This window comes from Halomonas cupida, from assembly GCF_900142755.1.
GTDB lineage: Bacteria > Pseudomonadota > Gammaproteobacteria > Pseudomonadales > Halomonadaceae > Halomonas > Halomonas cupida.
Map to the genome: position 1 here is coordinate 60,888 of NZ_FRCA01000001.1, position 57,671 is coordinate 118,558.

Below are 57,671 nucleotides of genomic sequence, written 5' to 3' on the forward strand. Positions count from 1 at the left end.
CTGTTGGCGGGCCATGGGGCCTCATGCCAATCGGCATTTCTGTCATGTCCGGCGCTTGAATTTCATCTGCACGACGGACGAGACGCGCTACCCTTGAAGTGGTAATGCTTCGCCCTCATATGCTAAGCCTTCTATCTTTTTGTCTGCATTGACCGTTCTCGCTGAGTGCGGTGGGTACGGACTTCTCCGACATTCTCCAGGATTTGCTCATGGCCGAACCGGCGCTGTCCATCCGTGGCCTGACCAAGGTCTACGGTAATGGCTTTCAGGCCCTCAAGGGCATCGATCTCGATGTTCAACAGGGCGATTTCTATGCACTGCTCGGGCCCAATGGAGCAGGCAAGTCCACCACATTGGGCGTGGTCTGCTCGCTGGTACAGAAGACTGCCGGCAAGGTGAAGATCTTCGGTATCGATATCGATGAAGACTTTGCCCGTGCCAAGTATCACCTGGGCGTGGTGCCCCAGGAGTTCAACTTCAATCAATTCGAGAACGTGCTGGATATCGTGCTGGCTCAGGCCGGTTATTACGGCATGTCGCGCCGCGAGGCGTTGCCGCGTGCCGAGAGCCTGCTGCGCGATCTCAGTCTGTGGGACAAGCGCAAGGGCAGTGCACGCATGCTCTCCGGTGGCATGAAGCGGCGCCTGATGATTGCGCGCGCGCTGATGCACCGCCCCAGGTTGCTGATTCTCGACGAGCCCACCGCCGGAGTGGATATCGAATTGCGCCGCAGTATGTGGGACTACATGCGTCGCATCAATCGAGAGGAAGGCACCACCATCATTCTCACCACGCATTATCTCGAAGAGGCCGAGAGCCTCTGTCGTCACGTTGGTATCATCAATCAAGGCGAGATCGTGCGTAATACCAGCGTGCGAGAGCTGCTGGCCGAGCTCGATACCGAAACCTTCCTGTTCGATCTGGCGGCGCCTCTGGCCCATGTGCCGAAGATCGAGGGCTTCGAGGTCAAGCGTGTCGATGACAACCAGCTTTCGGTGATGGTGCATCGTGGACAGCGTCTCAACGACGTGTTCGAGGTACTGGGCCGTGAAGGCGTGCAGGTGATGTCGATGCGCAATCGTGCCAACCGCCTGGAGGAGATGTTCGTGTCCATGGTCGAGAAGGGGAACGCTCAGCAACGTAACGGTCAGAAGGGCGGCAGCAAGGAGTTTCGTGGATGAACCCGAGTCAGATAGCCATTGCCCTGTGGACCCTGGTGGTCAAGGAGATCAAGCGCTTCACGCGGATCTGGCCGCAGACACTGCTGCCGCCTTCGATCACCATGACAATGTACTTCATCATCTTCGGTAACCTGATCGGCTCGCGTATTGGTGAGATGGACGGTTACAGCTATATGGACTTCATTGTCCCCGGCCTGATCATGATGTCGGTCATCACCAACAGCTACTCCAACGTGGCCTCGTCATTCTTCTCCAACAAGTTCCAGCGCAGCGTCGAGGAAATGATGGTCTCGCCGATGCCCAACTGGGTGATCCTTGCGGGGTTTGTGCTCGGTGGGATGGCGCGCGGACTGGGCGTGGGCATCATCGTCACCGGGGTGTCTCTGTTCTTTACCCGTATCGAGGTGGCGCATCCGTTGCTGACGATTCTGGTGGTGGTGCTGACGGCTGCGCTGTTCGCCATTGGTGGCTTCATCAACGCGCTGCTCGGCAAGAAGTTCGATGACATCTCGATCATCCCGACCTTCGTACTGACGCCACTGACCTATCTGGGCGGAGTGTTCTACTCGATCTCGTTGCTGCCGGCCTTCTGGCAGGGCGCCTCGATGCTCAACCCGATCCTGTACATGGTCAACGTCTTCCGCTTCGGTTTTCTGGGGGTCTCGGATATTCCCGTGGGGTGGGCGCTGGCGGCGATCATGGGCTTTATTGTCGCGCTCTTCACCCTTGCCCTGTGGATGCTGGAAAACGGCAAGGGTATTCGCAGCTGATTGTCGATCAGGTTTCCTGCCTTGAGCCCCGTGCTTGAGATATCATGAAAATTGTTGATGTATGACATATGCCGTTGAGGGCTGTGCAGTGAGTGAGTTATCCACATCCGGTCAGCGGCCGGAGACCCTGAAACATGCGCCCCTGGGGCGTGAGTCGGACTATCCCGAGCACTATGATCCTGGCCTGCTGTTTCCGATTCCCCGTGCCGCCAATCGGGCACCACTGGGCATCGAGGAGGGCAACCTGCCATTCATCGGTGAAGACGAGTGGCATGCCTTCGAGTTGTCGTGGCTGAACCGCAAGGGCAAGCCGATTGTCGCCGTGGCGCGCTTCCGCCTACCGGCCGAGTCCCCCAACCTGATCGAGTCGAAGTCATGGAAGCTGTACCTCAACAGCTTCAACCAGACCCGCTTCGATGATCATGCTGCAGTGATAGAGGCGCTCACCCGGGATCTGTCACAGGCGGCTGAAGCCGAACTGTGTGTGGATCTACTGGCGGTGGATGATGCCGAGCTGGCGCCGCGTGCGCTGCCCGGTGAGTGTATCGATGACCTGGATATCGAGGTCGAGAGCTATACGCCGAGCGTCGCGCATCTCAAGGTGGGTGACGAGATTGTCGAGGAAACGCTGACCTCGCACCTGCTCAAGTCCAACTGCCCGGTGACGGGCCAGCCCGATTGGGGCAGCGTGATGATCCGTTATCGTGGCCCCAGGCTCGATCGTCATGGCCTGTTGCGCTACATCATCGGCTACCGCCAGCATCAGGATTTTCATGAGCATTGTGTGGAGCATATCTTCACCGATCTGATGCACCACGCTCGTCCAGAGCGTCTGCTGGTCATGGCCCGCTATGTTCGTCGCGGTGGGCTGGATATCAGTCCGTGGCGCGGTACACCCGGAGAGGTGCCACCCCTGCCATTGCGCCTCGCACGACAGTAATTGAGTACTCTGGTAGGGTCTTTCGCATAGGGGAGGAGAGGGCATGATCCTCTCTAACCCGCCATCGAGTTGCCGAGGACGGAGACAGCAAGCATGGAGACAGCAAACATGAAGCCAACAATGGATGCCATAACGCTTCTGCATGAACGCAGTTCCATGGGTAAGCTGGTCGGGCCGGCGCCCAGCCGGGAGCAACTCGAGACGCTATACCGGGCGGCCCTGCGGGCGCCGGACCACAAGGAACTGCGCCCCTGGCGCTTTATCGAGTTTGCCGGCGAAGGACTGGATCGTCTGGGCGAATTGTTCGCTGAAGCCGAGTTTCGTGAGGACCCGAGTGCCAGCGACGATACCCTCAATGCCGCACGCCTCAAGCCCAAGCGTGCGCCCATGGTGATTGGCGTCGTCGCAAAGGTGACTCCCGAGGTGCCCGGAGTACCGAAGGTCGAGCAGGTGATCTCGGCAGGCTGTGCCGCCCATGGCATTCTGCTCGCGGCGCATGCCCTTGGCCTTGGAGCCATGTGGCGCAGCGGCAAGTACGCCTTCGATGACACCGTGCGCAAGGGGTTGCGCCTGGGGGACAATGACGAGCTGGTGGCCTTCATCTATCTCGGTCAGCTTGGCGGGCGTCACAAGCCGATTGTCGAGCATGATGTCGAGTCCTTTGTCGAACGCTGGTAGGAGCAGGAGACGCATGGCACTGGAAGCGGCTTGTCAGCAACGTGAAATCGGCGTGGCACATCCGCGCTTGCCCTTGCCGGAGGCGGGTGGAGAGGACCGTCCGGAAGTCTTCCTCGACTGGCTGGGCAAGGCCATCCCCATGGTCAATGCCATGGGCATTCAGCACATGCAGCGCGATGGAGATCAGCTCAGTTGGTCGCTGGCGCTCGACCCCAACCTCAACGACAAGGGCACCGGCTTCGGCGGAGCCCTGACTGCCCAGACCACCTTGCTGGGCTGGTGCTGGACAACACTCTGGCTGCGTCGACGCGGTATTCTGCGTGACGTGGTGGTGGCAACCGCCAGCCAGAAATTTCTGGCCCCGGTCACGGCGGACTATCAAATGATCTGCATGCCGGCAGAGAGCGGTGCTGCCGAGCGACTCGCGGAACAGCTTGATCAGAAGGGGCGGGGGCGTATCGCCCTGGCCCAGCAACTCTGGTGTGGCGACACCCTGTGTCTGGAAGCCAGCGGCGACTATGTTGTCTTGAAGTGACCAGCGTTGTCCGGGAAGCAAACCGTTACCCTGGAGGCAGGCTATAGCGGCTCATCAGTGCGATGAGACAGGTGATGGTTGCGAAGGATGCCAGCGAGGCAGTGAACAGGGCTCCAGCCCCGATGCTGCCCATTGAATAGCGTTGGCAGATGAGCGGAAAGATGCTGATCATGGGAACACTGGCAAACAGCAGTGCCCCGACAAGGACATCAGTCTCCCCCGGCATGATCAACGAGAACATGATCAGTATCGCCAGGGGATGAAGGATCAGCTTGCCGAGCACGATCAGGCTGACGCTGCCGACCATTCCTCTGACTTGAAGTCCATACAGCGCGCCACCCACGGCAAACAATGCCGTCGGTGCGGTGGCATCGGCCAGCATGTCGATAACCTGATCCAATGGGGCAGGCAACCGTACATCCAGTAGGGCCATCGATATTCCCACGCCCAGTGCCAGCAGCAGCGGGTTGCGTATCAGGCGCCCGCCGATGGTCCGCAGCAGATCGAGTCCGCTTCCGCCCTGGCGTTGCCCCAGCTCGGCGACAATCAATGCTGCCGGTAGAATCAGCAGATTCTCGATGATCATGTTCTGTGCCAGAAACGTTGCCGCAGATGGCCCCAGTACCATGGAGGCTATCGGGTAACCGGTGAATGCGCTGTTGGAGGCCGAGGCGCCAAGGGCATACATCGCGGCGCTGGACAGCGATTCACTGCGCCGTCTCTGCATCCAGAGCAAGACCGGAATGAACAGCAGCGCCGATCCCAGCCCATAGGCCAGTAGGTAGCGTGGATTCAGCGTCTCGCCAAGAGGATTGTCGGTGAGTGCCCGAATGATCAGTGCGGGCAGGGCGAAGTACATCACCAACTGACCGATGCCTTGTATCTGCTCACGGTTGATGAGCCTGATGTGCGCCGCGGTATACCCCAGCCCCATCAGCAGGATGATGGGGGCCATGATGGCTAGCGTATGCAGCAAGAGCGTCCCCCTGGCCTGGACACGAACCTCAGCTCGAAAACGCGACCCCCGACAGGAGATCGCGCTGCGCCGTCAGGCGCGAAGGGCATGGCCCTACAGCAGAGCCTTGAGTTCGAAGTGCAGTGCCTCGGGAATGGTGACGCCATTGGCCAGGCTACGCTCCCTTGCCGCATAGCGACGTTGGGAGGGCAGGCGGGCATCCTGATCAATGATCCCGTCGAACAGCCGCTCCGCATGAGAGAGGTGCTGGGCGGCCTGGTCACCCAACAGGACCTCGGGAGCAATGGCAATCAGCAGTTCACCGTGAAACGGCTTGCTGTCGCCCTCGGCGGTGGCTGCCTGGGTTTCATGACCCAACAGGTCGCCAATCAAGGGGCCAGCCAGTAGTTCGATCATGGTCGACAGTGCCGACCCCTTGTAGCCCCCGAAGGTCAGCATGGCACCTGCCAGGGCTTCCTCGGGGCTAGTGGTGGGGTTGCCGTCGACATCCACCGCCCAGTGATCAGGGATCTTCTCTCCCGCGCGACGGTGCAGCTCGATTTCTCCACGCGCCACCACGCTGGTGGCGAAGTCGAAGGTATAGGGAGTCTTGCCCGGCCGAGGCCAGGAAAAGGCGATGGGATTGGTGCCGAACAGGGGCTTGCGGCCACCGGCGGGAGCAACGAAAGCATGGCTGGGAGTCATGGCAATGCCGACCAGACCCTGTGCGGAAAGCGCTTCGACTTCCGGCCACAGTGCAGAGAAGTGGAAACTGTTGTTGATGCCCAGCAGCGCAATGCCGGTTGTCCTTGCCTTGGCCACCAATAGCGGCAGGCCCTGCTCCAGTGACAGCAGGGAACAGCCTTGATGTGCATTGACCCTGACAACGGCTGGCGCCTGGTCGATGACTTCCGGTTCGGCACGTGGGTCGATGGCGCCGAGGCGAGCTGTTTCAACACAGTTGAGGATGCGATACAGGCCATGGGAGTGGCACTCGTCGCGTTGGGCGGCCAGCACGCTACGTGTAATGGCAGCAGCATGGGCATCGCTGAAGCCATTGCGGGTCAGAATGTCGAGGCTGAGTTGCTCAGCCTGCTGCAGGGTCAATGTAACGGTGTCGGACATGATTTTCCTTGGGAGCCTGTCGGCCGAGGAGAGGAATGGTTGTTATCAAGCTCAAGATTAGTGCCTTAAGGTAAAGCTTCCTGTTGAAGCTCTCCATGCCACTTCCGTCGATGACGGGCCGATATCGCCAACGGAACGAGGATCGCGTTGGGGAGACCAGAAATTCTCTTGCAATCGCGAACTTAAGTCGGTAGAGTATGCGCCGTCCTGAACGAAACGCAGCGCACGGCGCGGGCGATTGTCCCGGGATGACAATGCGGAGGGGTGTCCGAGTGGTCGAAGGAGCACGCCTGGAAAGTGTGTAAGTCGAAAGGCTTCGAGGGTTCGAATCCCTCCCCCTCCGCCACGAATTCAAGGAAGGCCGCTGATTGTTTCAGCGGCCTTCTTTTTTTGGCTATATTCCGCTGCGCTGCACTCTCTAGCCCGTGGGTCTGCTTCTTGAATTGCTGCAGCCTGCCGCTGTGAGTGCATGACGACATTTCATATCCCCCATGCCATGCTCCGTCTGGAGAGTGAGTGGCCGAAACCAGCTCGATGGTGCTGTGTCGTTCCCCTGAGTTTTTAGGGAGAAGTCGGCGCGATAGGTGCCAATTGGACATCTTGCCTGCAACGTATTAGGGTAGCGGCCTCGGGTCGTATCGCTGTACCTCATTGACCCGGCATCATTCCGCAATGGAATGTATTGGTCTCACTACCACGATGATGACGCGATCTCCGGCATTTTCGACTGCCTGTCGCCGACGTTATCGATAGAGAGGAAATTCATGTCGCCCCATTATGCTGATCAGGGCCGCTGCATGCCGCGCCGCCCACCGCCATTCTTCTGACGTCGATTCCACGACGTTTCCTGCCTCTGCCGCCATGACGGCCGACAGCGCGCTTTGTATTACTCCGGCACCCAGCTTTTCAGGCCGATCGGGGTCATCTCGTCGTGCGCGTTACTCGTGTTATCACGGCATCTCTTCACTGCGTCCAGCGCCCGCCGACAAGTAGCGGCGCTGGTGACGCGCTTCCGTTCCACCCACCTAGAGGTTGCTCTTGAACAACGCATCACTTCATCAATTCTCGACCCTGACGGTCATTCTGCTGATGCTTGCCTTCTACGGCGGCACCTACCTGCTGACACTCGGCATTCGCAAGAAGAAAGAAGATGCCGATGCCTTTATGGTCTCCAATCATCGTGTAGGTTTCGGTATCGGTGCGGCCAGCATGACTGCGACCTGGATCTGGGCGGCTTCCTTCTACGCCGCCGCGACGTCGGGTTATACCTACGGCGTCTCGGGCCCCATCCACTACGGGCTGTGGGGCGCTCTGATGATTCTGTTCATCTATCCCTTCGGTCGACGTTTTCGCAAGCTTGCTCCTGATGCCCATACCCTGGGCGAGCTGATCCATGCCCGCCACGGCTCTTCCAGCCAACTGATTCTGGCTCTGTCCAACCTGATGGGCAGCATCATCAGCCTGATGGTCAACTTCACGGCTGCCGGGGCGTTGGTCTCGGTACTCTCGCCACTATCCTTCCAGGCCGGGGTAATCATTGCCGGTGTTGGCGTGCTGCTTTATACCCTGTGGTCAGGCTTTCGTGCTTCGGTGCTTACCGACTTTGCTCAATTGGTCGCCCTGATGGCCATCGCCGTGGTGATAATTCCCGCAGTGTTCTTCGCCATGGGGGGGCCGAGCGAACTGGTCGCCGGCCTGGACAACCTGAGCGCCGAGCAGGCCAACTTCTTTTCCGTCGATGCTGTTCTCAACCAGGGCGCGCCTTTCTTCGTCGCCGTGCTGGCCTATGCCATCGGCAACCAGACTATTTCCCAGCGTCTGTTCGCGGTCAAGGAAGAGCACATCAAGCCGACCTTCCTCACTGCCACCATTGGTTATGGTGCCATCGTTATTGGTCTTGGAATGATCGGGTTGATGGCACTGACGCTGGGTATCGAGCCCTTGAACGGTGACATGAACAATCTGATCCCGCAGATGGTATCGGGTTACCTACCGCCGCTGTTCATTGCGTTGTTCTTCATTCTGGTGATTGGCTCACTGTCTTCGACTGCCGATTCCGATCTTTCGGCACTGTCGGCCATCATGATGGCCGATGTTTACGGCAAGAATATCGCCCGGGGCAAGCCTAATCCTGAACGCATGCTGTTGGTAGGGCGGCTGACCATGATCATCGCCACTGCGGTCGGTATTGTCTTTGCCAGCTTCTCGCTGGATATCCTGGTGATGCTGGTATTCGTCGGTGCATTGTGGGGGGCCATCGTTTTCCCCGTGATAGCCAGCTGCTTCTGGGACCGGGTCACCAACGCGGCCTTCACCACTTCGGTGATTGTCGCCATGCTGGTGTTCTGCGTGGCTCGCTTTGAGTGGGTGCCGCTGTCGGGGATAACAGGATTGATTTTCGAGGTTCTGGCCAGCGTCGGCGGCGGGGTCATCATCGGCCTGATGGCTTTCGGCTTCCTTGGCCGCGTAATCGGTTTCACCGCAGGAATACTGGCGTTACTGGCGATGCTGATCTTCGCCACGGGGTTCCTGCGCGACTATACCGTGCTGCTGGCGTCCTTGACCGCCTATGGCACCAGCACTCTGGTGTGCATAGCGATGAGCCTGACCAGCCGCGAGCATTTCGATTTCAACAGCATTCGTGAGCGGGTCGGGAACTATGACAATCATCTCGACGATGGAGGGACGGGGAATCCGGCCAACGAGCCAGCGCCGGTCTCACTCGCTACGCAGCGCTGATTCACATCCTGGATACCATGGCGTCGTGAACCGCCGCCCATTCAATGGAGTTCTATCATGACTATCATCTTTGCCACCTACGTACTGATCTGGCCGGCCCTGACACTGGGCGTGCTGGCATTGATCTGCCGTGCCGTATGGCGTGATTGGTGCGACGCTCGTCGCCAGCGCAGATCGCTTGTCTGAGGACATTTATACTCTCGGTCCAGTCGTGAGTCTGACGCTGATGCTGATGCTGGCTCGAGGGTCATGATCTGAATGAGTACATTGCCCCCTCTGAGGGAAAGGCCTCGGAGGGGGCATTGAGTAAAGGAAAGAAGAGGCTTAGCCGAACACGCCCTGACTGCGGAGGTAGTCATCATAGCTACCGCTGAAATCGACGATGCCATCGTCTTTCATCTCGATGATGCGCGTGGCCAGCGAGCCGACGAACTCTCGGTCGTGGCTAACGAAAATCAGGGTGCCGGGATAGTTCTCCAATGCCAGGTTGAGCGCCTCGATGGACTCCATGTCCAGGTGGTTGGTGGGCTCATCCATGACCAGCACATTGGGGTTTTGCAGCGAGAGTTTGCCGAACAGCATACGTCCTTGCTCCCCACCTGAAATGACTTTGACAGACTTGCCGATATCGTCGTTGGAGAACAACATCCGGCCGAGGGCGCCACGTACTGTCTGTTCACCGGCGGTCGTCCATTGCTGCATCCATTCGAACAGCGTCTCGCCACCGTCGAAGTCCGCCGCGTGGTCCTGAGCGAAATAACCGACTTCAGCCGCATCGGTCCATTTCACCTCGCCGGCGTCAGGTGCCATCGTGCCGACCAGGCAGTTGAGCAAGGTGGTCTTACCGATGCCATTGGGCCCTATGATGGCGATGCGTTCTCCCGCTTCGACTCTCAGGCCAAAACGCTCGAACAGTACATTGTCGTCCCAGGCCTTGGAGAGTGCTTCTACCGCCAACGCCTGGCGATGAATCTTCTTGTTCTGCTCAAAGCGAATGAAGGGGCTGATGCGTGATGAGGGCTTGACCTCATCGAGTTGGATCTTGTCGATCTTGCGCTGGCGCGAGGTCGCCTGCTTGGCCTTGGAGGCATTGGCCGAGAAGCGGCTGACGAATTGCTTGAGCTCGGCAATTTCGGCCTTCTTCTTGGCATTCTCGCTATGCAGGCGTTCGCGCGCCTGAGTGGCAGCGGTCATGTACTCATCATAGTTGCCGGGAAACAGCTGCAGCTCGCCGTAGTCCAGGTCTGCCATGTGGGTACAGACGCTGTTCAGGAAGTGGCGATCGTGAGAGATGATGATCATGGTCGACGAGCGCGCCTTGAGGATATCCTCAAGCCAGCGAATCGTATTGATATCGAGATGGTTGGTCGGCTCATCCAGCAGCAGCACGTCGGGATCGCTGAACAGGGCCTGGGCCAGCAGAACCCGAAGCTTCCAGCCCGGAGCGACCACGCTCATCGGCTGATCATGCTGTTCCAGGGGGATGCCCAGGCCAAGCAGCAACTCACCGGCACGCGACTCGGCGGTATAGCCATCGAGTTCGGCAAAGCGCACTTCGAGATCAGCCACCGCCATGCCATCTTCTTCACTCATCTCGGCCAGCGAATAGATGCGCTCACGCTCGGCCGCGACAGACCACAGCTCGTCGTTACCCATGATCACCGTATCGATGACACGCTCGTTCTCGAAGGCGAACTGATCCTGACGTAACTTGCCCAGTCGTGTGGTGGCGCCTTTCATCACCTGCCCGCTGGTAGGCTCCAGGTCGCCCCCGAGAATCTTGATCAGGGTCGACTTGCCACAGCCGTTGGCCCCGATCAGACCGTAGCGATGACCCTGGCCGAATTTGACAGAAACGTTCTCGAACAGCGGCTTGGGGCCAAACTGCATGGTGATGTTGGCGGTAGAGAGCACGGCGGAGAATCTCGCGGGAGGAACATGAATGAGAGACTTGGGCCGACATGACAAGCGGCTTCGACCAAAGTAGAGCGCATATTGTACGCGCCAGGCCATGGCGCTATCCACCCAAGCTCCCATTCTATTCGATACCAGGGCCGTAGCGATCCAGCATCGGCTCATGAGTGAGTGCCGACACTTTGCAGATACCGTTTACAGTTACCGTCTCCCAGACACAGCTTCTCAGACGCAGCCTAGATCCTTATCCAGCGTCCCTCCGCATGTGAGGTTTCGATGGCATCGATCATGCGATTGACCCGCCAGGCCTCGCGGAAGTCCGGGTACAGGGGGTGGCCGGAGACAATACCTTCCACCAGGTCGCGGATCTCGATGATCTTCTGGTCGTTGTAGCCGAGACCATGGCCGGGCGCAGGGCTGAAGGCTGCATAGTCCGGGTGTTCCGGGCCGATCAACAGGGTGCGGAATCCGCGTCGTCCCTCGGGCCCCTCGCTGGTGTAGAGCTGTAGCTCACTCATGCGTTCCTGATCGAAGACAAGAGAGCCTCTAGTCCCGGTCACCGTATAGGCCAGCCCCATCTTGCGTCCGGTGGCGATCCGTGAGGTTTCGATGTTGCCGATCAGACCACTGTCGAAGCGCAGCAGCGCCTGGGCATGATCATCGTTTTCCACCGTGCCAAATCCACCGCTGCCGTCGGCCAGCGGACGTCGAGTCGTCACGGTCTGCAACTGGCCGAAGACTTCCTCGACGCGCTGGCCGGTAAGGTATTCGGCCATGTTGAGAATGTGTGAACCCAGGTCACCCAGTGCTCCCGACCCGGCGGTGGTGCGACGAGTGTGCCAGTCGAGGGGGCTGGCCGGATCGGCCAGATAATCCTCATTGTGGCGACCACGGAAGTGCACTAGTTCACCGATCTCGCCACTGGCGATGATCTCGCGGGCCAGTTGGGTGGCTGAATTGCGGATGTAGTTGAAACCCACCAGGGTTCTGACGCCGACCGACTCGGCGGCCGCGACCATTTCTGCGGCATCGGTGGCACTGAGTGCCAGCGGTTTTTCGGCGTAGACGTGCTTGCCTGCGGCGATGGCAGCCAGCGCCATCTCCTTGTGCAGGAAGTTGGGGGCGCAGATATCGACCACATCCACGTCCGGGTCCTGCACCAGCATTCGCCAGTCGCCTGTCGAGCGGGCGAATCCCAGTTCGGTTGCCTTGCGTGCCGCGGCCGCTTCGTCAACGTCGGCCAGTAGCTCGCAGACTGGGATCGCCGGCAGGGAAAAGACGCCTGGAGCAGCCTTGAGGGCGATGGCGTGAGCTTTGCCCATGAAGCCGGTACCGATCAGGCCGAACTTCAGTGTCTTCATTCAAACCTCGCTGTGTTCGCTACCGAGCTCGGGGCCTGCGTCTCGTGACTCGATTGTTCGTTGACGCTGAAGCCCGCCTGTTCGGCGAGCGCTCGCAGGTTGCGATGTCCCAATCGGGCATAGGTCATGGGATGTGCCACTTCGGGATCCTGCTCGGCTTCAACGACCAGCCAGCCCTCGTAGCCACTCTTGCGGAGGGACGTCAGGGTGGCCAGGAAGTCGATGTCACCATCGCCGGGGACGGTGAACAGGCCGTCGAGTACGCCATCCAGGAAGCTCTTGTCGCGGTTGCGCAGTTCATCGAGTACGGGAAAGCGCATGTCCTTGCAGTGCACGTGCTTGATCCGAGAGGCGTAGCGCCCGGCAATCGCCAGCGGATCGCCGCCGGCTCCCACCAGGTGGCCGAAGTCGAGCAACAGGCCCACCGAATCGCCGGTGCTGTCCATCAGCCGCTCGATGTCGGCTTCGCTCTCCACCACGGTGCCCAGATGATGGTGATAGGCCAGATAGACACCCTGTTGCCTTAGATAGTCGCCGACCACCTCCAATCCCTTGGTGAGACGCTGCCATTCGGCATCGCTGAGATGCGGTCGACGGGATAGAGGCGTGCCTTGATCCGTGTGGATGCAGTGGGATACCTCGCAGAACACCATCACGTTGGCGCCGCACTGCTTGAGCAACTGAAGGTGCTCTTCAACCGCCGCGATCTCCTCCTCCGGGCTACGTTCCAGCAGGCGGCCGGAATACCAGCCGGAGACCAGCGAAAGGTGATGGCGACCCAGAACCCGGGACAGTTCGTCGGATGTACGAGGGAACTTGTGACCCAGCTCGAAACCGCTGAAGCCGGCTTCGCGTCCCTCCGCCAGGCAGACCTCCAGCGGAGTATTACCACCGAGGCTCGGCAGGTCGTCATTGGTCCAGGTCAGAGGGTTGATCCCCAGGCGTACGCTGGTCATGGATGTGCTCCTGGCTTATAGGGAAATGATGCGGGCCATGCGGCCCGTCTCGTCGTTGAGGAAAATATCGTTGAGAAAAACGTCGTTGCGGAACCCCCGAATTGGTGGGGAATCACTCAGCTCGGCGAACACAGGTGTCGAATGCCGTGGCCTTTATCGATGCTGGCGGCGTTTGGCTTCGGTATAGCCTTGATACGCGTTCTGCACCTGCTCGCGCCGGGATACCTCCGGCACCGCCACCTCCCACCAGGCGCCGCCCTCAGCGGTGCTGGGCAGCGGGTCGGTGTCCAGCGCAATCACATAGGTGCTGCTGGCCCGACGGGCTCGCTCGAGTGCCTGCTCCAGTTCGGCAATTCCCTGCACAGACTCGGCCTGGCACCCCAGGGCACGGGCGTGGGCGGCGAAGTCGACTTTCGGAGCTCCTTCGGGGATCGTGCGGCAGTCGTCGAGCAGATTGTTGAAGCCGGCGCCACCGGTGGCCTGCTGCAGACGGTTGATGCAGCCGAAGCCTCTGTTGTCGAGAACCACCACGACAAGCTTGTGGCCCAGCATGACCGAGGTGGCGAGCTCCGAGTTGTGCATCAGATAGGAGCCGTCGCCGACCATCACGAACACCTCCCGCTCTGGGTGGGCCATCTTGACCCCCAGGCCACCAGCGATCTCGTACCCCATGCAGGAGTAGCCGTATTCCACGTGGTAGCTGCCGGGACCGGAGCACTGCCACAGCTTGTGCAGCTCACCCGGTAGGCCGCCGGCGGCGCAGACCACGGTGCCATTCTCGCCGGCCTGGCGGTTCACGGCGCCGATCACCTGAGCATCGGTGGGAAGCTCGCGGCCATCATCTGCCGTCACCCTGGTCACCACGTCGTCCCAGTCCCGCTTGAGGCGGACGGTGCGCTCCCGCCACTCCTGCGAGGCTTTCCAGTGCTCAAGTTGAGCATCGAGCAGGGCCAGCCCATCGAAGGCATCACCGATCAATGGCAGGGCGCGATGCTTCTGACTGTCGAAACACCCCACGTTCAGCGTCACCAACGTTCGATCATCATGTTCAAACAGTGCTCTGGAGCCGGTGGTGAAGTCCTGCAGGCGCGTCCCTACGGCGAGGATCACGTCCGCCTGGTCGGCAAGGCGATTGGCGGCTTCACTGCCGGTAACGCCAATCGCCCCAACTGCGTTGGGGTGGGCGGCAGGGAGAGCTCCCTTGCCGGCCTGGGTCTCCGCGACCGGCACATCATGGGCAAGGGCAAAGTCGGCGAGGCGTTGGCAGGCTCCGGCGTAGTGAACCCCGCCTCCGGCGATGATCAGCGGGCGTTCGGCGTGACTGAGTGCCGCGACGGATTCCTCGAGCTGGCGAGGGTCCGGCTGGGGACGGCGGATGCGATGTACGCGGGGCTCGAAGAAACTCTGGGGATAATCGTAGGCGAAGGTCTGAACGTCCTGGGGCAGTGCCAGTGTTGCCGGGCCACAATGTTCCGGATCGAGCAGTGTAGCCAGAGCCTGAGGAAGGCTGGTCAGAAGCTGCTCCGGTCTTGTGATGCGGTCGAAATAGCGTGATACGGGCCGGAAGCAATCATTGACCGTAATCGAAGGGTCGCCGAAGTGCTCAACCTGCTGAAGCACCGGGTCGGGGTCGCGGGTCGCAAAGGTATCGCCGGGCAACAGCAGAATCGGCAGGCGGTTGGCGTGAGCAAGGCCCGCCGCGGTGACCATGTTGGTGGCTCCGGGGCCGATGGAACTGGTAGCCGCCATCATCCGACGCCGACCGTTGGCCCTGGCGAAGGCGATGGCCGCATGGGCCATGGTCTGTTCGTTGTGGGCCCGCAGGGTGGGGAGCTCATCCCGGGCGTGATACAGCGCCTCGCCGAGCCCCGCCACGTTGCCGTGACCGAAGATGGCGAAGACGCCTTCGAACAGCGGCACCTCGGTACCGTCATGCTCGATACGCTGGGCAGCCAGATACTTGACCAGCGCCTGGGCCATGGTGAGTCGAATGGTGCTCATGACAGGGCTTCCTCGGTGGTTGTCTTGAGGTGGCGCAGTTGCTGCCAGGTGTTGATCAGCTCGGCGTAGTTGCCTGCCACCCGGTCAATCAATCCTGCATCGTCGATATCGCCGGCAAGCCACTCGCGACAGGGAGCGGTGAACAGGGTGCGGCCGACCGTGAAACCCTTGCACCAGCGGTGGCGGGCGGCGTCGGCGAAACCGCGTTTCATGTCTTCCATGGGCGCATCCAGTCCCAGCAGCACCACGCCTCGGCAGTGAGGATCCTGTGCTTCGATGGTCTGGCTGACCTCATGCCAGGCGTTATCCGACAATGGTGGCAGCTTCCACCAGTCGGGGCGGATCCCCAGGTTGTAGAGGCGATGAAGAGAACGCGCCAGGGTGTGGTCATCGACGTTGCTGTGGCTGGGTGGAATCACTTCGATCAACAGCTCCAACTCGTGTTCACAGGCCGCCTGGTAGAGCTGGCGCAGGTGAGCCTCCTGGTCGAGCCGCATCGTTACCGGATCGTCAGGGTGATAGAACACCAGGCATTTGATGATGTGCTCACGTGGCCAGTGACGGAGACGGCTGCCGAGGTCGTCACCATGCTGGAAGCGCAGCGGACGTGAGCTGGGCAGTTCCACCGGGCGACCGATCCACCAACCCTTGCCGGTGGCGTCGTTGAGGGCCTCCTGTCCAAAGACATCATCGACCAGGATGGCCGGTGTGGTGAGTCCGGTACGTCTGGCTCCCTCTTCAGCGGCGCGCACCAGCAACTGTTTCAGCGCCGGAATGCGGGCCGGGTCGGCATGGACCTCCCGCGCCATGTCGGTGAGCTGACGACGATGATCAAAGGCCAGCCCGCAGACCTCGGGCCAGTCTGCTGGATGGCGGGTGGTGACTCGGTGCAGATGGTTGAGTTGGGCGTCCTGGTCGGGGCGAGATACCTCGGTGCGACGCGCCAGGTAGTCGAACAGCTCGGCTTCAGTGGGCATGGCCGGGGCACAGCCATGGCGTGAGACCACCAGGGCGCCGCAGGCATTGGCATAGGTGGCACTGGTCTGCCAGTCCTCGCCGCGCAACCAGCCTCTCAACAACCCGCTCATGAAGGCATCTCCGGCACCCAGCACGTTGAGTACTTCGACCTTGACGCCTTCGACCAGGATCCCGTCCTCGATGTGCGCAGGAATCTCGCCCTCGAAGATCACACAGCCCTGAGCACCGAGCTTGCACACCAGAGTGGCATCAGTGATCCGACGGACGGCACTCAGGGCCATCAGGGTGTCGGTGCTGCCGCCGGCGATGTGGAATTCCTCTTCGGTGCCGACGATGAGGTCGAAATCGCCGAGCCAGGCCTGTAGGTCTGCCGTTACCCGGTCGTCGGCGATAAAGCGGGTCTCGCCGTCACCGGGGGAGGTCAAGCCCCATAGTACCGGGCGATAGTCGATATCCAGCACGCGCTTGAGGCCATGCTCGGCGGCGGCGTCCAGGGCCTTGCGACATGCCCTGGCGGTGGTCTCGGTGGACAGGTGGGTACCGGTAATGGCCAGTGCTCTGGCTCGGCCGATGAACCCCGGATCGATGGCGTCGGCATCGATGGCCATGTCGGCGCAGTCGTGGCGATAGAAGAGCAGCGGGAAGCTGTCACGGTCCTTGAGTGCCAGCAGCACCAGGCCGGTGTGGCGGTGAGGGTCGGTCTGCAGGGCGCTGGTATCGACACCGACGCGCTGAAGCTCCTCGCGCACGAAGCCGCCCATCTGTTCGTTGCCGACCCGCGATAGCATGGCTGAGTTGAGGCCCAGCCGAGCCGTGCCGTAGGCCATGTTGCCCGAGCTGCCGCCCAGGTATCTGGCAAAGCTCGAGACGTCTTCCAGACGGCTGCCGATCTGTTCGGCATAGAGATCAACGGCGACGCGACCCAGGCAGATCAGGTCCAGCGCGTCGTTGTTGTTGTTGGTTTCTTGCATAGCGTCTCTCCGCATCACGTATCGCCTCGAGCCGTGTTCTTGCACCTGAATTCAACCAGCAGGTTCATACACGAAGGGCACGCGACGTTTTGTGCTGATCTGGTTTTTCCAACGATGGCTACAGGGAGAAGGCGTCCTTGAAGCGTTGCAGAGCCAGTTCATCCTCACCGGATGCCCAACCCTCCAGCCCCACGGTGCCTCGATAGCCGATGTCGTTGAGCGCTCGAGCGATGGCGGGGTAGTGAATCTCACCGCTACCGGGCTCGCAGCGGCCGGGTACGTCGGCGACCTGCACCTCGCCGATCCAGGGCGCGCAGCGATGTACGAGATTGACCAGATTTCCTTCGCCGATCTGGGCGTGATAGAGGTCCAGCATCATGCGCACCTCCGGGCGGTCGACGCTGGCCACCAGCTCCAGCACCTCGTCGGCGCGGGCCAGGGGCACTCCGGGGTGGTCGACCTGAGTGTTGAGGTTCTCCAGCACGAAGGTGACATCATGCTCATGGGCAAGGTCTGCCAGGCGGTTGAGCGTGTCGTGGGCGCGGATCCACATCGATCCTGTCAACTGGCTGACGGGCTTGACCGGAAGACCTCTTTCATCGAGGCCGGTGCCGTGCAGGTTGAGGCGGGGGATGTTCAGTCTTCTGGCCACGCTGATTGACTCACGGGCCGTTTCCACCAGGCGCTCAGCGCCTTCCCGATCCACCAGACTGCCCTCGATATAACCGGTCATGGAGGAGAAGGTGGCGCCTGTCTGCTCGAGGGCCTGGATGTCATGGCGAGTCCAGTCCCAGATTTCCACCTGGAAACCCAGCTCATGGATCCTGGACACCCGTTCGACGGTGGGCAGGTCCACAAAGACCATCTCGGCGCAGACCGCCAGAGTGAACGGAGATGTCGGGTTGCTCTCGCTCATAGAGGCTCCATCAGACATGGTTTCTGAAAGGGGGCAAACAGCAGGGCGGTGTCACCGTGACTCCGACAGGTCTCAGACATATGGGGCCCTGTTATCCGAGGCTCTGTCATCATGTGCTGGGAGCCTGACTCAGTGATGGCGCATTGGCACCCGATGACTGCTGTTGCTGCCTGTCGCTCTGCTGGAACTCCGCCAGCTCGGCGTCGAGGCTCTCCAGTTCGGCACCGCCGGCCATCATGTTCAGCACTTCCTCGCGGCTGATCTCCTCCTTGCGGAAGGTGCCGAGGCTGCCGCCACGTTTCAGCAGGGTGAAGGCATCGGCGACCGGGTAGGCATGATGAACATTGTGGGTGATGAAGATCACCGCCAGCCCATCGGACCGTGCCTTGGCGATGTAGCGCAGTACCACCGAGGCCTGCTTGACGCCCAGGGCAGAGGTCGGCTCATCGAGGATCAACACTCTGGCACCGAAGTAGACCGCCCGGGCAATGGCCACACACTGGCGCTCACCGCCGGACAGCGTGCCCACCGGCTGGCTGGGGTCACGAACGTCGATGCCGATTCTGGACATCTCCTGCATGGCGATACGATCGGCGCGCTTCCAGTCGATGCGCTTCAGGGGGCCCCAGCCCACTGTGGGCTCCCGGCCCATGAAGAAGTTACGGGTGATCGACATCAAGGGAATCATCGCCAGGTCCTGGAAGACGGTAGCGATGCCGGCATCCAGGGCATAGGCCGGAGACTTGAAGCGGACGCTCTCACCGTTCAGCAGCAGTTCGCCCTCGGTGGGGCGGTGGACGCCCGAGAGTGTCTTGATCAGAGTCGATTTACCGGCACCGTTGTCGCCCAGCAGACACATCACTTCGCCGGCCTGAACCTGCATCGAGATGTCGCTCAGGGCGATGACACTACCGAAGTGTTTACTGACGTTGCGCATCTCGATCATGGGGGTACGTTCGCTCATTTCACTTGGCCTCCATTGCCTTCTTGCGCATGAAATTGTTGAACAGCACCGCTATCAGCAGCATTGCGCCGAGGAAGACCTGGAACCAGTCGGTGTTCACGCCGGTATAAAAGATGCCCATCTGCACCAGGCCGAAGATCAGTGCGCCGAGTGCTGCTCCGATGGCGGAGCCATAGCCGCCGGTCAGCAGGGCTCCGCCGATAACCACCGCGATGATGGCCTCGAGTTCCTTGAGCAGGCCGCGAATGGTGTCTGCAGAGCCGGTGTCCATCACCTGCAGGCAGGCGAAGACAGTGGCCGAGAGGGCCGTGAACATGAACAGCGAGATCTTCACGCGATGTACGGGAACGCCGGAGTTGCGTGCCGCATTGGCGTCTCCGCCACTGGCGAAGATCCAATTGCCGTAGGGGGTGCAGAGCAGCACCCAGGTGGCAACGGCGGTGAGTCCCAGCCACCAGACGATGGATACCGGAATGCCGGTGACCACCGGGTTGCCGGCGAAGTTGGTGGCGATCCATCCCTGGCCGGCCATCCAGGCGAAGAGACCGGTAGCCACTTCTCCCGAGAACAGCGCGGCAAACCAGTCACCGGCCATATGGTCATGAATCCCCCCGATCTGGGTACGACCGGTCAGCAGGCGGCTGATGCCGATGGCCATGCCACGCAGAATGAACAGGAACCCCAGGGTGACAATGAAGGACGGCAGCCCGGTTCTGTTGACCAGATTGCCGTTGATCCAACCCACCAGGGCCGCGCAGGAGAAGGCCAGCAGCATCGCCGCCCAGAGTGGCCAGCCATATTCCACGGCGGGAATGGCGATCAGAATACCGGCCAGACCGATCATTGAGCCGATGGAGAGGTCGAATTCGCCGCCAATCATCAGCAGTGCGGCGGCCGTGGCGATGATCCCCAGTTGAGCGGATACTTCGAGGAAGTTGACGATGCCTGCCGGGGTGAACATGCCTGTCCCGCTGGAGGAGACAATGAAGAAGGCGAGTACCAGCACGGTGCCGGCCAGAGCACCCAGTTCGGGGCGGCTCAGCGCCTTTTTCCAGAATGGAACTCGCTGTATACGCTCATCCTGCTGTTCCGCGACTGGCGTAGAAGATTGGGGAGGTGTATTGGATTGCATGATGGTTGACTCCAGGGCCCGGGCAGTCGAGCGCGCCGGGCCCTTTGGGTAGTGATGGACTGTTAGTGAAAAACTAACGAATACCCTGTGCGCTCAGCTCGATGACCTGGGCGGCATTCTCCTGAGTCACGAAGCCGGGGCCGGTCGGTACGTCACCGGCGGGCAGTAGACCGTGCCTGGCGTACTGGTCGAGGAACATTACCGGCAGGTACCCCTGGAGGTACTGTTGCTGATCGATGGCGAAGTCCAGCTCACCGGCATCCACAGCCTCGAGGATGCTGGGGGAAAGATCGAAGGTGCCGAGGGTGAACATATCGGTGGCTCCCTGATCGCGCATGGCACGCAGCATTGGCTCGGAGGCCAGGGTGCCAAGGGTAAGAATTCCCTTCACATCGCTGTTCTGATTGAGGTAGGCCACGATGGCATTGCGGATCTCGACCGGATCATGGGTGGTGGCCAACTGTTCGGCGTTACCGTCGAAGCCTTCGATGAAGCCGTCACAGCGCTGGTCGAGACCCTGATTGCCCTGTTCATGATTGACGCAGAGGCCTTTCTCCACGCCCATCTCCTGCATTCGTTCAGCAGCTTGCTTGCCGGCCTCGTACTCGCTCTGTCCGATATGCAGACGGGTACCGTAATTGCGAGCGACGTCACCACCGGAGTTGATGGTGATGACGGGGATGCCGTTGTTTGCGGCTCGCTGAACAATACCGCCCAGCGCATCCTCATCGGTAAAGGAAACGATCAGGCCATCAGGATCTGAAGCGACGGCGGCCTCGACCAGTTGCTGCATCTTGGCCATGTCGAAGGTCGAAGGAGCGCGATATTCCAGCTCGGCGCCCACCTGTTCGGCGGCATCCTCGGCACCGTTCTTGACCACCGACCAGAAGGGATCGGAGGGGACGCCGTGAGTGACCATGACAAAGCGATTGCTGTCCTGTGCCTGTACCGACCCGGCCATCAGGGCAGCAGCGGTCGAGGCGAGTAGCCAGTGAGAAAGACGTGCCATGAGTAGAGTCCTCGTGATTGTCGTTGTGGTGTCGAGTGCGCAAATCGCGCAGGCAGAATGAAATATAGATTCCAGTATGTGAAAACGACAGATTAATTGTTCTATACTTTTGTATGAATGGAATGTTTGTTCCATAATGGCTAGGCTATTCAAGGCAGGGTCAGGTTTTTCGAGACTCGGGTTTTTCGGGAGCCAGGAGAGTCGGCCTCTCATGACATGACAACGGCAAGGAGCTTTCCATGAGTCAGACACCTCAGAGCTTCGAGGAACTCGAAGCACGTATCACGGCCGACTACCCGTCAATGAGCCGCCGCCTGCAACAGACGGCGCGTTTTCTACTCGATCATCCTCAGGAAGTGGCCTTTGCCACTGTCGCCAGGTTGGCGCAGGACGCTGCAGTGACGCCTTCGACCTTGATCCGGTTTGCCAACAGTTGTGGCTTCAAGGGTTTCTCGGAGATGCAGCAGCTCTTTCGTTCTCGCCTGGTGGATGAATTGCCCAATTACACCGAGCGGATCCGCGCCGTGCGCTCCGCGACCGGTGAGACGCCGGACAGCACTCAACTGCTCTGGGAATTCGCGGAGGCCAATCGCGATGCCCTGGAGCAGTTACCGGGGCGTATTGACCCCAAGGGGCTGGAACAGGCGCTGGATATCCTCGATGAAGCCTCCGCCATCCATGTGCTTGGCGCTCGGCGCAGCTTCGTCGTGGCGAACTACATGACCTATGCGCTGCACCACATCGAAAAGCCTGCCTTTCTGGTCAACGGGCTGGGGGGAATGTATGGCGAACAGATTCGAGCGATCGGGCAGCAGGATGCCTTGATTGCAGTGAGCTTTTCACCCTATGCCGAGGAAAGCCTCCTGGCGACCGAGCAGGCCAGAAGTCGTGGCGTGCCGACGGTGGTGATTACGGATTCGAGCCTCAGTCCGCTGGCACGCCTTGCCGATGTGGTACTGGTTGTCCATGAGGCCGAGGTCAGGAGTTTCCGAGGGCTGGCTGCCTCGCTTTGCCTGACGCAAAGCCTGGCCATTGCCCTGGGGATGCGAAAGGACAGGGAAAAGGAACAGTCCTCCCGACCCGGGGACGAGGAACGCGCCTGATAGCTGTAACAACATTTACCTGTAACAACCTGGCACTGACAGCACGGGTTACTGACAGCGCTAATTATTTACAAAAATATCAGTTATTTATAAAAATATCAGTCATTTACAGCTACGTCAGTCATTTACAACTACGTCGATCACAGATGACGACATCAACCCCACATCGGCTGGAGGAACTATCGCATGAGACTCGCTTTGATCGGTGCCGGACGTATCGGCAAGGTGCATGCTCGAACCATCGACCTCAATCCTGAGGTCACCCTGGCTGCCGTGGCTGATGTCCATGCCGAGGCTGCCGAGTCTCTGGCACGACAGTATGGTGTACGAGCCATCAGCGCCGATGCCATCTTCGAGGATGACGGCATCGACGCGGTACTGATTGCATCCAGCACGCCGACCCATGCCGACTATCTGGAACGGGCCGCGCAGAGCGGCAAGGCGGTGTTGTGCGAGAAGCCGATTGCTCTCGACCTGGCCCGCACCCGCGAGGCACTGAAGATACTGGAGGAGCACCCGGTGACCTGTGCGCTGGGCTTCAATCGTCGCCACGATCCACAGTTTGCAGCTCTCAAGCAGGCCGTGGCCGACGGCCGAATCGGTGATATGGAGTCATTGATCATCATCAGCCGAGACCCTGCACCGCCTCCTGCGGAATATGTCAGGGCGTCCGGCGGCCTGTTTCGCGACATGATGATCCATGACTTCGACATGGCCCGCTGGTTGCTCGATGAACCCATCGTTCAGGTACAGGCTCAGGGCAGTTGTCTGATTAACCCAGCGATCGGCGAAGCCGGTGATGTGGACACCGCCATGGTGACGCTGGTCACCGCCAGCGGCCGACTGTGTCACATCAGCAATTCACGTCGTGCCTGCTATGGCTATGATCAGCGCATCGAGGCCTTCGGCAGCGCTGGTATGCTTCAGGCCAGCAACGAGACCGAGACTCGTCTGCGCTTCACCGGAGAGCCTGGACAGGTGGAGGAAAAGCCGAAGTGGTTCTTCCTTGAACGCTATGCCCAGGCATACAGCGCAGAGATCAATGATTTCGTCGACGCCTGGCAGCAGGGGCGTGCTCCCCTTGCCGGTGCTCAGGACGGTCTGGAGGCCCTGCGGCTGGCGGATGCGGCGCAGTTGTCGCTGTTGGAGCGGCGGCCTGTGAGCCTTGACGAGATTGGATGACAACTCACCGCACCATCGACCCCATCCATTTATTCAGCATTTCCTCAAGGGAGGACAGCAATGACTTCGCTACTGGTTCGACCCTCGCCGCCTGATGAGCAGGGGACCGTCCTGGAAGTGACTCCGGAGTCTGCCGGCTGGGAGCATGTCGGCTTCCGTGTGCAAAAGCTGGCTCGTGGCCAGTGTCTGGAGGTCAGCACCGGAGGTCGTGAGCATTGTCTGGTGCTGCTTTCCGGCCGTGCAACGGTGAGCTGCGGTGAGCACTGCTGGGAGGATATCGGCGAGCGCATGGACATCTTCGAGCGAATCCCGCCCTACGCCATCTACCTGCCGGATGGTGTGAGCTATCGTGTCGAGGCCACTACCGAGCTGGAACTCGCGGTCTGCAGTGCGCCGGGACATGGTCGCCACCAGCCGCGCCTGATTGCTCCCGATCAGGTGAAGTGCAGTACCCGCGGCAGTGGCACCAACACCCGCCATATTCAGGATATTCTGCCGGAAACCGAGCCTGCCGACAGCCTGCTGGTGGTCGAGGTCTACACTCCGGCCGGCAACTGGTCGAGTTATCCGCCTCACAAGCATGATGTGGATAACCTTCCCGACGAATCGATCCTCGAGGAGACCTACTATCATCGTCTGGATCCTTGCCAGGGGTTCGCCTTTCAGCGGGTCTATACCGATGATCGCTCGCTGGACGAGACCATGGCAGTGGAGGATGGCTGCTGTGTGATGGTCCCGCGTGGCTATCATCCCGTCGGGGCCCCGCATGGCTACGAACTCTACTACCTCAATGTGATGGCGGGTCCCAAACGCCAGTGGAAGTTCCAGAACGATCCGGCGCATGAGTGGATCGTCAAGCCCCGGGCAGACTGACGCGGGAGGAGAGGTAGCAGAAGTCGAAGGTGAAAAGTCGTGGAAGAGTGGTCGCTGATGTCACATCGGCGGCCGCTCGCTCGTCATGGTATCGACACGCTCTGAATGTATCGAAACCCACTGAAGGAGACGAACCATGACCGCCAGACTCAACCCCTTTGCCGCCGCTCCGTCCTTGATGAAGGATTGGCAGACGATATCGCTTGCCATCAATGAGAGCATGGAGCCGACCCTTGTCGGGCTCGTCGAGATCCGTGCCTCCCAGATCAATGGCTGCGCCAACTGTCTCAACCTGCATACCGTGTTTGCACGCGAGAATGGAGAAACCGAGCAGCGCATCAATCTGCTCTCGGCCTGGCGAGAGGCACCCTGTTATACGGACCGTGAACGCGCTGCACTTGGCTGGACCGAGGTGATGACTCGGCTCTCGGAGGGGCATGAGCGGGAAAGTGCCTACCGGGCTCTGCAGGCACAATTCAGTGAGGAGGAGCAGGTGAAGCTTACCTTGATCATCAGTGTCATCAATGGTTGGAACCGCGTCGCCACCGGGTTCGGCATCTGGGTCGATCCTTCTGAAGTGAAACCCTCAGCAACCAGGGTCAGCGCCTGATGACAGATGTCAGACACGAGGATGCAGGTAGAGGTTTCGCTGCGTTGCGTCCAGCACTCATGCGTGTTGCCTATCGCATGCTTGGCTCTGTCGCCGATGCAGAAGACATTCTGCAGGAGGCCTTCATCCGCTGGATGAAGGTCGATCGTGGGGAAGTGTTGGAACCTGAAGCGTTTCTACGCCGCACGGTGACACGGCTCTGCCTGGATCAGCTCAAATCGGCGCGACACCAGCGCGAGACCTATGTGGGTCCCTGGCTCCCTGAGCCTGTCGTGGAGGAAGAGGAGGAAGAGGAGGAAGAAGACGTCACCTTGCCGCTGATGCTGGCACTGGAACGTCTTTCGCCGCTCGAGAGAGCGGCTTTCCTGCTGCACGATGTGTTCGGGCTGGAGTTCGAGGAAGTCGCGACGACCATCCAGCGTGATGCGGCGGCCTGCCGCCAGCTGGCTGCCCGGGCGCGTACTCATGTTCGTGAGGCGAGGCCGCGATATCAGGTGAGCCGGCATCGAGGTCTCGAACTGGCCAGGGCTTTCTTTACCGCATCGCGCAGCGGCGATATGCAGGCGCTTGGAGCGATGCTGGCCGACGATATCAGTGTGCACGCCGATGGCGGGGGCAAGCGTCCGGCAGCCGCCGAGCCGATTCTTGGGTTCGAGGCGGTAATGAAGTTCCACGAAAGTCTGGCGGTCAAGCTCCGGGAGAGCGGCTCGACACTGGTGCGTGCCGGGTTCGTCAACGGACTGCCGGGATTCATCACGCTCGAGGCCGATGGCGAACTGCAGACGACGGCGCTGGATATCGAAGACGGAAGGATCACTGCTATCTATGTGGTGAGAAATCCTGACAAGCTGAGGCATCTACACTAGATTTCATCATCACGCAGGACATGCATGGCCGTTACCGGTACAGGCCATCACGATGAGGTTGCAGGGCGCTGCGATCAGTTGCGCTGAGACCTGAGGTCCGGCTTCCCCGGGGCACGCGAAGGTTACGGTCAAGCGGTGAGATGGACATAAGAACGGCTGAACAGACAGAGCTCAACCACTTGGCCCATCTCTGGTATGAGAGCTGGCGCGATGCCCATGCCGCTATTCTGCCGGAAGCGCTGGTTCGACACCGGACGTTGGAAAGCTTCAGGAGCCGGCTTCAATCGACGCTATCCGGTGTGCGAGTCGCAGGCCCGCCTGGCAGGCCTCTTGGTCTGTGCATCATCAAGGAGGGTGGGGTTGATCAACTGTTTGTCTCGGAATGTGCGAGAGGCACTGGGGTTGCAACCGCACTGTTGTCTGATGCAGAAGCGAGTCTCGGAAATCTCGGGGTGCAGGTGGCCTGGCTGGTATGTGCAATAGGCAATGAGCGGGCAGCGGGGTTCTACAGGAAGAATGGCTGGCAGCGTACCGGAAATGTGGTTATCCACCTGCCGATCTCTGATGGCGTCTTTCCTCTTGAAGTCTGGCGCTATGAAAAGGTCCTGTCCGAGACATGGCCCGTCGAGGACTGATGCTCACTCCCATCGCTGTTTTCCATTGCCCGCAGCGGCCATATTCTCGCCAACGGTGATGGTTGGTCGGAGATGACACAACACGGCTTGTGTCTGCATGAAGCATCCTGCCAGAGCTTTACCGGCAAGTACCGTTCGGTCACGTGTCACTGAGGTTGTCCGTGACCCGTTTGCGGACTCGGTTGATGTGGTGACGCATGGCCAGTCGAGCGCCGTCGCTGTCTCTCTGCTCGATGGCGTCCAGAATCATGCGATGCTCTCCTATGACCCGGTCGATGCGTTCCTGGCTGGCGCTTTTCGTGATGCTCAAGGCCATGGTCATTGCCTTCTCGATGTCCATGTGAATGGACTCGAGAATGCTCGGGAACATATCGTTTCCGGTGGCTTCTGCAATAACCATATGGAATGTGAAGTCTGCCTCGCTGGCGATACGGCCTTGAGAAAAGTCTTCTTCCATCCCCTTGAGAGCGTCACGTAACTGGATCAGTTGACCTTCATTACGACGCTCTGCTGCCAGCGCGCTGGACTCGCACTCCAGCGCGATTCGGACCTCGTAGCTCTTGAGAAGCAGAGATACATCCGAGGCATCGGCGTACTGAATAAGGCCGGCGGGCGGAATACGCTGAACGAAGCTGCCTGACCCCTGGCGAGAAATGATGATGCCATCGGCCTGCAGACGCATCAGTGCTTCCCTCACGACAGGGCGAGAAACCGAGTAGTGCTGACATATGCGGTGCTCTGAAGGAAGCTTCTCGCCTTTCTTGAACTGGCCATCAATGATGGCCTGCATAAGCTTTCCGTAAAGTTTATCGGCCAGTTTCTCTCTTCGGGGAGGTGTCCCGAGAATGCTTTTTTCATCAAGCTTCATTTGGAAATTCCACTAGTGCTTTTGTTGTCAGAATTATATTGAACTGGACGCTTTATGGCGAGGAAGTAGACAAAGATTACGGTCAGTACAATAAAGAACAGGCTGTCCATATTGGTGAAGAAAATGGATGGGTCACCATGGGAAAGTGCCAGAGATCTTCTGAGGAACTCCTCCAGGCTCGGTGCCAGAATGAAACCCAGCAATAGTGTAACCACTGGATAGTCATGCTTGCGGAGATAGTAGGCCAGAACACCAAGCGCGAGGGTCAAGCCCATTTGATACACCGAGTAGGTGGCAACATAACTGCCAACCACGGCAAGCAAGGCGATTGTGCCGTACAGCATGTCCTTGCGTATGGAGACGATACGGATGAAGTAGGGGCCGATGAGAAACAGCGTGAGTGGGATGAGCACGATGGCGCTGAACAGGAGTGAGGCCAGCATTGGAGCGATAAGCCCCGCTTGATCCGTCAGTAGCTGAGGGCCCGGCTGAATGCCATTGATGATCAGTACCCCGAGCACAATGGCTGTAATGGGATCGCCTGGAATACCGAAGGTCAACATGGGCACCAGGGCACCGCCACAGACCGCGTTGTTGGCGCTCTCCGCTGCAGCGATACCTTGAGGGTTGCCCTTGCCGAATCGCTCGGGTTCGCGAGAGGTACGTACGGCTTCGGCATAGGCCAGGAAGCTGCCCATGGAGCCACCCGCACCCGGTAAGGTGCCGACCGCATAGCCAATCAATGATGACTTGAGGTAGCACCAGATACCGATTTCGCGAATCGAGGACAGCGGAGGCACGAAGTCCCGACGGCGGATGGCGGGAGTCTGGAGGACCTCGCGGCGCAGCCGGTTGTGTTCGGCAACGGCGCTTGCCTGTATCAGCAATTCACTGATGGCAAAGGTGCCGATGATGACAGGCATCAGGTCAATGCCCGCCGTCAGGGCCTCTGTCCCAAAGGTGAAGCGGGCCATGGGAACCATGCTGTCGAGGCCGATCGTCGCCAGCATCAGGCCAAGGCAGGCCGCCATGGCGGCTTTTACAACGCGGCCTCGCTGGGCGATGACGATGACAATCAGGGCAAAGGCGATCAGCGAGAACTTGCCGGCGGTCTGTACCAGCAGAGACGCTTGAGCAACGAAGGGGGCGAGCACGATCAGCAGCAGTGCACCGATACCGCCACCGATCATGGAGGCCAGTGAGGCATGGCCCAGAGCCTGTGCACCCTGTCCGCGTTGCTGCATGGGGTACCCCTCCAGCGCCGTCATCATGGCTGATGGAGCCCCGGGGATGTTGATGGTCGTTGCGGTAATGCTGCCACCACACATGCCAGCCATGTAGATACTGGCACAGGCCATCAAGGCTGTGGTGATATCCAGGCTATATGTCAGAGGCAGCAATAGGGCCAGGGCCAGGGTCGCTGTCAGGCCCGGGATGGCTGCAAAGATGGTTCCTATCAGAAAACCCGATACAACATATATCAGAGTGATGGGGTTGAACAATTCTGAAAAGCTACGGAAAACGAGAAGCGTGAAGTCCATATGTTACCCCAGAATGCCTGGCAGTCGGATGCGGAATATGTGCTCAAAAACAACGAGCCCCATGGTTGTTATAATGATGCTTCCCAATGCTGTTATGAGCGGTCTTCTGAGATTAGAGAAAATGGAAATGATGGCGAAGATATAGAGTAATGATGAAATGATGTATCCGGCGTGACTGAATATCGATATGTATGCAATGGTTGCAATGACGATCAGTGCTGGTCTTTTCGTTGTTTCCTTCGTCGCCGCTTCTTTCTTCGATGTTTCCAGGGAGCTGTCCTTGAAGGAAAGAATGGCTCTATAGAGGAGGGTTGTCGACAGAAGGAGAGCCGCAACTCCCAGCACCGTTGGAAAGAATAAAGGGCTGGGAAGTCCCTCGCTTATCGGCGCCCCAAGCAGAAGCGAATATATCAGGTACCCGAGAGAGGTCGCGACCAATATAGCGGGAAAAGCGACCTCAGATAATTTGTTGATCTTGTACTGGCTCATGATGGATCACCCTGATGGAAAGGCCTCCCGGAGCGGAGGCCTGGCTGCGTGAATTAAAGTTCCAGCTCGTCCATTAGCGCGAACACCTGTTCCTGACGAGCACGCATCCAATCATCAACCTCGTCAGACCCCAGCCAACTTGGGGTAACACCAATCCGCGATACCCATTGCTGGAATTCATCGCTGTCGAATGCCTCCTGATAGGCAGTCTCCAGGGTTTGAATGGCATCCTCGGGAGTATTGGCTGGAGCCACCAGAACGATGAAGCTGCCGGACTCCAGGTCGATACCGTTTTCGCTGATCGGTGGCACGTCCGGATAGGTCGGGTTCTGTTCGGAAGAGAGCTCCGCCAGGCCCTGCACGTCGCCAGACTCGATCAAGCCGGAAAAATCTCCAAGGCTTGCGATGGCGGCATCGATCTCGCCGGACAGCAAGGCTTCTGATTCGGCAGCGGCGGCACCCGGGTAGGTAATGATGTTGAAGTCTGCGCCGGTCATGTTCTCCAGGCGGCGTGCGGCAAGGTATGGGCCCGACCCCTCCGGCATGACCCCGATGCGAACCGTGCCCGGTTCGGCCTTGGCAGCTTCGATGAGTTCCTCGAGACTCTCGAACCCGGATTGTCTGGAAGCGACGATGGCATCGGCCTCCTGAGTGATGCGCGCAATGGGGGTCATCTTGTCGAGGGAGTAGCCCGGCACCAGCTCGGCGCGTGGCACGGTAATCACGCTGTCGTAGGTCAGCACACTGAGCGTATGGCCATCGGGGCGGGAGCGCATCATCTGGGTGAGCCCTGTCGCGCTGACAGCACCGGTGATGTTTTCGGCGTAGATGGAAACCGGCAGGTTCTGTTCGGCGAGATTACTTATCTTGCGCGAGATGCCATCGGTACCACCTCCGGCAGCCCAGGGCACGATCAAACGGATATCTCGTTGGGGAAAGTCTGCTGCGATAGCGGATGATGCCAGCAGAGAGGCACCCAGAAAGCAGAACATCCGGCTCATGATCTTGTGAGTTGGCATGCACGAATCTCCATGTTTGTTGATGTTGTTGGAAGTCGAGTGGTGGGTTACACCTGAGTGGATGCCCATCCCTTGAGGATGTTGTCCAGCGTCTGAGTCTGTGGGGCATGTAGCCGGTCCACGCCAGGCGGGCGAACTGGGCCGACGTCGCTTCCCTGTAGACGCATGGCTTCCTTTACGACCGTGACGTTGGTGCCGTTCTGCTCCAGCGTGCGCATGTCTTCAAAATCGGCGATCAGATCGATCAGCCGGCGGGCTTCTTCCCACCGTTGGTCTTCGAGCGCACGGTGAAACTGCATGGTGAGCGTGGCATTGACGTTGACCAGGCCCGAAGTGAACCCTCTGGCGCCGTAGGCATAGAAGGGCAGTGCCCAGCTTTCAGCCAATCCGCAGATCCACAGCAGAGATGAGCCTTGTGTTGCTCGTATGCACTCGGCCATGCGCAGAGGGTCGGGAACGGCATACTTGACGGCGACCACATTGTCGATGTCGGCAAGGGTGGCGAAGTCGTCAGGCGTCAATCCCGGGTTGCGAGCATAGGCGATGATGGGCAGGTCCGTTTCATCAGCAATGCCGCGGATGTAGGAGGCCAGCATGCGCGGCGACGCGAAAGGGTCCGGTGGCTGATGAACCATGATGGCGTCGACGCCGGCCGCTTGTGCTGCGTGGGTCAGGTGGATGGCATCAGCCTGGCTGCGGCCAACCCCGGCAGTGACCACGCTTCTTCCCTTGTTGCTGTCGACGGCCAGGCGATAGATGGTCTCTATCTCATCGAGGGTCAGGGCATAGAACTCCCCGGTATTCCCCCCCGTGACGATGTTATGAACCCCTGATTGCGCAATATCGTCAACCACCTTGCTCAGTAACGGGTGGTTGATGCGACCGTCGTCCTGATACGGGGTCACATGCACACCAGACACCCCGGCCAGGGCCTGTTCAACTCGCGAGCGTGATTCTTGTTTGGACATCGGAACCCTCCTTCATGATAAGGGCTGAGCATTGTCAACCGCCTGAGATGTCGAAGGTTAGGTTCCAACATGGAAAGTTGTCAAACAAGTTGGTTTTTCGTGAATTCTTATTTTATCTTTTAAAAACAGCATATTATGTTGTTTTTGCGTTTATTTTCTACGTCTAAGGTATTATTACAACATGACAAATTGTTGTCAGTAAGGAGAGCGGCTGATGCGAGAGTCGGCAGTCTGTGGCTGCCGACGGAATGGAGGGGTATCAAGAACGGTGCTGGGGGGAGAGGGGGAAAGCCTGAGGGGGCCGGACAGGGAGAGACCGGCCTTGGATAGGTTTGCGCGTCAGTCTTGCGGCAATGTGCTCGTCATGACCACGCTGGTGATGGTGCGTCAGTCAAGGCTGTAATGTCTCCAGCGCGCTTTCCAGCCGTACCAGTCCGTCACTGAGTACTTCCGGCTCAATGGTAAGTGGTGGAAGCAGGCGAAGGATGTTGCGTTTGCGGCCGCATCCCCTGCAAGAAAGCGGTCGTCAAAAGGTTCGATTTATTACAATCTAGATAGTTGTCGTGCGGTGGCGATCAATAGATTTGAAAGATTCTGTTCCACTTCCTCGGGAATGCTGCGCACTCGAGACATCGAGATACTGACGGCCGCTCTAGGGCGATTACGTCTGTCCAGTACCGGCACCGCGATTGAGATATCCGAGAGAAAGTACTCTTCTATCGATAATGCATACCCCTGACGCTTGAACTGAGCCAATCTTTCCATGATGGCAGGCAGCTCATGTACGGTATTCAGCGTATAAGCTTTTCGCTCTGTGTGTTCCAGAACCGTCAGAGCCTCCTGTTCTTCCAGCTGCGATAGCATGGCCAGTCCCGGAGCCGTGCAGAATGCAGGAAGTCGTGACCCGATAGTGATATCCGTATCCAACATATTCCGGCTCAACAAGCGGGAAAGATAGACGACATCCTGCCCATCCAGAATAGTCAGGCTGACGGACCCTTCTGTTTCCTTGCTCAGGTTCAGCAAGTAGGGGCGCACCTTGTCAACCAGTGGGTGCGCATGAAGATAGTGCGCCGCGATGTCCAGCGTTCTTACGCTGGGCTCGATGAGCTGTGTCTCTTCATTACGTTGAAGGTAGCCTAACTGCATCAACGTATGTATGAAGCGCTGTGCCGCGCTCCGATCCATATCGCAGCGTTCTGCCAGCTGCTTGACGCTCATGGAGGGGTGTTCTGCGTCGAAGACTTCAAGAATTCGAAACGCTTTCACCACACTCTTGACCATCAAACGATCCACTTTCCCTTTTTCAGTCAACGTATTACCTCCCCTTTCCTGACTCTATCGAGAAAAAACCGCTGATTGGGCTGATACTGGCTTTACAATGTGCGCCATTCAACTATATTTGATTTAATGTAGATCATTATTGATCGCATTGCAATCAATAAAGGTTTAAAAGGAGCGTTTTGTGTCAGAATATATTCTCACCAGCAAGCAAGACCGCGTTGGCATCATCACTCTCAATCGTCCAGAAGTGCTCAATGCTTGGCACAGTGAGATGCGTCAACAGCTGATTGCTGCCCTCGATACATTCTCGAATGACGAGTCTCTTGGCGCCATTGTACTGACGGGGGCTGGTGACAGGGCTTTCAGTGCTGGGCAGGACCTCAATGAGACTCGCTCTTTTGATTCTGATCGTGCCATCAGCTGGGTAGCCGAGTGGGAAGCCCTGTATGACAAGTTGCGCAGTAGTCCAAAACCTATCATTGCTGCGCTGAATGGGGTTGCTGCTGGCTCGGCATTCCAGGTTGCTCTGCTGTGTGATTTCCGGATTGCGCATGGTGATGTTCGTATGGGCCAGCCCGAAATCAATTCGGGAATTGCCAGTACCACAGGTCCCTGGATCATGCGTGAACATCTGGGACTTGCTCGAACCATTGACCTGACATTGAGCGGTCGCCTGATGAACGCAGACGAGTCTCATGCATTGGGATTGATTAATCGACTGGTATCTGTTGACAGGGTACTCGCGGAGGCGCTGGCTCTGGGAGAAGAGCTCGCCAACAAGCCTCCAGTTGCGATGCGGCTGGATCGTCAGCGATTCCAGGAAATCACTGAGCCAGGTTTCCGAGATTGTCTCGAGGCAGGGGTGCGCATTCAAGGAGAGGCCTACGCCTCCGGTGAGCCAGCACGCATGATGGAACTGTTCCTCAAGCGTCGGACAGGTTGATGCCGAGACTTTTTTCTCACTGTCCCTGGAATGACACCTCAGCAGCACAGGACAATCGGACTGCCATGAACTTCAGCCTGAACGACCCTAGCTTCATCAACGCACTTCGTAACATCGCGGTTCGTGAGCCGGAACGCGTGTTTGGAATCTTTGATCGAACTCCCTTGACGTTCGGACAGCTAGATCAGCGAGCCGAGGCTCTGGCCGCCCACCTTCGCAACGGGCTTGATGTCCGCCCAGGCCAGCGTGCCGCCGTCATGATGCATAACGGTCCGGAAGCCATCGCGATCCTGTTCGCGTTGGCCAAGGCCGGCATAGTATGGGTGCCGGTCAATGCCCGTCTACGCGGCAACGGATTGAAGTATATCCTTGAGCATTGTAACCCTGCGGTGCTGTTCACCGATGATAACCTCTGGCCGGTCATCGTTGACAGCGGAGCAGTACTGGCAGACCGAGTATTGGTACTGGGAGGTGAACAGGACACGATCACTACGCACCTGGAAAGCCGGCAAAGGCTGGATGCACCTGCACCGGCCATGTCCGAGCTGTATGCCTTGATGTACACCTCTGGCACAACAGGGAAACCCAAGGGAGTGTGCGTCACGCACGCAATGATGGCCTATGCCTTGAAGAGTGTAGGACTGCTTTGCTCCATCACTCCGGGCGATATCTTCTTTCAGTGGGAACCTTTCTATCACATTGGCGGTGCCCAGATGTTATTGCTGCCAATGTTCTTTGATGTGCAACTCAGCCTGACGGAACGTTTCAGTGCCAGCCGTTTCTGGGAGCAGGTTCATGCCAGTGGTGCAACCCATATTCATTACCTTGGAGGGGTGCTGCAGATCCTGCTTAAACAACCACCAAATGAGCTCGAACGTAAACACAGCGTCCGTATAGCGTGGGGGGGTGGTTGCCCCGGCGATATCTGGTCGATCCTTCAGGATCGTTTTGGGTTTGAGATCCGCGAATGTTATGGGATGACGGAAGCTTCCAGTCTGACCACCTTCAATGCTGAGGGAAGACCGGGTTCAGTAGGCCGGGCAGTCCCTTGGCTTGGGGTTGCCATTCACGATGATCAAGGGCAGCCAGTACCGGCGGGAGAGCCCGGTCACGTGGTGGTCCGTGAAATACAGTCAGGTGTGCTGTTCAATGAGTATTTTCGCAACGTTGATGCCACTAGGAATGCGTTGTCGGATGGCATGTTGCATACCGGTGATCGGGGATGGATTGATGAGGATGGTTTTCTCTATTTTCTTGGGCGTGTCACCGATAGTGTGCGTTGCCGTGGCGAGAATGTCTCGGCTTGGGAGGTGGAATCGGTCACCCAGCAGCACCCTGACGTGGAGGAGTGCGCAATGATTGGTGTTGATGCAGAGATTGGTGAACAGGACATCATGCTCTTTCTCAAACCGAAATTAGGCCGAGCCATTGATCCTGGCGAGTTGCATGTTTGGTTAAAAGGACGTTTGGCTTCCTATCAGTGCCCACGATACCTATCCATCGTGGATGAGTTTGAAAGGACCCCCAGTCATCGAATCATCAAACACTCACTATCTACCAATACACACCAGGTGTGGGATAGCGAACGGTTCCATTAACTGTGAAATAGAGGTTGGTATGAATAACAATGACAAGAGAATAAAGTGGAAAAATTTTCTTGGAGATAAAGAAGAAGGAACCAATAAATTTGCTCACCTATCGGTAACGCTGGCAAGCGTTTGTATCATGATGTTGACTTCAGGCAACGTGGCTCACGCTGATGTCTGGGATTTTCCCTCTCCACAACCAGCAAATAACTACATCTCTGAAAACATCAGTTGGTTTGCTGACCAGGTGAGGGAAGCTACCGGTGGTGAGCTGGATCTCCGTGTGCATCCATCAGGGACACTGTTTCCGGGCGACCAGATAAAACGGGCTGTGCAGCGTGATCAGGCTCAGATCGGGGTCCATGTTCTATCGGCTCATCAGAACGAGAGTATATTGTTCGGTATTGATTCGGTGCCTTTCCTGGCGAACTCCTTTGAAGAGTCGGCCCAGTTATGGGAAGTAACCAAACCTGCTTTGACTGAGTTGATGGCTGAGCAGAACCTGCAATTGCTTTACCATATTCCGTGGCCACCGCAGGGGCTATTCTTCGATCGGGAAATCAGCTCGCCTGAGGATGCTGATGGTCTTAAATTTCGGGCCTACAACACCGCTACAGCACGCTTTGCCGAGTTGATGGGTATGACACCAACTCTGATCGAGGAAGCAGAGATCTCTCAGGCTGCGGCCACCGGTATGGTGCAGTCGCTGATCTCTTCCGGGGACCCTGTGTATAACCATCAGCTGTGGGACTATTTGCCTCACTTCTATGATGCTCAGGCTTGGCTGGTTCTCAGTCATGTCTTCGTCAATAAGGAGCGGTGGGATGCCCTTGATGAAGAAACTCAACAGGCAGTTCTTGATATTTCCTTACAGGCTGAGCAGCGAGGCGAGCAACAGGCTAAAGAGTTGACCGAAACACTCAAAAGTCAATTGAGTGAGAAGGGGGTCTCCATTCATCAACCTGCTGAGAAGTTGCGGGAAGAGTTCGATCGTATTGGTGAAGAGATGCAGGAGGAGTGGCTGGAGAAAGCCGGTGACCAAGGTCGACAACTTGTAGAAGAGTATCGTGCCCAGCAGTAATGGCTCGCCTCCGTGCTCTCATTCCCGAGAATGGGGGCCTTTCATGGTCGGATATAAATAGAGGTTACTCCCATGAATACCATCTCTTCTCATATGGTTGGGCTATTGGAAAAACTGTATCGGGGCTGCGGGTATCTTGCGGCGCTGTGCATTTTTACCATGCTGGTAGTGATCGTTGTTCAGGTGGTAATGCGCTGGAGTGGAGTGACTTTTCCCGGCGCCACTAATTATGCCGGTTACCTGATGGGGGCCAGCATCTTTCTGGCTGCAGCCTATACCTTTCACGAAGGTGGACACATTCGTGTCAGCCTGCTGGTAGAGCGACTTGGGCGTCTTCGTCCTTTGGGTGAGCAGTGGTGCCTGCTGGTCGCGCTGAGCATTAATGGCTTCATAACTTGGCATGCCTTTGACGCGACCTACTGGTCCTGGCGGTTTGGTGATGTTTCATCGGGCCAGGACGCGATAGCGTTGTGGATACCCCAGTCGATATTCGCTTTTGGCTCCTTGGTATTCACGATATCAATACTTGATCATGCCATTCGTTCTCTGGCTATCCTGCGTTCTGCATGCAATCACTGTCGAGATTCCCAACCTGTGAGGAATAATCTGTAATGGATTTCACTGAACTGGCGATTGCGCTTCTTCTCATCCTTTTCCTGCTATTGGGATCTGGTGTCTGGGTTGCCTTGTCTCTCGTCGGAGTGGCCATTGTATGCATTGCAGTATTTACTGGTCGCCCGATCGGCTCCTCCATGTACAGTACGCTCTGGACATCATCCACAAGCTGGACTCTGACCGCTCTTCCCTTATTCATCTGGATGGGAGAAATTCTTTATCGGACACGACTATCAGAAAGCCTGTTTCGTGGTTTAAGCCCCTGGCTCGGATGGTTGCCGGGTCGACTGATGCACACCAATATTATTGGCTGCACATTGTTCGCTGCAGTTTCCGGATCTTCCGCCGCCACGTTGACAACCGTAGGCAAGATGTCTATGCCCGAGCTCAGCAAACGCGGGTATTCCGACTTCATGAGCGTGGGAACGCTGGCGGGCGCATCCACGCTCGGCCTGATGATTCCTCCCTCATTGACCATGATTGTATATGGGGTCATCACCAACCAATCCATCCCAAAACTCTTTATTGCGGGGATCATTCCTGGGCTAGTGTTGGCGGTAATGTTCATGAGCTATGTCGTTGCATGGGGAATACTGAAGAAGCCGAAAATTGAAGAAGAACAGCCCATGACAATGAAACAGCGGCTCCATGAATCACGTCTTCTGATTCCAGTGGCGCTGCTGATCATCACGGTCATTGGCTCGATGTACTCAGGCTTGGCGACGGCAACAGAAGCTGCTGCCCTCGGTGTTGTGGGGGCTTTGCTGCTGGCTGTGATTCAGCGCAGCCTGACTTTTACTGCATTGATGGAAAGCTTGATGGGTGCAGCGAAGACTTCCTGCATGATCGCCCTGATACTGGCTGGCGCTTCCTTTCTGACACTTGCCATGGGGTTTACTGGATTGCCGCGAGGGCTGGCGGAGTGGGTTGGGGGACTTGATCTCTCTCCTTTCATGCTACTGATTGCTCTGATGTTCGTGTATATCGTGCTGGGTTGCTTCTTGGATGGCATCTCGGCAGTGGTGCTGACCATGGCCGTTGTCACTCCGATGCTCAACGAAGCTGGTATTGATCTGTTATGGTTCGGCATTTTTGTACTGGTCATGGTGGAAATGGCCCAGATAACACCTCCTGTCGGCTTTAACCTCTTCGTCATGAAAGGATTGACCCACTATAGCCTTGGTTTCATCGCAAAGGCTGCTGCACCGATGTTCCTGATCATGGTGCTGATGGCGATGCTACTGATCGCGTTCCCGGATCTCGCAACCTTCTTGCCCAGCTATATGAATGAGGCAACTATGTGACCTTGACGCGCGCTGTGAATAGAGGTTTTCCGTAACCCGGGAACACCGGGGACAGGATCGTAGCGGCAAACAAACGGTGGGGGTAAAGGACCGGTCTATCCTAGGGTAGACCGGCTTCATTGAAGGCGAGAGGGCTGGCATGCGTCCAGCGAACGATCAGGAACTCAGTGTCTCCAGCGCGCTTTCCAGCCGTGCCAGTCCGTCATTGAGTACTTCCGGCTCAATGGTAAGTGGTGGAAGCAGGCGAAGGATGTTGCGCTTCCGGCCACTGGGCATCAGCAGCAGCCCCTGCTCACGGGCGGTCTTCAGCAGCGCTGAGAGATGCTCGGCACCCGTGGCATTGGCGGTATCTTCAAGGACGATGCCGCGCATGGCACCAATGCCAGTCAGTTGGCCTAGCATCGGGAATCGTTCCGAGTCATGCCATCGACGGTGGGCGTTGATGATGGCAGTTTCCAGGTTCTCTCCCCACCGCCGTAGATTCTCCTCTGTCATCAGATCCATTACCGTCCTGGCCGCTGCGCAGGAAACAGCATTGCCGGAGTATGTGCCTCCCAACCCTCCGATCGGCAGGCTGTTCATGATCTCTGCCTTGCCTGCGACGGCGGCCAGCGGCAACCCGGCGGCCATGCTCTTGCCCATCAGCAACAGGTCCGGCTCTACATTCAGGTGAGAAAAGGCAAAGCGGCTACCTGTGCGACCGAAACCCGACTGGATCTCATCGAAGATCAGCACGATGCCGTGTTGGTCACATAGTGTCCTGAGGTGGGCGGCAAAGTCGGCGTCGAGCAGCCGGAAGCCACCTTCTCCCTGGACGGGCTCGACGATGATCACTGCCACTTCATCGGCGGGAATCTCGACTTCAAGCAGGCGAGACAGTGCCGCCATGGAGTCTTCGCAACTGATGGCGTTGTCGCGACTGGGGAAGGGAAGGTGGTACACCGGGCCGGGCAGGGCGCCCAGACGATTCTTGTACGGCTTGACCTTGCCGTTGAGATTGAGCGTGGACAGGGTGCGGCCGTGAAATCCATCGTCAAAGGCAATGACTCCCTGCCGGCCGGTGTGTGCACGAGCCACTTTCAGCGCATTCTCGGCCGCTTCTGCACCACTGTTGGTCAGCATGCAGCTCAACGGAAAGGACACGGGGACGAAGTCGTTCAGCGCCTCGGCGACTTGCAGATAGCCTCGATGGGGCACGGCATTGAAGGCGCTATGCATGAGCTTGTCGACCTGGGCCTTGACCGCTTCGACCACGGCCGGGTGCCCGTGTCCGAGATTCAGTACACCGATCCCGCCAATGAAGTCGATGTAGCGGTTGCCATTCTCGTCCTGAACCTCGGCATTGTGGCCGCGTTCGATGCAGATGGGGTGGACAATACCCAGAGACTCACTGATATGAGAGAAGGCCATGCCGAGGTCCTGTCGATTCGTCAGAAATGATGAAGCGATCAAAGCAGACCTCCAGGGGAGGCAACAAACGAAAAAAAATGGCTAACGTATTCCAGAAATGACTGACTACCGGAACAGGGCATCTTGAGCCCCTGGTTGGGCAGGATGCCTCAACCGTCTTCCGTTGCTGGAATACATGGGCGTTGTGGACCGGCAATCTTTGTCGGGCTCTCGAGGTGTTCAAGTATCCATTCGATGAACCCCTTGACCTTGCAGACTTCTCCCTTGTGTTCAGGATAGGCCAGGTAATACGAGCTGTTGCTGACCAGCGAGAACGACCAGGGAATCATCAGTTGACCGCTCTGCAATTCCTCTTCGGCGAGAAAGCGGGGAACCAGTGCAACGCCGCAGCCTGCTCGGGCCGCTTGCATCGCCATATAGAAAGTGTCGAAGCGTGGTCCGTGATAACTGTGGGACGTATAGCAACCCTGAGCCTCGAACCAGTCATGCCATGCTTCCGGGCGCGTTGCATTCTGCAGTAGCACCAGTTGAGTCAGCGCCAATGGGTCCTTGATGCCGGCCTCCGGGAGCGCTGAGGGAGCGCAGACCGGTACCACCTCCTCGTCGAGCAGCTTGAGACACTCTGCTTTCGGCCAGACGCCATGACCGAAGAAGAACGCCACGTCGACGCGCTCCTCCTCGAGATCAAAGGGCTCCACACGATTGCTGATGTTCAGATAGACATTGGGATGGCGAAAACGGAAACCGTTGAGGCGCGGGATCAGCCAGCGTGCGCCAAAGGTGGGTAGGGTGGTGACATTGAGCACCTCACTCTGGCCACCGTAGGACTGCATGTAGCGCGTCGACATCTCGACCTGCGCAAGCACCTTGCGGACTTCAGTCAGATAGAGAGATCCCTCTGGCGTGACTTGCAGGCGCTTGCGCACACGGCGAAAGAGCGGGTGTTCGAGAATGGATTCGAGCTGAGCGACCTGCTTGCTGACCGCGCTCTGGGTCAGACTCAACTCATCCGCTGCACGGGTAAAACTCAGGTGGCGAGCCGAGGCCTCGAAGCATTGCATGGCGGCCAGTGTGGGCAGATGGCGACGATTCATGTAGCGCTCCGAATAAGAAAAAAAGGAATGAGGTTGGTATAAAACGTCGTTTGAGATAGGTCAAGTCTCGGAGCAATACTGCGAATGCTTTGTATCCAGGTCGAGTTGTTCTCAGGACGGCGAGTGGTCGACACCATCATTTCGTCCGGTAGGCGCCGAATTGCCGCACTGTGATGAGCGTGCCTCGCGAAGAGGATAAAAGCCACCTCCTATGTTTGTGGTAGGTATAACTGGCTTAGGTCTTGAGTGCGATTCGGGCACATGGAGAACTACGTTCGTAGAAAAATAAAATCGGATGATTATCTTTAAATAAATCCTTTGGTCTAATAATAGTTTAACGAGGTGATTATGGGTGAGTCGTTCTATTCGGCTACTTGTGAAGAGAATTTTGTTGCAAGCAAGCCAGGTAGTGAGGAAAGTTTTGATGTTTGTATTGTTGGAGGCGGGATAGTAGCTCTTTCATGTGCGCAAGCCTTGAATAATAGTGGCATCAAAGTGGCTGTGATCGAAAAGGAAAGGATTTTTTCAGGAGCATCAGGGGTTAACGGTGGGTTCGTTGCCCCGGGATATGCGCTTGGAATGGAAGACCTGGAGAAAAAAGTAGGAAGCGAGCACGCTAGAAAACTGTTTGAAATATCGCTTGGGGGAGTTGATAAGGTAAAAAGCAATATACTTTTCTATGGCATTAAAAGTGCCAGTGTGGCGCATGGGAAGATTGATCTGTTGAGATATAATCCTTCCAGGAAGGAAATTGAATATCCCGAGCGTATGAGCAGGCTCTATGGGTATGATATCAAACCAATGGAAAAGAAAGACCTTGAAGGAATGTTGAATACTGAGTCCTACTGTTACGGATTCTATCATTCTAGAGCATTTCATATTCATCCATTGAACTACGGACTTGGGGTGGCAAGGTCCATTCAAGCAGAGGGGGTGGCTATCTATGAAAACAGGGAAGTTGAGTCAATAAGAAAAGCAAGTGGTGGGTATGATCTGGTTTGTGTTGGCGGGATAATATCGTGTAAAGAAGTTGTGGTTTGTACAGGTGGGACTCCGGGAAAGGATCCTGAAATAATAAAAAAATCGATTCTTCCTATTTCAACATATGTGGTGACAAGCGAAAAAAATGATGAGATACCGGAAAAATACATAAAGACAGAGTGTGCTCTTGGTGATAATAGGAGAGCCTCCGATTATTATCGAGTAGTAGATGGTGATCGGGTCCTGTGGGGTGGGCGAATAACTGCATTTCCTACTTCGAGAAAGAAGGGAATTGAAGATCAGATAAGACAGGATATCCGCAATGTATTTCCTGGTCTTTCCGGGTTGAAATTTTCCTACTCCTGGAAAGGTGTGATGGGGTATGCCACCCACAAGATGCCATGCATAGGTCGCCTTGATAGTGGTGTGTGGTACTGCACTGCATTTGGTGGGAGAGGTCTGGGGTCTGGGACCGCATGCGGAGAGGTTCTGGCAAAGGCGTTACTCGGAGATGAGGAATCACTGGGGCTTTTTCAGGAATTCGGCCTGAAGAATACGTACGGTTTTTTGGGGAGGATTGCCGTCGAGGCTACATATAAGAAATATATAATAAAAGATCGCCTTGATGAAAAAAATAAATCTTGAATTTACGAGTGGGTGAGAATAATGGATAACATAGGGTTTCTTTCTATATTGCCGGCTGTGCTTGCAATTGTACTTGCGTTTGCCACACGAGATGCAATAGTGGCCTTGTTTGCGGCTAGTTTTCTGGGATATTTTCTTATTGATGGAGTGTTATGGGAGTATCCAAATTTTCTTATAGAGACAATTTCAAGCGATAGCTTTTCCTGGGTGTTTTATATTGAGATACAGATTGGCATCTTGATTGCGCTGTTTCAGCTTTCTGGTGTGCCTGAAATATTCTCGTCAATCGCACAGAAACAGAGAATGACGAGAAGAAAAGGACAGGTTTATGCTTGGCTGGCAGGCATGGGAGTATTCTTTAGTGATTATTTCAGCCCCATTTTTGTAGGAACCTCGTTACAGGCTGTGACTGACAAGGTCAAGATTTCCAGAGAAAAACTCGCATATATTGCCGATTCGACGTCTTCTCCTCTTATCGTAATCATTCCGTTCAGCTCATGGGCGCTATATATATCCGGAATAATCGGGGATCAAGCACCTGGGGTGTCGAGCTCCGAAGCCGTTGGGATATTTGCAAGTTCCATAGCTTACAATTTTTATGCGATATTGTCCGTAGTGTTTGTGGGGCTGATATGCTTTGGAGTTGTCAAGGACTTTGGTCCAATGAAGAAGGCAGAGGACCGCGCTTACGAACACGGTAAGGTTGTTCGAGATGGATCCATGCCTATGGTGGGGAAGGAGATAAAAGAACTGCACAAACCTGAAGGTGCGTCCTCCAGCTTCCTGTTGAATTTTCTTATCCCCATTTTCATGATCGTAGGAATAAATGTTGGCGGCTATATTGCATTCGATAGTGTAAAGATTGTCGAATCCTTTGCAGCGGCTCTCCTGTATCTTTTTGTGGTGATGTCATTTCAAAGGTTCGGAATCAAGTTGCTTTCCAATGCTGTGGTTTCGGGAGTGAAGGCGGTAGTACCTGCAGTGCTCATACTCCTGTTTGCCTATGCGTTGAATAGCATCACCAAGGATGCTGGCGCAGCAAATTATCTGGTATCCATTTCTGAAGGTTTGATTACGCCCAATCTTCTTCCGGCTATCGTATTTGTCGTGGCTGCTGTTATATCATTTTCGACAGGAACTTCATGGGGAACTTTTGCTATTGCGATACCTATTGCTATGGCGATGTCGATGGAGTTGACTGGAGGGATATCCAGTCCTCTGGTGCTTATGTCGATTGCTGCAGCTACCGGCGGGGGAGTTTTTGGTGACCATTGCTCACCACTTTCTGATACCTCTGTCCTGGCATCTATTGGTGCTGGTTCGGATCACATGGATCACATAAGGACGCAAATCCCATATGCACTTATAGTGGCTTTTGTTAGCTTCTTTATATATTTGGTTGCCGGGTTTGTGCTGTAGTTGGATGCCTCTATTTTACCGCCTTCGGGCGGTTTTTTTATGGTGAGTTTTTATTATGAAAAGATGCTTCACGGTTGGGTAATTTTGTATAAGGTGGTGAAACAATAATTCAGAATATGTGATTGGCCAGATTGAAAGTTTTTGTTGTGGATTGGCTTCATTCCGGTGGCAAGTGTATAGGGTATCTGGATGCGGGGGAGTTGGTCTGTACCCTGATCAAAATAAGAAAAAAAGGAATGATGTTGGTATAAAACGTCGTTTGAGGCAGGGCAAGCCTGAGGCAATACTGCGAGTGTTGAGTATTCAAGCCGAGTCATCCTCAGGAGAAAATAATGATCGACACTATCATGCAGCGTCTGGGTGTTGCTGAGACTCTGTACCGTGACGGGAACTACGCCGTCACCTCGCCAACTGATGGCGCTGAGATCGGCCGGGTTCAACTGGAAGGCCGGGGTCAGGTTCAGGCTCGCATCGACCGCGCCCAGGCGGCCTTCGAGAGCTGGCGACAGGTGCCTGCACCGCGGCGTGGCGAGTTGGTCCGCCTGTTTGGGGAGCAGCTGCGTCTCCACAAGGAGGATCTCGGCGCGCTGGTGACGCTGGAATGCGGCAAGATCTATCAGGAAGGCCTCGGCGAAGTGCAGGAAATGATTGATATCTGTGATCTCGCCGTAGGTCAGTCCCGCCAGCTCTACGGCTTGACCATCGCCTCTGAACGCCCCGGTCACCATATGCGGGAAAGCTGGCATCCGCTGGGACCGATTGGCCTGATCACTGCCTTCAACTTCCCAGTGGCTCCCTGGGCCTGGAATGCCGCCCTTGCGCTGGTCTGTGGCAACAGCTTGCTGTGGAAGCCCTCCGAGAAGACACCATTGTGTGCCTTGGCCTGTCAGGCACTTCTTGATCGTGCCATGCAGGAATTCGGCGATGATGCGCCCCGAGATCTCAGTCAGGTGATCATCGGTGAGCGTGAGGCCGGCGAATGCCTGACCGATGACCCTCGTGTTCCGCTGATCAGCGCCACCGGCAGTACTCGTATGGGACGAGAAGTCGCGCCCCGTGTTGCCGCCCGTTTCGGCCGCAGTATTCTCGAACTTGGCGGCAACAACGCCATGATCCTGGCGCCCAGCGCCGATCTCGACATGGCGGTGCGTGCCATTCTGTTCTCGGCGGTGGGTACCGCTGGTCAGCGCTGTACCACCTTGCGTCGCCTGGTCGTCCATGAGTCGGTTCGTGACGAAGTGGTTGAGCGAGTGAAGAAGGCCTATGCCAACGTCAGCATCGGTGACCCGATGGAGGGGAGCCTGGTGGGCCCGCTGATCGATTCTCAGGCGTTTGAACAGATGCAGTCAGTGCTGCAGAGCGCACGGCAACAGGGTGCTCAGGTGTTCGGTGGCGAGCGTCAACTGGCCGATGCCTACCCCAATGGCTACTACGTGACGCCGGCTATCGTCGAGGTCGAGCAGCAGAATGAGCTGGTCAGGAACGAAACCTTCGCGCCCATCCTCTATGTGCTCAGCTATCGTGACTTCGACGAGGCACTGGCGCTGAACAACGATGTGCCTCAGGGCCTTTCGTCCTGTGTGTTCACCACCGATGTCCGTGAGGCCGAGGCGTTCATCTCCGACCTGGGCAGCGACTGCGGTATTGCCAACGTCAATATCGGGCCGAGTGGCGCCGAGATCGGCGGTGCCTTCGGTGGTGAGAAGGAAACCGGTGGTGGGCGTGAGTCCGGCTCGGACGTGTGGAAGAGCTACATGCGTCGCCAGACCAATACCGTCAACTATTCCCGTGAGCTGCCTCTGGCCCAGGGCATCAAGTTCGATTGAGAGAGAACGGCCATCCGGCGCACAGAGGCGCGCCAGGTGGCCGTAGGGCGCCCTTGAATCCAGTCATGGAGCGATGCAATGACAACAACAATGGCTCGAGAACAGTGGGGTAGCCGTTTTGGCTACCTGATGGCCGTCATCGGTGCGATGGTCGGTGCCGGTAACATCTGGCGAATGCCTTATGTCACCGGCGAGAACGGGGGCGGTGCTTTCCTCATCGCCTACTTTCTGCTGTTGTACCTGATTGCCGTCCCCGGCTTGATGGGCGAGACCAGCCTTGGGCGCTATACCCGACAGGGGCTGATCGGGACCTTCCGCAAGGTATACGGCAACAATCGCCTCGTTGGCTTGGGGCTGGTGATCCTGATCTTCAACATCGTGCTGATGTCCTACTACTCATCGGTGGTGGGCTGGTCGATCTACTATGCCTACCACGCCTTGATTGGCACTTTTACCCAGGTGGATTTCGACACTGCCGCGCTATGGCAGTCATTCAGCCAGAACACGGCGCTGAATGTCGGCATGCACAGCATCGCCATGTTGATGGTGACCAGTATTCTGATCTTCGGGATCAAGGGTGGCATCGAGCGTCTCGCCAAGTGGATGATGCCGATCCTGACCATCGCCTTGATCGCCATTGCCATTCGTGGCTTGACGCTACCGGGGGCTGTTGCCGGCCTTGAATTCAGCTTCTCGCCCAACTGGGAGTATCTGGCGCGGGGAGAAACATGGCTCGCGGCGCTGGGGCAGGCGTTGTTCTCCACCGGGCTCGGCTGGGGCATTGCCCTGACCTATGGCAGTTATCTGGGGCGTAACGACGATATACCGATTGGTGGTGGCGTGTTCACAGCCATCGGCAACACCAGCTTCGGTTTGTTGGCGGTGTTCGCTGTCTTCCCCATCGTCTTCGCCTTCGGTATCTCGCCGACCTCCGGCCCCGAACTGGCCTTTGTGGCGCTGGCCACAGCCTTTGGCAGCATGACCGGTGGCTATATCTGGGCGCTGCTGTTCTTCATGGGCTTCTTCTTCGCCAACCTGACCACCGCACTTGCGATTACCGAGGTCGGTGTCACGACGTACAAGGAAGAGCGCAAGGTGCCACGTACCCGCGCGGTGCTGATGATCTGCGGCATTATCTGGTTGCTGGGCATTCCGAGTGCCGTCAACGCCGATATCCTCGGGTACCTGGACTTCGTGCTTGGAAACTGGGGTCTGCCGCTCGCCACCTTCATCATCATGGTGACCATCGGCTGGAAGTTCGATGCCAATCGGCTGCGCATCCTGAGCCTGAATCGTGGTGCTGACCTCTATATACCGAGCATCTGGGAGGCGACCGTGCGCTACCAGATTCCCCTCATCATGCTCGGCATCATGGCCTACTTCCTCTACAGCAACCTCAGCGAGGCCCCACTGAAAACCGTCAGTGGTCTGGCTGTGCTGACACTGATGATTCCCTTGTGCATGGAGATCATGCGTCGTCTGCAGAAGCGTCAAGCGACCACCAGCATCGTTGGAGGACAGGCTTCATGAGTATTTCCGCTATCGTTGTGATGGTGGCTTCCATCATCGCCCTGTGGGGAGTCGCCAGCCTGGCGCTTGTCTACTCGATGCGCCAGGAAGACCGCAAGCTGATGCTGCTGAAGGAGCAGGGGGATTTTGAACCCTTCTCACCGGCTGCCCAACGTGACATCGAAGACTGGCTCAGGCGACATCCGGACGGACCGGAAGCCGATGAGATGCGCGAGCTCCTCGAGTGGCAGCATCGCTCTCTGACGCAGAATGCCCGGCGTTTCCATCGCTGGCCGGATGCCTGATTCCGCCGCTGAGTGAGCCTGTAACAGAACAATGAAGCCACCATACAGGGCAGGATGTTCCATGAAGAACCGTTGTCTGTGGTACGACACTTCGCTGGAGCCGGCACCGATGCTGGAGAGGCTGAATGAGAAGCTGACAGCTGAGGTTACAGTGATCGGCGGTGGGATTACCGGGCTCAGCACGGCGCTGCACCTCGCCGAGGCTGGGGTGGATGTGCTTCTGATCGAGGCGGGAGAGATTCCTTCCGGAGGCTCCGGGCGCAGTGTCGGTCTGGTCAACGCCGGCTTATGGATTCCCCCTGACGACATTCTCGAGACATTGGGACAGGAGGATGGCGAACGTGCCAATACGCTGTTGGGTGGCGCGCCCGCTGAGGTGTTCTCGCTGATCGAGCGGCACGCTATTGACTGTGATGCCACACGCACGGGAACCCTGCACCTGGCGCATAACACCAAAGGCGAGGGGGATCTGGCCCGGCGAGCCGAACAGTTTCAGCGCCGTGGGGCCCCGGTGGAGTTACTCGGGGGAGACGACTGCTACCAGCGAGTGGGGACGCGCCGTATCCGGCGTGCCTTGCTCGACCACCGCGCCGGTACGATCAATCCAGCGGCCTATACCCGTGGCCTGGCCCGAGCCGCGGTGAAGGCGGGTGCGCGTCTGTACACCAATAGTCCGGCCTGTGGCGTTACGCGCCATGCTGAGGACTGGCTGGTAATGACGACTACCGGCAGCGTGCGCGCACCGCGCGTGGTGTTTGCCACCAATGCCTATACCGAAGACCACTGGAACAGGGTCCGCGATCACTTCTTTCCCGGGCACTTCTTCCAGGTCGCATCACCACCGCTTCCGGAAGAGTTGGCCGGTGACATTCTGCCCGAAGGGCAGGGGGCCTGGGACACGCGTATGGTACTGAGCAGTATGCGCCGCGACGCCGAGGGCAGGTTGATTCTGGGAAGCCTTGGGCGTGGCGAGGGGCGTCCGGTCGCCTGGATCCGCTGCTGGGCGGATCGCATCCAGCGGCATTATTTCCCGCAGTTGGGCAAGATGGACTGGGAGTGCACCTGGACCGGACGGATCGCCTTCACCCCCGAACACACGCTACGTCTCTTTGAGCCTGCGCCGGGGATCCTCGGCGTGACCGGTTTCAATGGCCGTGGCGTCACCACTGGCACCATCGTCGGCAAGGGATTTGCCCACTACCTGGTGACTGGCGATGACAGCCTGCTGCCGCTACCGATTCGCAGCCACCGGCCGGTACGCGCCAGACCATTGTGGAGCTCTGGTTACGAGAGCGGCTTCACGCTTTATCACACCGGACAGTGCCTGCGTGTCGTGACCTGATAAGCAATTCCCTCCAGGGTGGGTAACAGCTCGACAACAAGGCAACCATGTCTGAGCGAGCTTGTTACCACTTTCGTCCTGACACTCGTTCTTCACCACGGCCTCTCCTCACCACACTCACTCCTCATCACATGTGGCCGCTCAGCCCCCTGACGCTCGGCCAGCTTCGACAAGCATATCCGGTGTTCTCCCCATGGAAGCCACGGATAACCATTCGACTGCGTCGAGCATGTTGCTGATTTCGTGGCTGTCATGACACTCCGCGAACATCTGGTGGCCTGGCGCATCTTCTGCAGCCTCAATCTTCCTCAAGGACTTCGAGCTGATGGCGAGCGCTGTCAGCCTGATCAGAGCCCGATAGAAAGTGGTATTTCTTTTCCATTGTTTGGTATGACCATAAATCACTCTGCTTTTCCTTACCTCCTGCTGATCTATGTTAGACCATTGTCTATTTTTTATTAAAAAATTGTTTTTATTGAAAAATATGATGTGAATTAAAATCTTCTTGTTTTTTGTGTGTTGTTTTGGCTCTGTATTTTGTCTAGTTTGGTACGACCATAAGAGGCCCTGATGTTGGAAATCCTCTGAACATCCGAGTGACCATGGGCTGTTGCTGTCAAGGGGCCAAACCAGACTGAGCCCTACAGCGTGGTTATCAGTGGTGCAGTGGATGGCGGGTCGTGGCGGATCTGCTCCCTGACGACAACGAGCGGTTTGCCTGAAAGGTCGATAGACAATCAATAACAAATGGTGGAGATGCGCCAATGAGAACCAGATCCCTTCTTTCCTTGTCTGCTTGCCTGTATGTAGCTTTCGGTTCAGGGGGCGCTCAGGCTACGGAAACCGTAAAGTGGGCTCATGTCTATGAGCCTTCCGAGGCCTATCACCACTGGGCCGAGTGGGGTGCCGAGCAGATTGCCGAGCGCACCGATGGTCGTTATGAAGTGGAGGTCTTTCCGTCCTCGACGCTTGGCAAGGAAGTCGATATCAACCAGGGACTGGTGTTGGGAACGGTAGATATCATCTACACAGGCCAGAGTTTTGCAGCCCAGACTTATGGTCCACTGGCCCTCTCGGATGCGCCCTTCGTGTTTCGTGACTATGGGCACTGGCAGGCCTATACCGACAGCGAGTTGTTCCAGGAGTTTGCTGACGGTTATCGCGACGCTTCCGGTGGCAACCTGATTCTTGGTGGCTGCTATTACGGTCTGAGGCATGTGACGTCCAACATGCCGATTCGCGAGCCGGCTGATATGGAAGGCCTGAAGATTCGCGTGCCCAATGCGCCGATCTACAGTCTGTTTCCCCGGGCTGTCGGGGCCCAGCCGACACCGTTGGCCTTCTCCGAGGTCTACCTGGCGCTCCAGCAGGGGGTCGTGGATGCTCAGGAGAATCCACTGCCGACCATCCGGGCAAAGAAATTCTATGAAGTGCAGGATTACATCAACCTCACCGGTCATGTGACAGGCTCCAACCTGATTGTCGCCGGCGGCATATTCTTCAATGGTCTTTCACAGGAGGATCAGCAGATCTTCCGTGACGTGCTTGGAGAAGTGGCGAAGCGAGTCTCGGATGATGTACGAGAGCAGGAGTTGGAGGCCGTCGCTTGGTTCGAGGAGCAGGGCACCACCATCGTGGAAGTTGATCGCGAGGCGTTCCGTGAGGCGACATTGCCGCATCTCAACGGTGACGAGGCCACCTGGACCGAAGAGCAGTTTGATCGTCTTCAGGCCCTGCAGTGAGTCGGTTGGAGAGCCATGCAATGAATAGAAACTCACTGGAATCACCGGATGAAAGCTTGTCGCCGCCCGCTCCGGGCGGCGACGAGGACGCTATGGTGGCGATTGACTTCGAGGAAGAGGATCGACCCTTCTCATGGCGTGATTACGGCCTCGAAGACGGCCTCGTATTTGTCGTGTTCTGGAGCATGGCCGGGGTGGTTTTCATCCAGTTCTTTACCCGCTACGTCCTTGGGTCGCCGCTTGGCTGGACGGAGGAAGTGGCGCGTTATCTGCTGATCTGTGTTGGTTTTCTCGCTGCTACCATCGGTGTACGCAAGCGTAGCCATATTCGAATCGATCTGGTGCACCGCTATTTGACACCACCGCTGACAGCGTTGCTGGTGTGGTTGGTGGATGTTGGACAGCTGGTGTACTTCATCACTCTCGGCTGGGTGACCTGGAAGATTCTTCCATTGATGGGGGCCCAGAAGATGACCTCCCTGGCGATGGGTATGGACGTGCTCTACGGCGTCGTGTTGTTCAGCATTGTTGTCATGGTGTTGCGTCAGGCCTGGCAGGTTGCCACCCGACACAGCTTGAGATCATGCCGCAAGGGATCGGGCAGTGATGCACAGGGGACTCGCCCATGACGTTGCTGATACTGTTTATTTCGCTGTTGGTCATGCTGTTGCTGGGGTTTCCGGTGATGGTGGTACTCGGTGCGTCGTCGCTGATTGCCATACTGGTTGAGGGCAGTGTCCCCGATTTCATTGTGCTCCACCGCATGGTCAGTGGTATGGACAGCTTTCCACTGTTGTCCATTCCCTTCTTTGTGCTTGCGGGGAGCCTGATGAACTCGGCAGGTATCACCGGTCGTATCTTCGATTTTGCTCGTGCACTGGTTGGCTGGATGCCTGGTGGCCTCGGACATGTGAATGTCGGAGCATCGGTGATCTTTGCCGGCATGTCCGGAGCGGCAGTTGCTGATGCCGGTGGTCTGGGGGCCATCGAGATCAAGGCCATGCGTAATGCCGGCTATGACCCGGGTTTTTCCGTCGGAGTAACGGCGGCGTCCTCGACCATAGGGCCAATCATTCCGCCAAGCCTGCCGCTGGTCATCTACGGTGTCACAGCGTCGACGTCCATCGGCCAGCTGTTCGCTGCGGGATTGATTCCGGGCCTCTTGATGGCAGTGGCATTGATGATCATGGTGGCCTGGTATGCCCATCGATATCACTACCCACGTGACGTTGCCTTTGCTCTGAAGTGGATCGCCTACACCTTTCGCCGTGCCTTCCTCTCGCTGATGACACCCGTCATCATCGTGGGAGGGATCGTGCTCGGAATTTTCACGGCGACCGAGGCAGCCATCGCGGCGGTGGCATACGCCATGGTTCTTGGCGCTGTTGTCTACCGCACACTGACCTGGCGACGGCTGATCAGCGTTACCATGGAGACCATCGAAACTACCGGCATCATCATGATGATCATTGCCGCATCAGCGGTATTCTCGTGGTTGCTGACCAGCCACCACGTTGCCGAGGGCTTTGCCAGTTGGATGCTGACCTTCACCTCCAATCCGGTGCTGATACTGCTGCTGATGACACTGATTCTGTTCGTGGTGGGCTGCTTCATGGAAACCATTGCAGCAATCACCATTCTGGTACCGATTCTGCTGCCCATCGCTGTCAGTCTCGGGGTTGATCCGGTGCAGTTCGGTATCGTCATGGTACTCAACCTGATGATTGGCTTGCTTACACCGCCGGTTGGACTCGTTCTCTATGTTCTTTCTCAGGTATCGAAAGTGCCTTTCGAGCGGTGTGCGGTGGCAACTCTGCCGTTCCTGTTCCCACTGTTTGTGGTGCTGATGCTGGTGACCTTCGTTCCGGCCATTTCCATGTGGCTGCCGACGATGCTCTATCGGTAGTCCTGATGGACCAGTGGTGTAGCGAAGGCCCCTGTTGCCGAGTTTCGGCAGCAGGGGCTGTTTCATGCCTGGGTGGTGAGGCCATGGAAGACTCAAGAGGCTGTTGTGACTGTGAGGTGTGTGGCCTGAGTAGAGGTGTAAGCGTGTGCTGGTGGACTACCGAGGTGGAGGAGTTTTCACTACCCCCAAGACGGGGTGGGTCAAAAACTGGATAATGTCGGGTCTCGGAAACACGGCATATATGGCCGAGCGATCCCATCGCCGCTTTTTCCTGACGTTTGGCCCCCTGGCGTCCAGTTCACCTGAGTCTCGACTTTCCTGAGGCTGGGTTCTCCTGACGCCTGGCCAGGCCCACATCTACACATCCGGTGCCCTCATGGAAATCAAGGTCAACTTTCTCGACAACCTCCGGCTCGAAGCGAGTTTTGACGACTTTACCGTCATCACCGATCAGCCCATCCGCTACAAGGGAGATGGGTCGGCGCCGAGTCCGTTCGACTACTTCCTGGCGTCCTCTGCGCTCTGCGCTGCCTATTTCGTCAAGGTCTATTGCGTGGCTCGCAATATTCCCACCGAGAATATTCGGCTGTCGCAGAACAACATTGTCGATCCGGAGAACCGCTACAACCAGATCTTCCGTATTCAGGTAGAGCTGCCCGAGGACCTGTCCGACAAGGATCGCCAGGGCATCCTGCGTTCCATCGAGCGCTGTACGGTCAAGAAGGTGGTGCAGACAGGGCCGGAGTTCCAGATCGAGACTGTCGACAACCTGGATGAAGATGCTCAGGCATTGCTGATGGCCGCGCCGCAGGAGGGCGAGAGTACCTGGATCGAGGGCAAGGATCTGCCTCTCGAGCAGACCATTGCCAACATGACCGGCATCCTTGAAGGGCTGGGCATGAAGGTGGAGATCGCTTCCTGGCGCAATATCGTGCCCCACGTGTGGTCGCTGCATATTCGCGATGCCGCTTCGCCCATGTGTTTCACCAATGGCAAGGGTGCCACCAAGGAAAGCGCGCTGTGCTCGGCGCTGGGTGAGTTCATCGAGCGCCTGAGTTGCAACTTCTTCTACAACGACCAGTTCTTCGGTGAAGAGATCGCCAACAGCGAATTCGTTCATTACCCGAACGAGAAGTGGTTCAAGCTGACGGCGGATGATTCGCTGCCGCAAGGCCTGCTGGATGATTACTGTCTGGAGATCTATAACCCGGACGGTGAGCTGTGTGGCTCGAACCTGATTGATACCAACTCCGGCAACGTAGAGCGCGGCATTGTCTCACTGCCGTTCGTGCGTCAGTCGGATGGCAAAGAAGTCTATTTCCCCTCCAACCTGATCGAGAACCTCTATCTCAGCAACGGCATGAGCGCCGGCAATACGCTGGTCGAGGCTCAGGTGCAGTGCCTGTCGGAAATCTTCGAGCGGGCGGTGAAGCGGGAGATCATCGAGCAGGAAATTGCCCTGCCGGATGTGCCCATGGAGGTGCTGCAGCAGTACCCCGATATTCTCGAGGGCGTGCAGGCGCTGGAGGAACAGGGCTTTCCGATTCTGGTCAAGGATGCCTCGCTGGGTGGGCGCTTCCCGGTGGCCTGTGTGACCCTGATGAACCCGAAGACCGGCGGTGTCTTTGCCTCCTTCGGTGCGCACCCGAGCTTTCATGTGGCGCTGGAGCGTAGCCTGACCGAGCTGATGCAGGGCCGCAGCTTCGAGGGGTTGAACGACTTCATGCCGCCTACCTTCAACTCGTTGGCAGTGGCCGAACCGAACAACTTTGTCGAGCACTTCATCGACTCTTCCGGTGTGGTGTCCTGGCGGTTCTTCAGCGCCAACCATGACTTCGAGTTCTGCAACTGGGACTTCTCCGGCAGCAACGAAGAAGAGGTAGCCAGTCTGATGGCGATCCTCGAGGAACTCGGCAAGGAAGTCTATATGGCTGTCCATACCGACCTGGGGGCACCGGTATGCCGTGTGCTGGTGCCCGGGTATTCCGAGGTCTATCCGGTGGAGGACCTGATCTGGGACAACACCAACATGGCGCTCGACTATCGTGAGGACATCCTCAACATCCATGCCCTGAGTGATGAACAGCTCGGTGATCTGCTGGAGCGTCTGGAAGAGAGCCAGATCGATGAGCACATGGATATCATCACCTTGATCGGTATCGAGTTTGACGAGAATACGGTGTGGGGCCAGCTCAGCATTCTCGAACTGAAGTTGCTGGTCAATCTGGCCCTGCAGCAGCATGAAGAGGCTCTGGAACGGGTCGAGATGTTCCTCCAGTACAACGACAACACCGTGGTGCGGGGGCTGTTCTACCAGGCGATGCAGGCGGTGCTCGAGATTGTCCTCGATGAGGAACTCGAGCTGGACGATTACCGCTACAACCTTGGGCGCATGTTCGGTGAGGAAACCCTGCAGGCGGTGGTGGGCTCGGTGAGTGGTGAGGTGCGTTTCCACGGCCTGACGCCGACCAGCATGCAACTGGAAGGGCTGGAGAAGCACCAGCGCCTGATCGAGAGTTATCGCAAACTGCACGCCGCGCGTGCGGCTCGTGCGGCTGAGCGATAACCAACCCTGTTTGCGGCCCTGTATGCCGGGGCCTGCTGCTCTTGCCATGTAACCAACGACACCGCCGCCTTTCAGGGCGGCGGTGTCGTTGGTCATCCGATACTGAGGGGGGGGAGTGGTGAGTCAGCTGGCCATGGCCATGGAGCGACGAGTCACGAGACTCACACCGACATAGCATATGGCCTGGACCATGTTCAAGGAAGGTCGGCAGGGCTTGGTTGAGCTTCACCAGCAGTGAGCCGCGTGCCCATCGCAATGTCGGTAAGGGGAGCGCCAAGGTACTGCAGTTCATCACACTGGCATCGTTTTGAAAATCTGCCGAGGGGGATTCCTCGCTCCCTGTGCCTCGGTCCGCCCAGGAGGCGGGTGGTTAGCGTGACGCATGGAAATGGGGCAGTATCTGTTGAACAAGCTTCACTGGGCTGTGGTGCGATGAATCAGACAAAGCGGGAACAGGGGACACCGGACGGTCTCTCGGCAGAGTTCATCATTTCCGAGGCGGACTATCTCAAGGCGATGAAGCTGTTTGCCAGGATGACGCCAAAAGTATGGGGCGTTCTGGGCGCGCTGTTTGTCGTCATCGCACTGGCAGTACTTTTGGGTACTAATTCTGTGCGCGGTGTGGCGATCGGCGGTGGCATCGGTGGTGCCATTGCGTTAGTGATGTGTCGCGTCGCGAGCCCTGTGCTGGCAAGGCGCCACTACCGAAACTATCCAGCGATCAAGGCTCCCATCCGAATCCGGCTTCAGGATGATGGAGTGATGATGATCTCCGCAGATTCAAGGTATTTGCTGAAATGGCAGAACATCATCAAATGGCGGCACAATGATGAGTACGTGCTGTTGTACACCATGCCGCGGCTGTTCTACATCGTCCCCCGTCGTCTGACTGACAGTGGCTTTGATATCGCTGGACTGATGGCCTGGCTCGAAGGCAAGGTCGGACCGCCTCGCTGACTGGCCATGGCGCCCGGAGGATCACTTCGCGAGTGTCTGTCCGGCATGTTCGGTGCGCAGGCCTGTGCCACGATGGTCATCGCTCATCAGCCAGGGGCGTCCTACGCCTCGACTCCAGCAGCAGCCACTCCAGATAGTTCTTCTTCTCCATGGCAGCCGTGTCCTCCTGCAGAGCATGACGCTGCCCGGAACTGTCATCCTCCTGCCTATCTTCCTGATACTTCCACGTTTCTGCCTCTCTTCATTTCCAGCCTTTCGTTCCTGGCCCTTACATTCCTGGCCCTATGTATAAGTAACATCTCTTGAGAAATGTATATATAGTTGCTATCTGTTGTATATAACATGATGCGTGAAACATCCTTGGTGGAGTGTGATTTTGCTGATTCGAGCGTCTGGTGGCAGGCGAGGAGAGTAAACCCATGAACATGAACATGCAGTTTCTTCAGGATCTGCTGTCGCGAGTGGCCAGCAGATCACGTGAACAGGGCCCCGGTCTCGGGGGACGAGACAGCAGGAGCGGGGAGTCACCACTGGCTCAATTGAGCGCTGCCTGTCATACGTTGATGACGAGTGGCGGTGAAGCTTCGCGTATTCTCGTTGCTCAGCGGGCTCTCAAGTTGTACGCCGAGTTGGGGGAGGGGGATCGCGTAGCCTTCTTCTTGCTGCTTGCTGATCAGTACGCGGCGAACCCTGACGAGGTGCACAGGGCCTATGCGGCGTATCGAGATGAGGAAAGCAACAGTCACCTGGAACGTCTGTTCTCGGCCTGTGAGCCCGCCCGCCAGAACCTGTTACGGCGCCTCAATCTTTGCCCGGGTGGCACCTTCGAGCTGGTCAAGATGCGCGCCGATCTGCTGGGGTTGCTCAAGGAGCACCCGGAGCTCAAGCCGTTGGATGCGGACTTTGCCCACCTGTTTGCTTCCTGGTTCAACCGCGGCTTCCTGATGCTGGAAAGCATCGATTGGAATACCTCGGCAGCAGTGCTGGAAAAGGTCATTCACTATGAAGCCGTGCATGAAATTCATGACTGGGATGATCTGCGTCGTCGTCTCGGCCCACGGGATCGACGCTGTTATGCCTTCTTCCACCCTGCGACAGGCGATGAGCCGCTGATCTTCGTCGAGGTCGCGCTGTGCCGGGGCATGCCTGACAACATCCAGAGCATTCTCGAGTCCGGTGAAGAGCTCGATCCCGACAACGCGGACACGGCGGTGTTCTACAGCATCAGTAACTGCCAGCGCGGCCTGAAAGGGGTTTCGTTCGGCAACTTCCTGATCAAGCAGGTGGTTCAGGAACTCAAGCGGGAACTGCCCGGACTCAAGGAGTTCGTCACCTTGTCACCAGTACCGGGGTTCGCTGCCTGGCTCGAGAGCGAGAGTAGCGAAGGCAGCATCAAACTGTCCGAGGCTGCCGAACAGGTGCTTGAGGCAAGTGGCTGGCAGGAGAGCGTGGAACAACGCAAGACCCTCCGTACAGAGTTGCTGCCGTTGGCGGCGCGTTACTTTCTGGAAGCCCGCCACCCCAGTGGCCAACCCCTTGATCCCGTAGCGCGCTTTCATCTCGGCAATGGTGCCAGCCTGCACCGTCTCAACTGGCCCGGCGATACGTCCGACAAGGGACTGCGCCAGGCGCATGGCCTGATGGTCAACTATCGCTACCAGATCGATCAGATCGAACAGAACCACGAGGCCTACAGCCGCGAGGGCAGTGTCATCTGTTCTTCCGATATTCGCCGTCTGGTGGCGAAACAGAAATCCCGTCGTCAGGAGCAGGCCGGCGCCTGAGGGTCACCGTCCTGTAGCGCAGGCTTCCTGCTCATTTTCATCAGTGAGAAGACCATGAATCATAACCTCTATCTGCAGTTTCTCGCCCATTTC

The 57,671-nt window shown here is 57.5% G+C and carries 50 protein-coding genes and 1 tRNA gene (1 of these 51 only partly in view); 32 read left to right on the forward strand and 19 right to left on the reverse strand.

The annotated features are described in order from the left end of the window. Positions 1-209 precede the first annotated feature (209 nt). From BUE38_RS00255 to BUE38_RS00275, 5 genes are all read left to right on the forward strand, one after another. Positions 210-1,181 (forward strand): ABC transporter ATP-binding protein, encoded by a 972-nt coding sequence (locus tag BUE38_RS00255; RefSeq protein WP_073433035.1) that lies wholly within the window; start codon positions 210-212, stop codon positions 1,179-1,181. Further along, positions 1,178-1,951, forward strand: a complete 774-nt coding sequence (locus BUE38_RS00260; protein ID WP_073433036.1) for an ABC transporter permease — start codon at positions 1,178-1,180, stop codon at positions 1,949-1,951. Before BUE38_RS00255 ends, BUE38_RS00260 begins: the two co-directional genes overlap by 4 nt. Before the next feature lie 88 nt (positions 1,952-2,039). Further along, the gene (queF, locus tag BUE38_RS00265) at positions 2,040-2,891 is read left to right on the forward strand and encodes an NADPH-dependent 7-cyano-7-deazaguanine reductase QueF (protein WP_234986720.1); all 852 of its coding nucleotides are present in this window, start codon (positions 2,040-2,042) and stop codon (positions 2,889-2,891) included. Between the two features lie 120 nt (positions 2,892-3,011). Then, positions 3,012-3,569 carry a nitroreductase family protein gene (locus BUE38_RS00270; RefSeq protein WP_073433038.1) on the forward strand — a complete coding sequence of 186 codons (558 nt, stop codon included), beginning with the start codon at positions 3,012-3,014 and terminating at the stop codon, positions 3,567-3,569. A 13-nt stretch (positions 3,570-3,582) separates the two neighbouring features. After that, positions 3,583-4,104, forward strand: coding sequence for a YiiD C-terminal domain-containing protein (locus tag BUE38_RS00275; RefSeq protein WP_073433039.1), 522 nt, complete (start codon positions 3,583-3,585; stop codon positions 4,102-4,104). A 25-nt stretch (positions 4,105-4,129) separates the two neighbouring features. On the opposite strand, the gene BUE38_RS00280 is transcribed toward BUE38_RS00275, so the two are convergent. Both BUE38_RS00280 and BUE38_RS00285 read right to left on the reverse strand, forming a co-directional pair. Next, entirely contained in the window at positions 4,130-5,080 is a 951-nt protein-coding gene (locus BUE38_RS00280; protein WP_073433040.1) for an AEC family transporter, read from the reverse strand. Positions 5,081-5,173: 93 nt separating this feature from the next. Next, positions 5,174-6,184: an Ldh family oxidoreductase gene (locus tag BUE38_RS00285; RefSeq protein WP_073433041.1), complete on the reverse strand. Its 1,011-nt coding sequence runs from the start codon at positions 6,182-6,184 to the stop codon at positions 5,174-5,176. Between the two features lie 258 nt (positions 6,185-6,442). Between BUE38_RS00285 and BUE38_RS00290 the strand changes: the two genes are divergently transcribed. The 3 genes from BUE38_RS00290 to BUE38_RS23200 all read left to right on the forward strand — a co-directional run bounded on the left by BUE38_RS00290 (position 6,443) and on the right by BUE38_RS23200 (position 9,109). Next, positions 6,443-6,530 (forward strand) — tRNA-Ser (locus BUE38_RS00290). A 692-nt stretch (positions 6,531-7,222) separates the two neighbouring features. Then, positions 7,223-8,923: a sodium:solute symporter family protein gene (locus BUE38_RS00295; RefSeq protein ID WP_073433042.1), complete on the forward strand. Its 1,701-nt coding sequence runs from the start codon at positions 7,223-7,225 to the stop codon at positions 8,921-8,923. Positions 8,924-8,980: 57 nt separating this feature from the next. After that, positions 8,981-9,109, forward strand: a complete 129-nt coding sequence (locus tag BUE38_RS23200) for a putative transporter small subunit (RefSeq protein WP_218032522.1) — start codon at positions 8,981-8,983, stop codon at positions 9,107-9,109. Between the two features lie 138 nt (positions 9,110-9,247). Here BUE38_RS23200 and BUE38_RS00300 read toward each other — a convergent pair whose 3' ends face one another. From BUE38_RS00300 to BUE38_RS00340, 9 genes are all read right to left on the reverse strand, one after another. Beyond that, positions 9,248-10,837, reverse strand: coding sequence for an ABC-F family ATPase (locus BUE38_RS00300; RefSeq protein ID WP_073433714.1), 1,590 nt, complete (start codon positions 10,835-10,837; stop codon positions 9,248-9,250). Positions 10,838-11,073: 236 nt separating this feature from the next. Further along, a complete protein-coding gene (locus tag BUE38_RS00305; RefSeq protein WP_073433043.1) occupies positions 11,074-12,198 on the reverse strand; it encodes a Gfo/Idh/MocA family protein in 1,125 nt (374 codons plus the stop codon). Further along, positions 12,195-13,154: a myo-inosose-2 dehydratase gene (gene iolE / locus BUE38_RS00310; RefSeq protein WP_073433044.1), complete on the reverse strand. Its 960-nt coding sequence runs from the start codon at positions 13,152-13,154 to the stop codon at positions 12,195-12,197. Before iolE ends, BUE38_RS00305 begins: the two co-directional genes overlap by 4 nt. Before the next feature lie 153 nt (positions 13,155-13,307). Next, positions 13,308-15,155 carry a 3D-(3,5/4)-trihydroxycyclohexane-1,2-dione acylhydrolase (decyclizing) gene (gene iolD, locus BUE38_RS00315; protein ID WP_073433045.1) on the reverse strand — a complete coding sequence of 616 codons (1,848 nt, stop codon included), beginning with the start codon at positions 15,153-15,155 and terminating at the stop codon, positions 13,308-13,310. After that, positions 15,152-17,104 carry a bifunctional 5-dehydro-2-deoxygluconokinase/5-dehydro-2-deoxyphosphogluconate aldolase gene (locus BUE38_RS00320; RefSeq protein WP_073433046.1) on the reverse strand — a complete coding sequence of 651 codons (1,953 nt, stop codon included), beginning with the start codon at positions 17,102-17,104 and terminating at the stop codon, positions 15,152-15,154. The genes iolD and BUE38_RS00320 overlap by 4 nt, the downstream gene beginning before the upstream one ends. Before the next feature lie 118 nt (positions 17,105-17,222). Continuing rightward, positions 17,223-18,020: a TIM barrel protein gene (locus BUE38_RS00325; protein WP_073433047.1), complete on the reverse strand. Its 798-nt coding sequence runs from the start codon at positions 18,018-18,020 to the stop codon at positions 17,223-17,225. Between the two features lie 109 nt (positions 18,021-18,129). Further along, complete coding sequence (locus tag BUE38_RS00330) at positions 18,130-18,984, reverse strand: ATP-binding cassette domain-containing protein (RefSeq protein ID WP_073433048.1); 855 nt, start codon at positions 18,982-18,984, stop codon at positions 18,130-18,132. 1 nt (position 18,985) lies between these two features. Then, positions 18,986-20,116, reverse strand: a complete 1,131-nt coding sequence (locus BUE38_RS00335; protein WP_073433049.1) for an ABC transporter permease — start codon at positions 20,114-20,116, stop codon at positions 18,986-18,988. Positions 20,117-20,189: 73 nt separating this feature from the next. Then, positions 20,190-21,125 (reverse strand): sugar ABC transporter substrate-binding protein, encoded by a 936-nt coding sequence (locus tag BUE38_RS00340; RefSeq protein WP_073433050.1) that lies wholly within the window; start codon positions 21,123-21,125, stop codon positions 20,190-20,192. 239 nt (positions 21,126-21,364) lie between these two features. Between BUE38_RS00340 and BUE38_RS00345 the strand changes: the two genes are divergently transcribed. The 6 genes from BUE38_RS00345 (at position 21,365) to BUE38_RS00370 (ending at position 26,394) form a co-directional block, all read left to right on the forward strand. Then, on the forward strand, positions 21,365-22,228 hold the full coding sequence (locus BUE38_RS00345; protein ID WP_073433051.1) for a MurR/RpiR family transcriptional regulator: 864 nt from the start codon (positions 21,365-21,367) through the stop codon (positions 22,226-22,228). Between the two features lie 186 nt (positions 22,229-22,414). Further along, positions 22,415-23,410, forward strand: a complete 996-nt coding sequence (gene iolG, locus BUE38_RS00350) for an inositol 2-dehydrogenase (RefSeq protein ID WP_073433052.1) — start codon at positions 22,415-22,417, stop codon at positions 23,408-23,410. Between the two features lie 60 nt (positions 23,411-23,470). Beyond that, a complete protein-coding gene (gene iolB / locus BUE38_RS00355) occupies positions 23,471-24,283 on the forward strand; it encodes a 5-deoxy-glucuronate isomerase (protein ID WP_073433053.1) in 813 nt (270 codons plus the stop codon). Positions 24,284-24,419: 136 nt separating this feature from the next. Continuing rightward, complete coding sequence (locus BUE38_RS00360; RefSeq protein WP_073433054.1) at positions 24,420-24,893, forward strand: carboxymuconolactone decarboxylase family protein; 474 nt, start codon at positions 24,420-24,422, stop codon at positions 24,891-24,893. Beyond that, complete coding sequence (locus BUE38_RS00365) at positions 24,893-25,759, forward strand: sigma-70 family RNA polymerase sigma factor (RefSeq protein ID WP_073433055.1); 867 nt, start codon at positions 24,893-24,895, stop codon at positions 25,757-25,759. Before BUE38_RS00360 ends, BUE38_RS00365 begins: the two co-directional genes overlap by 1 nt. Positions 25,760-25,938: 179 nt before the next feature. Further along, positions 25,939-26,394: a GNAT family N-acetyltransferase gene (locus BUE38_RS00370; RefSeq protein WP_200802118.1), complete on the forward strand. Its 456-nt coding sequence runs from the start codon at positions 25,939-25,941 to the stop codon at positions 26,392-26,394. A gap of 139 nt (positions 26,395-26,533) precedes the next feature. Here BUE38_RS00370 and BUE38_RS00375 read toward each other — a convergent pair whose 3' ends face one another. The 6 genes from BUE38_RS00375 to BUE38_RS00400 all read right to left on the reverse strand — a co-directional run bounded on the left by BUE38_RS00375 (position 26,534) and on the right by BUE38_RS00400 (position 32,593). Continuing rightward, the gene (locus BUE38_RS00375; protein WP_073433057.1) at positions 26,534-27,262 is read right to left on the reverse strand and encodes a FadR/GntR family transcriptional regulator; all 729 of its coding nucleotides are present in this window, start codon (positions 27,260-27,262) and stop codon (positions 26,534-26,536) included. Beyond that, positions 27,259-28,803, reverse strand: a complete 1,545-nt coding sequence (locus BUE38_RS00380; RefSeq protein ID WP_073433058.1) for a tripartite tricarboxylate transporter permease — start codon at positions 28,801-28,803, stop codon at positions 27,259-27,261. Before BUE38_RS00380 ends, BUE38_RS00375 begins: the two co-directional genes overlap by 4 nt. 3 nt (positions 28,804-28,806) lie before the next feature. Continuing rightward, a complete protein-coding gene (locus BUE38_RS00385; protein ID WP_073433059.1) occupies positions 28,807-29,292 on the reverse strand; it encodes a tripartite tricarboxylate transporter TctB family protein in 486 nt (161 codons plus the stop codon). A 53-nt stretch (positions 29,293-29,345) separates the two neighbouring features. Next, complete coding sequence (locus BUE38_RS00390) at positions 29,346-30,311, reverse strand: Bug family tripartite tricarboxylate transporter substrate binding protein (protein WP_073433060.1); 966 nt, start codon at positions 30,309-30,311, stop codon at positions 29,346-29,348. A 47-nt stretch (positions 30,312-30,358) separates the two neighbouring features. After that, a complete protein-coding gene (locus tag BUE38_RS00395; protein WP_073433061.1) occupies positions 30,359-31,279 on the reverse strand; it encodes a dihydrodipicolinate synthase family protein in 921 nt (306 codons plus the stop codon). Between the two features lie 543 nt (positions 31,280-31,822). Further along, on the reverse strand, positions 31,823-32,593 hold the full coding sequence (locus BUE38_RS00400; protein WP_143166154.1) for an IclR family transcriptional regulator: 771 nt from the start codon (positions 32,591-32,593) through the stop codon (positions 31,823-31,825). A 151-nt stretch (positions 32,594-32,744) separates the two neighbouring features. On the opposite strand from BUE38_RS00400, the gene BUE38_RS00405 reads away from it, so the two are divergent. The 5 genes from BUE38_RS00405 (at position 32,745) to BUE38_RS00425 (ending at position 38,092) form a co-directional block, all read left to right on the forward strand. Continuing rightward, positions 32,745-33,506, forward strand: coding sequence for an enoyl-CoA hydratase/isomerase family protein (locus BUE38_RS00405; RefSeq protein ID WP_073433063.1), 762 nt, complete (start codon positions 32,745-32,747; stop codon positions 33,504-33,506). 65 nt (positions 33,507-33,571) lie between these two features. Further along, a complete protein-coding gene (locus tag BUE38_RS00410) occupies positions 33,572-35,104 on the forward strand; it encodes a class I adenylate-forming enzyme family protein (protein WP_073433064.1) in 1,533 nt (510 codons plus the stop codon). Between the two features lie 19 nt (positions 35,105-35,123). Further along, positions 35,124-36,173 carry a TRAP transporter substrate-binding protein gene (locus BUE38_RS00415; protein ID WP_159438825.1) on the forward strand — a complete coding sequence of 350 codons (1,050 nt, stop codon included), beginning with the start codon at positions 35,124-35,126 and terminating at the stop codon, positions 36,171-36,173. Between the two features lie 72 nt (positions 36,174-36,245). Beyond that, complete coding sequence (locus BUE38_RS00420; protein WP_073433065.1) at positions 36,246-36,785, forward strand: TRAP transporter small permease; 540 nt, start codon at positions 36,246-36,248, stop codon at positions 36,783-36,785. After that, positions 36,785-38,092, forward strand: a complete 1,308-nt coding sequence (locus BUE38_RS00425) for a TRAP transporter large permease (protein WP_073433066.1) — start codon at positions 36,785-36,787, stop codon at positions 38,090-38,092. The genes BUE38_RS00420 and BUE38_RS00425 overlap by 1 nt, the downstream gene beginning before the upstream one ends. A gap of 156 nt (positions 38,093-38,248) precedes the next feature. Here BUE38_RS00425 and BUE38_RS00430 read toward each other — a convergent pair whose 3' ends face one another. Both BUE38_RS00430 and BUE38_RS00435 read right to left on the reverse strand, forming a co-directional pair. Then, on the reverse strand, positions 38,249-39,502 hold the full coding sequence (locus tag BUE38_RS00430) for a 2-aminoadipate transaminase (protein WP_073433716.1): 1,254 nt from the start codon (positions 39,500-39,502) through the stop codon (positions 38,249-38,251). A 149-nt stretch (positions 39,503-39,651) separates the two neighbouring features. After that, positions 39,652-40,596 carry a LysR family transcriptional regulator gene (locus BUE38_RS00435; protein ID WP_073433067.1) on the reverse strand — a complete coding sequence of 315 codons (945 nt, stop codon included), beginning with the start codon at positions 40,594-40,596 and terminating at the stop codon, positions 39,652-39,654. 348 nt (positions 40,597-40,944) lie between these two features. Between BUE38_RS00435 and BUE38_RS00440 the strand changes: the two genes are divergently transcribed. The 13 genes from BUE38_RS00440 to BUE38_RS00505 form a co-directional block, all read left to right on the forward strand. After that, positions 40,945-42,222, forward strand: a complete 1,278-nt coding sequence (locus tag BUE38_RS00440; RefSeq protein WP_073433068.1) for an NAD(P)/FAD-dependent oxidoreductase — start codon at positions 40,945-40,947, stop codon at positions 42,220-42,222. Positions 42,223-42,243: 21 nt separating this feature from the next. Beyond that, positions 42,244-43,641, forward strand: a complete 1,398-nt coding sequence (locus BUE38_RS00445) for a Na+/H+ antiporter NhaC family protein (protein WP_073433069.1) — start codon at positions 42,244-42,246, stop codon at positions 43,639-43,641. Positions 43,642-43,973: 332 nt separating this feature from the next. Next, positions 43,974-45,467, forward strand: coding sequence for an L-piperidine-6-carboxylate dehydrogenase (amaB, locus tag BUE38_RS00450; RefSeq protein ID WP_073433070.1), 1,494 nt, complete (start codon positions 43,974-43,976; stop codon positions 45,465-45,467). A gap of 78 nt (positions 45,468-45,545) precedes the next feature. Continuing rightward, on the forward strand, positions 45,546-46,997 hold the full coding sequence (locus BUE38_RS00455; protein ID WP_073433071.1) for a sodium-dependent transporter: 1,452 nt from the start codon (positions 45,546-45,548) through the stop codon (positions 46,995-46,997). Continuing rightward, positions 46,994-47,281: a DUF8026 family protein gene (locus BUE38_RS00460; protein ID WP_073433072.1), complete on the forward strand. Its 288-nt coding sequence runs from the start codon at positions 46,994-46,996 to the stop codon at positions 47,279-47,281. The genes BUE38_RS00455 and BUE38_RS00460 overlap by 4 nt, the downstream gene beginning before the upstream one ends. Before the next feature lie 61 nt (positions 47,282-47,342). Then, positions 47,343-48,623, forward strand: coding sequence for an L-pipecolate oxidase (gene amaA / locus BUE38_RS00465; RefSeq protein ID WP_084541632.1), 1,281 nt, complete (start codon positions 47,343-47,345; stop codon positions 48,621-48,623). Between the two features lie 764 nt (positions 48,624-49,387). Next, the gene (locus BUE38_RS00475) at positions 49,388-50,365 is read left to right on the forward strand and encodes a sialic acid TRAP transporter substrate-binding protein SiaP (RefSeq protein ID WP_073433075.1); all 978 of its coding nucleotides are present in this window, start codon (positions 49,388-49,390) and stop codon (positions 50,363-50,365) included. A 20-nt stretch (positions 50,366-50,385) separates the two neighbouring features. Then, positions 50,386-50,994, forward strand: coding sequence for a TRAP transporter small permease (locus BUE38_RS00480; protein ID WP_073433076.1), 609 nt, complete (start codon positions 50,386-50,388; stop codon positions 50,992-50,994). Next, on the forward strand, positions 50,991-52,271 hold the full coding sequence (locus tag BUE38_RS00485; RefSeq protein ID WP_073433077.1) for a TRAP transporter large permease: 1,281 nt from the start codon (positions 50,991-50,993) through the stop codon (positions 52,269-52,271). The genes BUE38_RS00480 and BUE38_RS00485 overlap by 4 nt, the downstream gene beginning before the upstream one ends. Before the next feature lie 376 nt (positions 52,272-52,647). Beyond that, positions 52,648-54,837 carry an OsmC domain/YcaO domain-containing protein gene (locus BUE38_RS00490; protein WP_073433078.1) on the forward strand — a complete coding sequence of 730 codons (2,190 nt, stop codon included), beginning with the start codon at positions 52,648-52,650 and terminating at the stop codon, positions 54,835-54,837. Positions 54,838-55,269: 432 nt separating this feature from the next. Next, positions 55,270-55,794, forward strand: coding sequence for a YcxB family protein (locus BUE38_RS00495; RefSeq protein WP_073433079.1), 525 nt, complete (start codon positions 55,270-55,272; stop codon positions 55,792-55,794). 425 nt (positions 55,795-56,219) lie between these two features. Further along, on the forward strand, positions 56,220-57,578 hold the full coding sequence (locus tag BUE38_RS00500) for a malonyl-CoA decarboxylase (RefSeq protein WP_073433717.1): 1,359 nt from the start codon (positions 56,220-56,222) through the stop codon (positions 57,576-57,578). 54 nt (positions 57,579-57,632) lie between these two features. Next, on the forward strand, positions 57,633-57,671 hold the 5' end (the start) of the coding sequence (locus BUE38_RS00505) for a malonate--CoA ligase (protein ID WP_073433080.1). It continues 1,500 nt past the right edge of the window; only the first 39 of its 1,539 coding nucleotides appear in the window; the start codon lies at positions 57,633-57,635; its stop codon lies beyond the right edge, outside the window.

Bases quoted from the DNA above. Each gene is read 5' to 3' on its own strand.
- BUE38_RS00255 (WP_073433035.1), top strand. From the start codon at position 210: ATGGCCGAACCGGCGCTGTCCATCCGTGGCCTGACCAAGGTCTACGGT.
- BUE38_RS00260 (WP_073433036.1), top strand. From the start codon at position 1,178: ATGAACCCGAGTCAGATAGCCATTGCCCTGTGGACCCTGGTGGTCAAG.
- BUE38_RS00270 (WP_073433038.1), top strand. From the start codon at position 3,012: ATGGATGCCATAACGCTTCTGCATGAACGCAGTTCCATGGGTAAGCTG.
- BUE38_RS00275 (WP_073433039.1), top strand. From the start codon at position 3,583: ATGGCACTGGAAGCGGCTTGTCAGCAACGTGAAATCGGCGTGGCACAT.
- BUE38_RS00285 (WP_073433041.1), bottom strand. From the start codon at position 6,184: ATGTCCGACACCGTTACATTGACCCTGCAGCAGGCTGAGCAACTCAGC.
- BUE38_RS23200 (WP_218032522.1), top strand. From the start codon at position 8,981: ATGACTATCATCTTTGCCACCTACGTACTGATCTGGCCGGCCCTGACA.
- BUE38_RS00305 (WP_073433043.1), bottom strand. From the start codon at position 12,198: ATGAAGACACTGAAGTTCGGCCTGATCGGTACCGGCTTCATGGGCAAA.
- iolE (WP_073433044.1), bottom strand. From the start codon at position 13,154: ATGACCAGCGTACGCCTGGGGATCAACCCTCTGACCTGGACCAATGAC.
- iolD (WP_073433045.1), bottom strand. From the start codon at position 15,155: ATGAGCACCATTCGACTCACCATGGCCCAGGCGCTGGTCAAGTATCTG.
- BUE38_RS00320 (WP_073433046.1), bottom strand. From the start codon at position 17,104: ATGCAAGAAACCAACAACAACAACGACGCGCTGGACCTGATCTGCCTG.
- BUE38_RS00325 (WP_073433047.1), bottom strand. From the start codon at position 18,020: ATGAGCGAGAGCAACCCGACATCTCCGTTCACTCTGGCGGTCTGCGCC.
- BUE38_RS00330 (WP_073433048.1), bottom strand. From the start codon at position 18,984: ATGAGCGAACGTACCCCCATGATCGAGATGCGCAACGTCAGTAAACAC.
- BUE38_RS00335 (WP_073433049.1), bottom strand. From the start codon at position 20,116: ATGCAATCCAATACACCTCCCCAATCTTCTACGCCAGTCGCGGAACAG.
- BUE38_RS00340 (WP_073433050.1), bottom strand. From the start codon at position 21,125: ATGGCACGTCTTTCTCACTGGCTACTCGCCTCGACCGCTGCTGCCCTG.
- BUE38_RS00345 (WP_073433051.1), top strand. From the start codon at position 21,365: ATGAGTCAGACACCTCAGAGCTTCGAGGAACTCGAAGCACGTATCACG.
- iolG (WP_073433052.1), top strand. From the start codon at position 22,415: ATGAGACTCGCTTTGATCGGTGCCGGACGTATCGGCAAGGTGCATGCT.
- iolB (WP_073433053.1), top strand. From the start codon at position 23,471: ATGACTTCGCTACTGGTTCGACCCTCGCCGCCTGATGAGCAGGGGACC.
- BUE38_RS00360 (WP_073433054.1), top strand. From the start codon at position 24,420: ATGACCGCCAGACTCAACCCCTTTGCCGCCGCTCCGTCCTTGATGAAG.
- BUE38_RS00365 (WP_073433055.1), top strand. From the start codon at position 24,893: ATGACAGATGTCAGACACGAGGATGCAGGTAGAGGTTTCGCTGCGTTG.
- BUE38_RS00375 (WP_073433057.1), bottom strand. From the start codon at position 27,262: ATGAAGCTTGATGAAAAAAGCATTCTCGGGACACCTCCCCGAAGAGAG.
- BUE38_RS00380 (WP_073433058.1), bottom strand. From the start codon at position 28,803: ATGGACTTCACGCTTCTCGTTTTCCGTAGCTTTTCAGAATTGTTCAAC.
- BUE38_RS00385 (WP_073433059.1), bottom strand. From the start codon at position 29,292: ATGAGCCAGTACAAGATCAACAAATTATCTGAGGTCGCTTTTCCCGCT.
- BUE38_RS00390 (WP_073433060.1), bottom strand. From the start codon at position 30,311: ATGCCAACTCACAAGATCATGAGCCGGATGTTCTGCTTTCTGGGTGCC.
- BUE38_RS00395 (WP_073433061.1), bottom strand. From the start codon at position 31,279: ATGTCCAAACAAGAATCACGCTCGCGAGTTGAACAGGCCCTGGCCGGG.
- BUE38_RS00410 (WP_073433064.1), top strand. From the start codon at position 33,572: ATGAACTTCAGCCTGAACGACCCTAGCTTCATCAACGCACTTCGTAAC.
- BUE38_RS00415 (WP_159438825.1), top strand. From the start codon at position 35,124: ATGAATAACAATGACAAGAGAATAAAGTGGAAAAATTTTCTTGGAGAT.
- BUE38_RS00420 (WP_073433065.1), top strand. From the start codon at position 36,246: ATGAATACCATCTCTTCTCATATGGTTGGGCTATTGGAAAAACTGTAT.
- BUE38_RS00425 (WP_073433066.1), top strand. From the start codon at position 36,785: ATGGATTTCACTGAACTGGCGATTGCGCTTCTTCTCATCCTTTTCCTG.
- BUE38_RS00430 (WP_073433716.1), bottom strand. From the start codon at position 39,502: ATGGCCTTCTCTCATATCAGTGAGTCTCTGGGTATTGTCCACCCCATC.
- BUE38_RS00435 (WP_073433067.1), bottom strand. From the start codon at position 40,596: ATGAATCGTCGCCATCTGCCCACACTGGCCGCCATGCAATGCTTCGAG.
- BUE38_RS00440 (WP_073433068.1), top strand. From the start codon at position 40,945: ATGGGTGAGTCGTTCTATTCGGCTACTTGTGAAGAGAATTTTGTTGCA.
- BUE38_RS00445 (WP_073433069.1), top strand. From the start codon at position 42,244: ATGGATAACATAGGGTTTCTTTCTATATTGCCGGCTGTGCTTGCAATT.
- amaB (WP_073433070.1), top strand. From the start codon at position 43,974: ATGATCGACACTATCATGCAGCGTCTGGGTGTTGCTGAGACTCTGTAC.
- BUE38_RS00455 (WP_073433071.1), top strand. From the start codon at position 45,546: ATGACAACAACAATGGCTCGAGAACAGTGGGGTAGCCGTTTTGGCTAC.
- BUE38_RS00460 (WP_073433072.1), top strand. From the start codon at position 46,994: ATGAGTATTTCCGCTATCGTTGTGATGGTGGCTTCCATCATCGCCCTG.
- amaA (WP_084541632.1), top strand. From the start codon at position 47,343: ATGAAGAACCGTTGTCTGTGGTACGACACTTCGCTGGAGCCGGCACCG.
- BUE38_RS00475 (WP_073433075.1), top strand. From the start codon at position 49,388: ATGAGAACCAGATCCCTTCTTTCCTTGTCTGCTTGCCTGTATGTAGCT.
- BUE38_RS00480 (WP_073433076.1), top strand. From the start codon at position 50,386: ATGAATAGAAACTCACTGGAATCACCGGATGAAAGCTTGTCGCCGCCC.
- BUE38_RS00485 (WP_073433077.1), top strand. From the start codon at position 50,991: ATGACGTTGCTGATACTGTTTATTTCGCTGTTGGTCATGCTGTTGCTG.
- BUE38_RS00490 (WP_073433078.1), top strand. From the start codon at position 52,648: ATGGAAATCAAGGTCAACTTTCTCGACAACCTCCGGCTCGAAGCGAGT.
- BUE38_RS00495 (WP_073433079.1), top strand. From the start codon at position 55,270: ATGAATCAGACAAAGCGGGAACAGGGGACACCGGACGGTCTCTCGGCA.
- BUE38_RS00500 (WP_073433717.1), top strand. From the start codon at position 56,220: ATGAACATGCAGTTTCTTCAGGATCTGCTGTCGCGAGTGGCCAGCAGA.